The sequence below is a fragment of the Actinomadura monticuli genome (genome assembly GCF_041463655.1).
Lineage (GTDB): Bacteria > Actinomycetota > Actinomycetes > Streptosporangiales > Streptosporangiaceae > Spirillospora > Spirillospora monticuli.
Map to the genome: position 1 here is coordinate 56,823 of NZ_JAXCEI010000001.1, position 56,767 is coordinate 113,589.

A 56,767-nucleotide genomic window follows, 5' to 3' on the forward strand; every position below is an offset into this window, starting at 1 on the left:
TGGTGAGGATGACGTTGGCGAGGCCGAGGTCCTCGTCGGTGAGCTGGGTGGGGTCGGCGACCTCGCGGGCGAGGTCGAAGCCGCGGGCGTCGCGGAGGGGGTTCTCCTCCTCGAAGTCCCAGCGGGCCCTGCGGGCCCGTGCCGCCGATGCCGCGAGGTAGGCGTTGACGACCTGGGAGGAGGTCACCATCGCGTTGGCCCCTGGCTGCCCGGGTACGGAGATGCCGTACTCGGTCTCGATGCCCATCACCCGCCGAACACTCATATCGTCGAGCCTATCGGGGCGGAGGGAGTGCAGCCACGGGACCGGGGCCTAGCGGGCGGCGTGGCGTGGCGGGGCCGGTGGTGGACGCGGGCGCGGCGGCCTCCCTTCCGGGGGGCCGCCGCGCGGTTGCCGTCATGGTGCGGGGCGTTACAGGTACTGGCCGGTGTTGGCGACGGTGTCGATGGACCGTCCGGCCTCGGCGCCCTTGGTTCCGGAGACGAGGGTGCGGATGTAGACGATCCGTTCGCCCTTCTTTCCGGAGATGCGGGCCCAGTCGTCGGGGTTGGTGGTGTTGGGCAGGTCCTCGTTCTCGCTGAACTCGTCGACGCAGGCGGCGAGGAGGTGGGCGACGCGCAGGCCTTTCTGGCCTGTGTCGAGGAACTGCTTGATGGCCATCTTCTTGGCGCGGTCGACGATGTTCTGGATCATCGCGCCGGAGTTGAAGTCCTTGAAGTAGAGGACTTCCTTGTCGCCGTTGGCGTAGGTGACCTCCAGGAAGCGGTTCTCCTCGCTTTCGGTGTACATGCGCTCGACGGTGCGCTGGATCATGGCCTCGACGGTGGCCTCTTCGGAGCCGCCGTGCTCCTTGATGTCGTCGGGGTGGAGCGGGAGTCCGCCGAGTATGTACTTGGAGAAGATGTCCTTGGCCGCTTCGGCGTCGGGCCGTTCGATCTTGATCTTGACGTCGAGTCGGCCGGGGCGCAGGATCGCGGGGTCGATCATGTCCTCGCGGTTGGAGGCGCCGATGACGATGACGTTCTCCAGTCCTTCGACGCCGTCGATCTCGCTGAGGAGCTGCGGGACGATGGTGTTCTCGACGTCGGAGGAGACTCCGGAGCCGCGGGTGCGGAAGATGGAGTCCATCTCGTCGAAGAAGACGATGACGGGGGTTCCGGCGGAGGCCTTCTCCCGTGCGCGCTGGAAGACGAGGCGGATGTGCCGCTCGGTCTCGCCGACGTACTTGTTGAGCAGTTCGGGGCCCTTGATGTTGAGGAAGAAGCTCTTGCCTTCGGCGCCGGTCTGCTCGGCGACCTTCTTGGCCAGCGAGTTGGCGACGGCCTTGGCGATGAGCGTCTTGCCGCATCCGGGGGGTCCGTAGAGGAGGACGCCCTTGGGGGGCCTGAGCTGGTGTTCGCGGAAGAGGTCGGCGTGCAGGTAGGGAAGTTCCACGGCGTCGCGGATCATTTCGATCTGTGAGCCGAGGCCGCCGATCTCGTTGTAGGAGATGTCGGGGACCTCTTCGAGGACGAGTTCTTCGACCTCGGCCTTGTGGATCTTCTCGTAGGCGTAGCCGGACCTCGGTTCGAGCATGAGCGAGTCGCCGGCGCGGAGGGGCACTCCGCGGAGCGGTTCGGCGAGTTTGACGACGCGTTCCTCGTCGGCGTGCGCGATGACGAGGGCGCGTTCGCCGTCGTCGAAGAGCTCCTTGAGCATGACGACTTCGCCCTGCTCTTCGAACTGGAGTGCTTCGACGACGTTGAGGGCCTCGTTGAGCATGACCTCTTGGCCGCGCTGGAGTTCGTCGGTGTCGACGGCGGGGCTGACGTTCACGCGGAGTTTGCGTCCGCCGGTGAAGATGTCGACCGTTCCATCGTCGCGTGCTTCCAGGAACACCCCGAATCCGGACGGCGGTTGTGCGAGCCTGTCGACCTCCTCCTTGAGCGCCACGATCTGTTCGCGAGCCTCTTTGAGGGTCGCTACGAGTCGCTCGTTCTGGCCGGTTACTGCGGCCAGGTTCGCCTGTGCCTCATGGAGGCGTTCTTCCAGTACGCGTACTTGGCGCGGGGATTCCGCGAGCTTGCGGCGCAGCACGGAGATCTCCTCCTCCAGGAAGGAGATCTGCGTTTGGAGGTCCCTGACCTCCTTTTCGTGCTGCGCCCTGCGCGCCCCAGCATCGTCACGAGCGGCCACGCCCCGTCACCTCCTCACGAAGAGAGCCGACGACCTACTGAGACCCTACCTATCTGGAGGGCTTCCGTAACCTGCCCATTCGGTGTTCGTGTCGTGCGGGGGTCTTCCGGGAGGGTTGGGAGGGGTGCTGTGGGGGTGGTGCGGGGTGGGGGGTTACGGGGCGTGGACCTGGGGGTTCGGGGGCTGGGGGGTGTCGTGACGGGGGGTTTGCCGAGTTCGGTGGGTGTGCGGTGGGCGTCGGGGTGCGGGGTTGTCGGTGCGGCGCGTCGCGGCGCGTCGCGGCCGGTCGGGGCGGGTCCGGGCCGGGTGGCGGTGACGGTGCGTGACGGCGGTGGGGGCCGGGATGTGATCTACGCCTCGGTGGGGCGCCCGGGTGTGGCGTCGCCGGCGGTGGGGGCGGCGCTGGGGGCGGGATGGGCGCCTTTGGCGGGACGGCGGCGGCGGGCGGGCGGGGTGACGCCGTCGGCGAGGCGGCGGGCGGTGACGAGGAAGCCGGTGTGGCCGACCATGCGGTGGTCGGGGCGGACGGCGAGGCCGTCGACGTGCCAGGAGCGGAGCATGGTCTCGAAGGCGTAGGGCTCGGCGAAGGAGCCCTGGGCGCGGAGGTCCTCGACGACGCGGGACATCTGGGTGGTGGTGGCGATGTAGGCGCAGACGAGGCCGCCGGGGACGAGGGCCGTGGCGACGGCGTCGAGGGTCTCCCAGGGGGCGAGCATGTCGAGGACGACGCGGTCGGCGTCGGTTTCGGTGAGGGCGTGTTCGAGGGAGCCGACGGTGAGGCGCCAGGCGGGGTGGGGTCCGCCGAAGAACTTCTCGACGTTGCCGCGGGCGATGTCGGCGAAGTCGGGGCGGCGTTCGTAGGAGGAGACGAGGCCGTGTTCGCCGACGGCGCGGAGGAGGGAGCAGGTGAGGGCGCCGGATCCGGCGCCGGCCTCGATGACGCGGGCGCCGGGGAAGATGTCGGCCATGGCGATGATCTGGGCGGCGTCCTTGGGGTAGACGACGGCGGCGCCGCGGGGCATGCGGAGGGTGAAGTCGGCGAGGAGGGGGCGGAAGGCGAGGTATTCGGTGCCGCCGGTGGAGCGGAAGACGCTGCCTTCGGGGCTGCCGATGATGTCGTCGTGGGGGACGGAGCCTTTGTGGGAGTGGTAGAGCTTGCCGGGTTGGAGGGTGATGGTGTTGATGCGGCCTTTGGGGTCGGTGAGCTGAACCTGGTCGCCGGGGCGGAAGGGGCCGTGGGGGATGCGGCCGGTCGCGGTGGGGTGGTTCGGCTGGGGTTCGCTCATGGGGGTCAAGGCTAGCGGCGGGTGCGGGCAGGTCAGGCCGCGCGCCCGGGGGTGCGGGGGGGGCGGGGGCCCGGTCAGATCCCGGCGAAGGCGCGGTCGACGTCGGCGACGGCGAGGACGCCGTAGACGCGGCCGTCGGGTTCGACGAGGAGGTATTCGGAGGCGGGCGCGCGGCGGAGGGCGTCGAGGAGGTCGTCGCCGGTGAGGTCGGCGGGGAGGGTGAGGTCGTCGTGGACGCCGCGGGAGAGTTCGCCGGCGGTGATCCAGGGGCGGCGGTGCTCGGGGGTGGCGGTGACGGCCTTCTCGTTGACGAGGCCGAGGGGGCGGCCGTCGTGGTCGGCGATGACGATGGCGCCGGCGTGGTCGTGGTGGGCGCGGCGGATGGCTTCGGCGAGGGGGGTGTCCGCGGTGACGAGGGTGGCGCGGCGGGCGAGGCTGCGGGCGGACAGCAGGGGGACGCGGTCGCGGACGCGTTCGGCGCGGATGGCCTGGGTGGCGCCGACCCAGATGAAGGAGGCGATGAGGGCGGACCAGAGGAGGGCGAGCCAGCCGATGCCGCCGTCGGCGGTGGTGTAGGTGGCGAGGTAGGCGCCGGCGACGAGGCAGCCGATGGCGACGGCGCGGCCGACCCAGCCGGCGAAGATGGCGCCGCTGCGGCTGCGTCCGGTGGCCTTCCAGACGGCGGCGCGGACGAGGCGGCCGCCGTCGAGGGGGAGGCCGGGCAGGAGGTTGAAGACGCCGACGAGGAGGTTGGCGAAGGTGAGGGCTTCGAGGAGGAGGAGTGCGACGTCGGGGAGGGCGAGGGTGGCGTGGGCGAGGAGGCCGAGTCCGGCGAGGACGAGGTTGGTGAGGGGACCGGCGAAGGCGATGAGGAATTCGCGGCCGGGGGTGGGGGCTTCGCGTTCGATGGCGGTTTCGCCGCCGAGGACGTGGAGGGTGACGGAGCGGACGGGGAGGCCGAAGATGCGGGCGGTGACGGCGTGGCTGAGTTCGTGGACGAAGACGGAGCCGTAGAGGAGGACGGCGTAGGCGAAGGCGACGAGGTAGCTGAGGGGGCGGTCGACGACGTCGTGGACCTGGCCTTCGAACATGACGGTGACGAGGACGGCGACCAGGAACCAGCTGGGTGAGACGTAGACGGGGACGCCGAGGACGCGGCCCATGTGGAGGCCGGGTCGCGGGGTGCGGCCTTCGTCGGGGCCGGTGCCTCCGGCCGGTGTCTTGCCCTGGGTCGGGGGCGCGCTGTGTGTCACGTCTTCGATGCTACGGCCCCGGCGGGCGGGGTTGTGCTGCCGGTGGGGGCGGGCGGGCCGCGGGCGGGGCCGCGGGCGGGGCCGCGGGCGGGGCGGGCCGGGGGCGGCGGGTGCGGGATTTTCGTCGGTGGTGTCGCCTAGTGTGCTGTGCCATGACGACGACCGAGGCGGGTAGTGAGGCGTCCGTTCCGTCCGCGGGCGGGGGCGGCGGGGGCGCGGCGGGCGTCGCGGTGGTGGGGTCGTTGTCGCCGTCCCGTGCGGGCGATTTCATGACGTGTCCGCTGCTGTACCGGTTCCGGGTGATCGATCGGATTCCGGAGCGTCCGAGCGCGGCGGCGGTGCGGGGCACGCTGGTGCACGCGGTGCTGGAGCGGCTGTTCGATCTGCCGACGGGGACGCGGACGCCGGCGGCGGCGCTGGAGATGCTGGGGCCGGAGTGGGAGCGGCTGCTGGCGGCGGAGCCGGAGCTCGCGGAGCTGTTCGCGGACGGGGAGGCCGGGGAGGCGGAGCGGGCGGAGTGGCTGGCGCAGGCGCGGCGGATGGTGGAGCGGTATTTCACGCTGGAGGATCCGCGGCGGCTGGAGCCGGCGGAGCGGGAGCTGTTCGTCGAGACGGTGCTCGATTCGGGGTTGAAGCTGCGCGGGTACATCGACCGGGTGGACGTGGCGCCGAGCGGTGACGTGCGGATCGTGGACTACAAGACGGGTACGGCGCCGCGGGCGGACTTCGAGGCGCGGGCGCTGTTCCAGATGAAGTTCTACGCGCTGGTGCTGTGGCGGTTGCGGGGGCGTGTGCCGCGGCTTCTGCAGTTGATGTACCTGGGCAATGGGGAGGTCCTGCGGTACGAGCCGGACGAGGCGGATCTGCGGGCGGTGCAGCGGAAGGTGGAGGCGCTGTGGCAGGCGATCCGGCGGGCGATGGACACCGGGGAGTGGCGGCCGCGGGCCGGCCGGTTGTGCGACTGGTGTGATCACAAGGAGCGGTGCCCGGAGTTCGGGGGCACTCCCCCGCCGCTGCCGGAGGTGCCGGTGCGGCGTCCGTCGCCGGCGGATCTGGAGGGCGGGGCGCGGGAGCACGGTGATCTGTAGGGCGCGTCGGGGGTGGCCGGGGCGGTGCGCGGTGCCGCCCGGCGGGGTGTGGGGGGCTCATCCTTGGGGAGGACGGCGGATCCGCGTCCAGGAGGGGTCGGGACCTGCCGCGACCTCCTAGGGTGAGTGTCGTGTCACCCCGCATCCGTGGTCTTCACGCCGCCCGTGCCTGGTTGCAGGCGCGTCCGCAGGCGGCCGACGCGCTGCTCGCGGTCGGGCTGCTGCTGGTGGGGCTGCCGCAGTTGTTCCTGCAGGAGTTCCCGGAGGGCGAGGGGTACGAGGCGTTCCGGTCGCCGGACGCGTGGAACGCGCTGCTGGTCGTGGCGGTGACGATGGCGCTGGCGTGGCGGCGCCGCGGTCCGCTGCCGGTGCTGCTGTTCATCATCGGCGGTGAGCTGGTGCTTTCGGTGCTGGACTATCCGCCGTCGGTGCCGGACGTGGTGGCGTTCCTGATCGCGGTGTACAGCGTGGCGGCGCATCGGGGGCTGGCGCAGAGCGCGCTGGGCGGCCTGGTCGGGGTCGTGTACTTCCTGGTGTATCTGCTGATGCTGCCGGTGTCGACGGACCCGGTGGTGGTCATCACCGATTGCGCGCTGGTGGTCGGGGTGTGGCTGCTGGGGCGGAACCTGCGGCTGCGGCGGGCGTACTTCGCGGAGCTGGAGGACCGGGCGGCGCGGCTGGAGCGGGCGCGGGGGACGGACGCGCGGGCGGCGCGGGTGGAGGAGCGGTCGCGGATCGCGCGGGAGCTGCACGATGTGGTGGCGCACCATGTGAGCGTGATGACGGTGCAGGCGGGGGCGGCGCGGCGGATCATCGACCGGGATCCGGGGAGCGCGCGGGAGGCGATGTCGACGATCGAGGAGGTCGGGCGGACGGCGCTGAGCGAGATGCGGCGGATCGTGGGGGTGCTGCGGACGGACCGGGACGCCGAGCAGGCGGGCCGGGAGCTGGCGCCGCAGCCGGGCCTGGGGGATCTCGGGGAGCTGCTGGACCATGTGCGGGAGACGGGGCTGTCGGTGCAGCTGTGGATCGAGGGTGAGGCGCGGTCGCCGTCGCCGGGGGTGGACGTGGCGGCGTTCCGGCTGATCCAGGAGGCGCTGACGAACACGTTGAAGCATGCGGGGCCGCAGGCGCGGGCGTGGGTGCGGTTGTACTACGGGGACGGCGATCTGACGGTGGAGATCGAGGACGACGGGCGCGGTACGGCGACGTTCATGGCCGACAACGGGGACAATCCGGGTCATGGGCTGGTCGGCATGTACGAGCGGGTGGCGCTGTACGGTGGCGAGTTGAAGATCGGGCCGCGGGTGGGCGGCGGGTTCGGTGTCCGGGCCCGGTTCCCGCTGGAGGCGTGAGGAGCGTCGTGAGGCGAGGAGCGGGGACGATGGAGCGAGCGGGGCGGTCCGGCGGGGCGGCGCCGGCGGCCGGGACGGCGCGGGCGGCCGGGACGGCGCGGGCGGCCGGGGTGGCGCGATGACGACGGTGCGGGTGCTGCTCGTCGACGATCAGCCGCTGCTGCGGACGGGGTTCCGGCTGATCCTGGAGGCGGAGTCCGAGATCGCGGTGGTCGGCGAGGCCGGGGACGGCGCGGCGGCGGTGGAGATGACGCGGTCGCTGCTGCCGGACGTGGTGCTGATGGACATCCGGATGCCGGGGGTGGACGGGATCGAGGCGACCCGGCGGATCATCCGGGAGGGTGCGGCGTCGCATGATCCGAAGGTGCTGATCCTGACGACGTTCGATCTGGACGAGTACGTGATCGAGGCGGTGCGGGCGGGGGCGAGCGGGTTCCTGCTGAAGGACTCGCCGCCGGAGGACCTGGTGCAGGCGATCCGGATCGTGGCGGCGGGCGACGCGATCGTGGCGCCGAGCGTGACGCGGCGGCTGCTGGACAAGTTCGCGACGCGGCTGCCGGCGGTGCGGGACCAGTCGCCGCCGCCGGGGCTGGACACGCTGACGGAGCGGGAGCGCGAGGTGCTGTCGCATGTGGCGCGGGGGCAGTCGAACGCGGAGATCGCCGCGGAGCTGGTGGTGAGCGAGACGACCGTGAAGACGCATGTGGGGAACGTCCTGGCGAAGCTGGGGCTGCGGGACCGGGTGCAGGCGGTCGTGTACGCGTACGAGACGGGTCTGAGCAGGCCGGGGCAGGGCTGACCCGCGGGACCCGGGGCCGGTCTCAGGGTCGGCCCCTGAGGCGTCCCTGGCCTTGGAGGGGGTGCGGTCTACTCCCGGAGTACGACGGTGGGCGGGGGTCTCCTGCCACGGGTGGACGGGCAAGTCCGTTCTCGGGGTGCATCCGCCGGGTTCGCGGGGCTTCTAGTGTTCTGGGTGTCGGATCGCCGGGGGATCGTCGCGGTCCGGCGGCATCCTGCTCACTCACATACGGGAGTTTCACGTGACGAACACCGCCCCTTCGACCGCCGGCGCGGCGTCCGCGCCCGGGGCGGGCGACTTCGCCGCACGGACCCAGCAGATCGCGAAGGTGTACGGGCGCGGCGACGCCCAGGTCGTCGCGCTCGACGGGGTCACGGTCGGCATTCCCCGCGGCCGGTTCACGGCGATCATGGGCCCGTCGGGGTCCGGGAAGTCCACGCTGATGCACTGCATGGCGGGGCTGGACTCGGTGGACTCCGGGCAGGTCTTCATCGGCGACACGGAGCTGACGGCGCTGCGGGACAAGCAGCTGACGCGGCTGCGGCGCGACAAGATCGGGTTCATCTTCCAGGCGTTCAACCTGGTGCCGACGCTGACGGCGCTGGAGAACATCACGCTGCCGATGGACATCGCGGGCCGCAAGGCCGACCAGGAGTGGCTGGACGAGGTGATCGACACGGTGGGGCTGCGGCCGCGGCTGAAGCACCGTCCGGCGGAGCTGTCGGGCGGGCAGCAGCAGCGGGTGGCGTGCGCCCGGGCGCTGGCGTCCCGCCCGGAGATCATCTTCGCGGACGAGCCGACGGGGAACCTGGACTCGCGGTCGGGCGCCGAGGTGCTGGGGTTCCTGCGGGACTCGGTGCGGCGGATGGGCCAGACGATCGTGATGGTCACCCATGACCCGAACGCGGCGGCGTACGCCGACCAGGTGCTGTTCCTGTCCGACGGGCAGATCGTCGACACGATGACGGAGCCGACCGCCGAGCGGGTGCTGGAGCGGATGAAGGGCTTCGACGCCGGCGGCCACAACACGCGTCCCGCGGGCGCGCCGGAGTCCGGGGTGTCGGCGCGATGATGGGCAGGGTCACGCTCCGCAATCTGGCGGCGCACAAGATCAGGCTGGTGCTGACGGCCGTCGCGGTGATCCTCGGGGTCGCGTTCGTGGCCGGCACGCTGATCTTCACCGACAGCATGAACAAGCAGTTCGACGAGCTGTTCAGCCGGATCGGCACGAACGTCGCGGTGGACGTGCGGGCCAAGAAGGTCGTCGGGGGCGACGACGACGGCATGGCGGCGCAGCCGGTGCCGGCGACCCTGCTGAAGGCGCTGCAGGGCGTCGAGGGCGTGAAGGACCCGAAGGGCAACGTCAGCGGGTACGCGGCGGTCGTCGGCAAGGACGGCAAGATCGTGGGGACGCCGCAGAACGGGCCGCCGCAGATCGGCGCGAACTGGACGGACGGCGGGGGCTACGACCTGTCGTCGGGCCGCGCACCGCGGGGCCCGGGCGAGGTCATCGTGGACGCGGCGACGGCGGAGAAGGGCGGGCTGGCCGTCGGGGACACCGCGCAGGTGCTCACCGCGGGGCCGCCGGCCCGGATGACGATCGTCGGGCTGATCGACACCGGGAACCTGATGGGCACGACGCTGACCGCGTTCGACACGCCCACGGCGCAGAAGCTGATGCTGAAGCCCGGCTATTTCAGCGACATCGAGATGGGCTCCACGGGCGTGTCGCAGGCGGAGTTGCGCGACCGTGTCGCGAAGGTGCTGCCGCAGGGCGTGGAGGCCGTCACCGGTGAGCAGCTGCGTGAGGAGTCCAAGAGCGACATCGCGTCGATGATGAACTTCTTCCGAACGTTCCTGCTGGTGTTCGCGCTGATCTCGATCTTCGTCGGGGAGTTCATCATCTTCAACACGTTCTCGATGCTGGTCGCGCAGCGGACCCGTGAGCTGGCGCTGCTGCGCGCGATCGGCGCGGCGCGCGGGCAGGTGACGCGGGCGGTGATCGGCGAGGCGGTCGCGGTCGGCGTGGTCGGCTCGACGCTGGGGCTGGCGGCCGGCGCGGGGCTGGCGTCGCTGCTGCAGGCGCAGATGGGCGACGCCGGGCAGGGCGGCCTGACGTTCACGGCGACGCCGGTGATCTGGTCGTACGCGGTCGGGATCGTGGTGACGGTCGTGTCGGCGTACTTCCCGGCGCGGCGCGCCGCGAAGATCCCGCCGGTGGCGGCGATGCGCGACGACGTGGCGCTGCCGCAGCGGTCGCTGCGGATCCGGGTCGCGCTCGGCTCGCTGCTGACGCTGGCCGGTGCGGGCCTCATCGGCGCCGGGCTCGCCGGGAGCGGCGGGAATCCGGCGATCCCGGTCGGGGCGGGCGCGTTCGCGGTGTTCATCGGCGTCGCGATGCTCGCCCCGGTGATCAGCGTCCCGGTGCTGAAGGTGCTGGGCGCGCCGTTCGCCCGGCTGATGGGGTCGCCCGGGCGACTGGCGCGGCAGAACGCGCTGCGCAACCCGCGCCGCACGGCGGCGACGGCGGCGGCGCTGATGATCGGGCTGGCGCTGATCACGACGGTGAACGTGCTGGGCGCGACGATGCGGGCGTCGATCGACGAGCAGGTGGACGCGCAGTTCGGCGCGGACTACATGGTGCAGTCGCAGGGCGCCGGCGGCGTGACCGCCGACGCGCTGCGGAAGATCGGGGGCGCGCCGGGGGTGCAGTCCGCGTCGCCGGCCTACGACGCCGACGCGAAGATCGAGGGCAAGGACGCCTCCTACGTGGCGGGCGACCTGCCGGCGCTGGCGAAGGCGGCGCGGCTGAAGATGGTGTCGGGGTCGGCCTCCGCCGCGCCGGCGTCGATCATGGTGGACGAGGCCACCGCGAAGGACCGCGGCTGGAAGGTGGGGACGCCGGTCCCCGTCACGTTCACCGACGGGAAGGTCGAGCAGCTCACGGTGAGCGGCGTGTACACCAGGAGCGACCTGGCGGGGCCGCGGATGATCTCCGGGGAGGCGCACCTGCGGCACACGGCGCGGCCGACGGTCGGGGTCGTCCTGGTGGACGCGTCGGCGGCGGACGCGTCGACGAAGTCGGCGCTGGAGTCGGCGGTGAAGGGGTACCCGAACCTGGAGGTGTCGGACCAGGCGTCGCTGAAGGCGGACGCCCGCGAGCAGGTCGACGGGTTCGTGACGTTCCTGACGATCCTGCTGATCATGTCCGTGATCATCGCGGCGGTCGGGGTGATCAACACCCTGGCGCTGTCGGTGATCGAGCGGACCCGGGAGATCGGGCTGCTGCGCGCGATCGGGATCTCGCGGCGGCAGCTGCGCCGCATGATCCGGCTGGAGTCCATCATGATCGCGGTGTTCGGCGCGATGCTCGGCATGGGCATCGGGGTGGCGTTCGGGGCGGCGCTGCAGAACGCGCTGGCCGACCAGGGCCTCGGCGTGCTGGCCGTCCCGTACGGGACGCTGGCGGTGTACCTGGCGGTGGCGGCGCTGATCGGTGTGCTGGCGGCGCTGTGGCCGGCGTGGCGGGCGGGGCGCATGGACGTCCTGAAGGCCATCTCGACCGAGTAGCGGGTACGGCGAAGGCCCGGTCCCTCCGCGGAGGGGCCGGGCCTTCGGCTTGTGCGGGAGGCGCCGGGGGAAGGCCCGGCGGCGTCCTACTCGGTCGCGGACTCGGGCTCGTCGGCCGGGGCCGCGCCGGGCGCCACCGCGGCCTTGGCGACCGCGTCGGTGGCGCTGACCGTGGTGTTCTCCGGGAAGTGGCAGGCGGCCTGGTGGCCGGGGCTGAGCTCGACCAGCGGCGGCTCGACCTGCTTGCAGATGTCCTGCGCCTTCCAGCACCGGGTGTGGAACCGGCAGGCGGGCGGCGGGTCGAGCGGGCTCGGCACGTCGCCCTGGAGCCGGATCCGATCCCGCCCGCCGCGCTCGGCGGGGTCCGGGATCGGCACCGCCGACAGCAGCGCGTTGGTGTAGGGGTGCATGGGCCGCTGGTACAGGTCGGCGCGGTCCGCGACCTCGACGATCTTGCCGAGGTACATGACGGCGACGCGGTCGGAGATGTGTCGGACGACCGACAGGTCGTGCGCGATCACCACGTAGGTGAGGTCGAGCTCGTCCTGGAGGTCCTCCAGCAGGTTGACGACCTGCGCCTGCACCGACACGTCGAGCGCCGACACCGGCTCGTCCGCGACGATCAGCTTGGGCTTGAGGGCGAGGGTGCGGGCGATGCCGATGCGCTGCCGCTGCCCGCCGGAGAACTCGTGCGGGTAGCGGTTGTAGTGCTCGGGGTTCAGGCCGACGAGTTCCAGGATCTCCTGGACGGCCTTCTTGACGCCCTGCTTGGCCTCGATGTTCTGCAGCCGGAACGGGGCCCCGACGATCGCGCCGACGGTCTTGCGCGGGTTCAGCGACGAGTACGGGTCCTGGAAGATCATCTGGAGGTCGCGGCGGAGCGGCCGCAGCCGGGACTGGGACATCGTGGTGATGTCCTGCCCCTCGAAGGTGATCTTCCCGAAGCTCGGGTCGAGCAGCCGCATGATCATGCGTCCGGTGGTGGACTTGCCGCAGCCGGACTCCCCCACCAGCCCGAGGGTCTCGCCCTTGCGGACCGAGAAGGTCACGCCGTCGACGGCCTTCACCGCCGCGACCTGGCGGCGCAGCAGCCCCGCGGTGACGGGGAAGTGCTTGCCGAGGTTCTCCACCTCCAGCAGCGGCTCGCCGTCCGCGGGACGGTTCGGCGCGGGCCGGGTCTCCTCGGCCGGGTTGTCGCCGGCCGGGGCCTTGCCGGCCGGAGTCTTCGATGTGCTCACAGTCTCGTTCCCACCCGTGCTCGTCACAGCTTCGGCCGGATCTCGTCGTTCCAGATCTCCCGCTTCTTCGCCAGCGGGAGATGGCACGCCGCCTTGTGGCCCGGCTCGACCTCGACCAGCTCCGGCCGCTCGGTCGTGCACTTGTCGCCGTTGAGGTCCTTGTAGGGGCAGCGCGGATGGAACGCGCACCCGGACGGGACGTTGATCAGGCTGGGCGGCGATCCCTTGATCGGCATCAGCCGGTCGGTGCGCTCCCGGTCCAGCCGCGGCATCGACCCCAGCAGCCCCCACGTGTAGGGGTGCAGCGGCTTGTGGAAGGCGTCGTCGACGGACGCGTACTCCACGGCGCGGCCCGCGTACATGACCAGGATGTCGTCCGACAGCTCGGCGACCACCCCGAGATCGTGGGTGATCATGATGACGGCGGAGTTGAACTCCTGCTGCAGGTCGCGGATCAGGTCCAGGATCTGCGCCTGGACGGTCACGTCCAGCGCGGTCGTCGGCTCGTCGGCGATCAGCAGCTCGGGGTCGCAGGACAGCGCCATCGCGATCATCGCGCGCTGCCGCATGCCGCCGGAGAACTGGTGCGGGTAGTCGTCGACCCGCTTGTCCGGCTTGGGGATGCCGACGCGGCCGAGCATGTCGATGGCGTGCTTGCGCGCCACCTGCTTGGACACGTCGTTGTGGACGCGGTAGGCCTCGATGATCTGCTTGCCGACCGTGTAGAACGGGTGCATCGCCGACAGCGGGTCCTGGAAGATCATCGCCATGTCGCGGCCGCGGAGCCGGCGCACCTCGTTCTGGGAGGCGTTGACCAGTTCCTTGCCGTTCAGCCAGATCTCCCCGGACACGCTGGCGTTGCGCTTGTTGTGCAGGCCGAGGACGCCGAGGCTGGTCACGCTCTTGCCCGAGCCGGACTCGCCGACGATGCCGAGGGTGCGGCCGCGCTCCAGCTGGAACGACAGGCCGTCCACCGACTTCACCAGGCCGTCGTCGGTCGGGAAGTGGATCTTCAGGTCGCGGACGTCGAGGAACGCGGTGGGGGCCTCGCCGGTGTCCGCGGTGTCCGCGGCGGGCGCGGTGCCGGTCATCAGCTCAACCTCACTCTCGGGTCGACGACGGCGTAGAGCAGGTCGACGATCAGGTTGATGAACACGATCGAGGCCGCGGTGAGCAGCGTGATGCCGAGCACCATGGGCAGGTCGCCGCCGTTGATGGAGGCGATCGCGAGCTGGCCCAGCCCGGGGATGCCGAAGGTGTTCTCGGTGAGCACCGCGCCGCCGAGCAGCAGCCCGAGGTCGAGGCCGAAGATGGTGAGGATCGGCGTCAGCGAGGCGCGCAGCGCGTGCTTGGTGACGACGGTCTTCTCCGGCAGCCCCTTGGCGCGGGCGGTGCGGATGTAGTCCTCGTTCATCGTCTCCAGCATGCCTGCTCTGGTGAGCCGCGCGTACATCGCCGCGTACAGGAACGCGAGCGTCACCCACGGCAGGACCAGCGCCTGGAACCACATCACCGGGTTGCTGGTGAACGGGGTGTAGCTGCCGCCGCCCGGGAAGATCTTGAGCGTGTAGGAGAACAGCGCGAGCGAGACCAGGCCGGTGAAGTAGATGGGCAGCGACACGCCGCTCAACGCGATGATCATCGCGGTGCGGTCCCAGAGGGTGCCTCTGCGCAGCGCCGAGATGACGCCGGTGGTGATGCCGCCGATGAGCCAGATGACGGCGGCGCCCAGCGAGAGCGAGGCGGTCGCGGGAGCGCGGTCGACCAGGGTGCCCAGGACGGGCTGGCTGCTCCGGTAGGAGTAGCCGAGGCAGGGCGCGGGGCAGTGGTCGGTCACCGGGCCGGCCTTGTAGTCCGTGCCGGCGACGATGCCCTTCAGGTAGTTCCCGTACTGCACCACGATCGGCTTGTCGAGGCCGAGCCGCTCCTTGGTGTCCTGGATCGCGTCGGCCGTCGGGGCCTTGCCCACGTAGGCGGCCGCGATCTGATCGGTGGTCTGTCCGGCCAGTTTCGGCAGCCCGAAGAAGATGCCGAAGGTCACCAGGCTGACCAGCAGCAACATGAGGACGGCACCGATGAGGCGCCGGATGATGTATGCGAGCACATTCCTCGGCCCCACCCGCCGGCCGGGACGACCTGTAGGCCGTCCCGGCCGGCGGGCGTCGCCTTCACCTGCCTTCTGATGAACGCACGGACGAACGGATGGTTACTCCACGCCCATGTTCAGGTAGTCGTACATACCGCCGTAGGCGTAGGTGATCCCGGCGTTGGTGACGCGCTTCGGCCGGTACATCAGGGCCTTGGCGTACACCAGGGGAACCTCCGCGGCGGTCCCCATGACCAGCTTGTCGATCTCGCCGTACGCCTTCGTGCGCGCCGCCTTGTCGGTGTTCGCGATGGCGTCGTCGAGCGCCTTGTTGATCGCCGGGTCGTCCAGCTCGGCCAGGTTGTTGCCGCCGGACGGCTTGATCGCGTCACCGTGGATGATCTGGGCGAGGAAGCCGTAGCCGGTCGGCCAGTCTGCCGCCCACGCCATGATCATCATGCCGATTCCGTGGTCGTGCACGTACTTCGGCACGCCGACGTACTTGTTGAAGTAGTCGCCGGCCGGGAACTGCACGATGCTGACCTTGATGCCGACCTTGGCCAGGCTCTGCTGGATGGCCTGCGCCATCGCGACTTCCTTCGGCCGGTCGGAACGGGCCGTGATCTTGGTGCTGAAGCCGTCGGGCTTGCCGCAGGCCTTCAGCTCCTCCTTGGCCTTGGCGAGGGTGGCGTCGTCGAGGCCGTTGCCGCCCGCGGCCTGCTTCTGCGGGTACAGGTCGAACTTGGTGTAGCCGTCGACCGACGGGGGCAGCACCGTGGTGGCGACGTCACCGCCGGCCAGGGGGCCTCCGTAGGCGGTCTGCGCGGCGACCTTGTCGGTCGCGTACTGCACGGCGATGCGGCAGTGGACGTTGTCCAGCGGCTTGACGTGGACGTTCAGCGACATGAAGCGCAGGAAGCCCTGGACGGGGTTGTCCACGTACGGCTTCTGCGCGTCGGCCAGCACCTTGGGCTGCGTGCCCGCCTGGACGCCGACGCCGGTGATGTCCATGTCCACCGTGCCCGCGAGCAGGCGCTGGTCGATGTCGTCGGCGTTCTGCTTGAGCTGGAGCTCGATCTTGTCGGGCAGGGCCTTGCGGATCGGGTCCGTGCTCTGGTTCCAGTTCGGGTTCCGCGACAGCGACATGGACTTGCCGCGCGTGTAGTCGTCGATCTTGTACGGACCGCTGGAGACGATCGCGGTCTCGTACTTGGTGCCGGTGTCCTTGGCCTTCGGCACCGGCATCGTCTGCGACATCGCGACCAGGTAGTCGAACTCCGAGAACGGCGTGTTCAGGTGGAACACGATCGTCTGGTCGTCGGGGGTCTCGATCGACTTCAGGCCCTCGTCGCTCTTGTCGTCGTAGGGACCCTTGTACGCGGGCTTGTTGTCAACGAGGTACTGCTTGAAGTACTTCGGCCCGAGCTGCAGTTCCTTGGTGTAGTTGCTGCGCTCGACCGCGTACTTGACGTCCTTGGACGTGACGGTGCTGCCGTCGTCGTACTTGACGCCGGTGCGCAGCTTGTACGTCCAGGTCTTGCCGCCGTCGCTGGGCGTGCCCAGGTCGGTGGCGAGGTCCGGGACGACCTCCAGGCTCTCCTGGCCGGCGCCCGGCTTGAAGGTGGTGAGCCCCCGGCCGTACAGGCGCCCGAAGTTCTGCGAGAACGCGTAGTACGTGTTGCCCGGGTCCGGCGAGTCGAAGTCGTCGGAGTCGGCGAGCTTGAGCGTGCCGCCCTTCTTGTCCGACTTGTTGACGACGTCGTTGACGCCGGCGTTGTAGCCGGGTCCGCTTCCCGAACTTCCCGACTCGCCGCCGCCGCAGGCGGCGAGTCCCGCGGCCGCGACCACCCCGGCCGCGAGGACCGCGATTGGTCTCATCTTGTTCATGTGCAGGCGCACCCCTTCAAATAGACGGGTCGGATAACCCGAGTCACTTGGCCCGAGGGTCGAGAGCGTCCCGCAGCCCGTCACCGAACAGGTTGAAGGCGAGGACGGTGATGAAGATCGCCATACCGGGGATGATCATGTACATCGGGTCCGAGGAGTAGATCGGCACGGCGAGCGTGAGCATGCCGCCCCACGAGGGGGCCGGCGGGATCACGCCGACGCCGAGGAACGACAGCGCCGCCTCGAACAGGATGTTGGTCGGGATCAGCAGGGTCGAGTAGACCAGGATCGGCGCGACCAGGTTCGGCAGGACTTCCTTGAAGAGCACGTAGGAGTTGCGGGCCCCCATGCTGCGCGCGGCGTCGACGAACTCGCGCTCGCGCAGCGACAGGGTCTGGCCGCGGATGATGCGGCCGATGTAGGGCCAGTTGAAGAACCCGATGACCACGATCAGCACCGAGACGCGCAGGCCGTTGCCCGACAGCCCGAACGCCCCGTCGGACATGACGCCGACCAGCGCGATCGCGAACAGCAGCAGCGGGAAGGCCAGGAAGGCGTCCATCGCGCGGCTGATGAGGTAGTCGACCCACCCGCCGAAGTAGCCGGCGGTGATGCCCATGACCGTCCCGATGAAGACCGAGAGCAGCGTCGCCAGGAACGACACGAGCAGCGAGATCCGGGCGCCGTGCACGACGCGGGCCAGCATGTCGCGGCCGGTGCCCGGCTCGACGCCGAGCCAGTGGTCGCCGCTGATCCCCGAGTGCCAGAAGCCGGTCTTCGGGCGGTTGTAGGTCGGGTCGATCAGGTTCTGGTGGTACTTGAGCGGGTCCTGCACGAAGTACGGTCCGAAGATCGCGAGCAGGATCAGCAGGATCACCACGACGGCACCGGTGAGCGCGACCCTGTCCCGCTTCAGCCTCATCCAGGCGATCTCACCGAGGGAGCGTCCCTGGATCTTCTTCCCGCCCATGCCGGCGAGTACCGATTCGGGCTGCGCCTCGGTGTCGGACCCGGTCACCTCAATGGGTGCGGCCACGCTCCATACCTCCTACCGTCCGGCCACTGGTTCGGCCATGCCGCCGGCGCTCGACCGGCGGTCGCGGAGATCATCCGCTGCCCCCGTGCCCGTTACGCCGCGTTTGCTGAAGGGAAACGTAGTCCTTCGGGCACGACTGTCCATCCGTGAAGCGAGCTACGCCAGTACCCGTATCTGACTTGTGATCTCGTCGTCATCTGGGGCACACGCGTCCGCACATCACTTCGGACAAATCGCCCGAATAGTACGTTCGTTGCTACCGGGATGGGCAACACCACGGCGGTCTAGACCGGCAAGCTTTACCGTACTGAGTCCGTTCTGAGACCGATTCTCCGCAGGTCAGCCCCTCCCAGCACAGAATACGGCGGGCCGGGACGCCCCCGGATCGCGAGGGGACGTCCCGGCCCGCCGGTCTCGCGCGGAACCGGGCAGCCGTCGGTCAGGAGATGCCGCGGTCGCGCAGGATCTTCTCGATCTCCGCCATCTCCGGGTCGCCGCCGCCCTGCGCGGGACCCTGCACGGCGCCCTTCGGCGCGGCGCCGCGGCCCGCGGCCTTCCGGCCGCCCTCGCCGCCCTTGCCCGCGGCCTTGCGGCCGGGCGCCGCGTCCGCGCGGCGGCTCAGCATCGCGCCGGACGCCACGTAGAGCAGGACGGCGAGTCCCGCCACGGCGACGCCCGCCCACTTCACCGGGCTGAACGCCAGGTCGACGAAGAACTCGGTCACCCCCGTCATCGCCGCCGCCAGCGGCACCAGCGACAGGGCGGCGCCGCGCATGCCGGTGCCCGCGCCCCGGCGGCGGTAGGCGCCCCAGCTGATCACCAGGCCGACCAGGGTCACCCCGAGACTGATCGCGAAAATGGCTGCGTCGCTCATGCCGGCCCCTCACTCCGTACGGTGGCGCTTGCCTCCATGCTCACACGCCGGACGGCGAACCTGCTCCTCCCGGCGGAGGTTTTACGCCCCGGCGGATCTCCTCCTCGGGCGTGACCCCTCCCCCGGAACCACCTCTCGGGTACCGGTCCGCCGGTATGAGCCCCCCGGTGTCAGCCGCCCCGGTATGAGCCGTCCGGTGCCAGCCGCCGGCGAGGGCGCGCAGCCTCGGCAGGTCGAGCTCGCGCAGGGAGGCGGCCACGGTGCGTCCCGGCGCGGGCGGGATCGGCAGGATGCCGGGCACGGCCACGGTCACGCAGCCCGCCGCCTCCGCCGCCGCGACGCCGTTCGGGGAGTCCTCCAGGACGACGCAGCGGGCCGGGTCGGCGCCCAGCCGCGCGGCGGCGGTCAGGTACGGCTCGGGGTCGGGCTTGGTGCGGGCGACCTCGTCGCCGGCGACGCTGAGCGCGAAGTGCTCGCGGCCGACGGCGTCGAGCACCGGCTCGATCAGCCGCCGGTGGCTGGAGGACACCAGCGCGGCCGGGACCCCCTCCGCGCGCAGCTCGGCGAGCAGCTCCTTGGCGCCGGGCATCATCGGCGCGCAGGCGGTGAGCCGCTCGGCCATGCCGTCCAGCATGCGGCGGCCGACCTCCGCCGGGTCGGCGGCGGCGCCGGTCAGCTCCAGCATGTAGTCGACGGCGACGGACAGGGAGCCGCCGACGAGCCGCTCCTGGTGGGCGGTGCTCCACTCGCCGCCCAGCCACGCCATCACGTCCGACTCGACCTCCAGCCAGAGGCGCTCGGAGTCGATGAGGAGGCCGTCCATGTCGAACAGCACGGCCTGCAGGCCGTCGCGGGACCCGGCGCTCATGCGCGGGCTTCCGGCGCGGGACGATGCGGGGGCTGCGATGCGGGGGTGCTCATGTAACCCCACCATAACCGGGAGATCGCGGACCGCTCACGGCCGCCCGGGCAGGCGCGGGCGCGGGCGCGCGCTCCTCTTGGACCGCTCCTCTTGGACGAGGTGTGCAAAGAGACGGTGACGGATGGCTCACCGGACCGATAGCGTGCCAGCAGTGACTACCAACGGGTAAGGAACGGCATGAGCGCGTACCGCATCATCCTCGTCGGCACCGACGGCTCCGACTCCTCGTTCCGCGCGGTGGACCGCGCCGCGCAGCTGGCCGCGGCCACCGGCGCCACCCTCCTGCTGGCCTCCGCCTATAGCCCCATGCCCGAGCGGGAGCGGGCGAACGCCGCCGACCGGCTCGGGGACCTGGCCTACAAGGTGCAGGGCTCCACGCCCGCCGACGACGCGCTGCGGGCGGCGCGGGAGCGGGCGGTCGCGGCGGGCGCCACCGACATCGAGCAGGTCGCGGTGGAGGGCGACGCCGTCGACGTGATCTCCAAGCTGGCCAAGGAGCGCGAGGCGGACCTGGTGGTGATCGGCAACCGGGGCCTCAACAGCCTGGCCGGGCGCATCCTCGGCTCCGTCCCGGCGAACCTGTCGCACCGGTCGCCGTGCGACGTGCTGATCGTGCACACCACCCCGCACGGGAGGTGACCGCCGTCCTCCGGCCCCCGCCCGCCGCCGATTGAAGGACGACCTTCGGCCCCCAGGCCCCCGCTCGCCGCCCGCGCACCGAGGATGAATGTGATTCGCGATTCCGCCGCGGGCGTACAGGGCGGGGGTCTGGCCCGTGGAGGGTGGGGTAGGTCACTGTCAGGACGTAGGCTGACAGCCACCGATCATGAGCGGGGCCCCCGACCCCGGGAATGACGCCCCCGTCGGTGACGCTGTACCAGGGCGTCGGAAGGAGGCAGCGCGTGGTCGAGCTGGAAAGCGTGCCGGAACTCGTCGATCCGGTGCTCGTGGCGGCCTTTGAGGGATGGAACGACGCCGGGGAGGCGGCCAGCGGGGTCATCGCGCATCTGGAGTCGACCTGGGAGGCGGTGCCGATAGCCGAGCTCGATCCCGACGACTACTACGACTTCCAGGTCACCCGCCCGATCGTGGAGATGGCCGACGGGGAGACCCGCGGCATCACCTGGCCGACGACGCGGGTGTCGTGGGCGCGGCTGCCGAGCGGTAAGGACGTCGTCCTGCTGCACGGGATCGAGCCGAACATGCGGTGGCGGTCGTTCTGCCGCGAGCTGGTCGGGCTGATGCTCGAGCTGGAGATCCGCAACGTCGTCCTCTTGGGCGCGCTGCTGGCCGACGCCCCGCACACCCGTCCGGTGCCGGTGACCGGCGCGGCGTCGGAGGCCGGGCTGGTCAGCACCCTGCACCTGGAGCCGGCCCGATACGAGGGCCCGACGGGCATCCTGGGCGTCCTGCAGGACGCGTGCGCCAAGGCCGACCTCGACACGGTGTCGCTGTGGGCGGCGGTCCCCCACTACGTCGCGCAGCCGCCGTCGCCGAAGGCCACGCTGGCACTGCTGCGGCGCGTGGAGGACCTCCTCGACGTCACCGTCCCGCTCGGCGAGCTGCCGGAGGAGGCGCGCGCCTGGGAGCACGGCGTGAACGAGCTCGCCGAGGAGGACTCCGAGGTCGCCGAGTACGTCCGGACGCTGGAGGAGCAGAAGGACGCCACCGAGCTGCCGGAGGCGAGCGGCGACGCCATCGCCCGCGAGTTCGAGCGGTACCTGCGGCGCCGCGACCCGGGGCGCGGCCCGGCGTAGCGGTTACAATCGGTCGCGTCCGTCCCCGGCGATGGCCCGCGCACGCCGCGAAGTGCGCCCGATCGTGATCCTCTCTTTCCCGGAGGGCGGCAGCGCCCGGCGCCGGTGAGCCGGCGTTCCGCGGGCCCGGCGATCCGCGTCCGGCCCCCGCGCGAGCTTCGCGGGCAGCGCCGCCGCCGCGCCCATTCCTGCTGGGACCATCTCCTCGTCGCGCCGCTGTGGCCGCTGCACGGCGCCAACCTCGGGACGCTGCTGCGCACGTGCGACGCGGTCGGCGCGTGCATGGCCGTCCCCCGGTTCTCCTGGGTCCCCGAGGCGCTGGAGCGCGGCAACACGCTCCGGCGGCCCGCCTGCGTCCACTGGGTGAACGACCCGCTCGGCTGGCTGGAGCGGCAGCGGGAGCGCGGGTCCCGCGTCGTCGGCGTGGAACTGGCGGACGAGTCGGTGCGCCTCGCCGACCTGCCCGCCGCGCGCGTCCGGACGGTCGCCGTGCTGGGGCACGAGCAGACCGGGATTCCCGCGGATGCGCTGGACCTGCTCGACCTCGCCGTCGAGATCCCCATGGTGGGTCATGGCAGCAGCCTGAACGTGGCGGTGGCCGGCTCACTGGTGCTGTACAAGCTGGCGGGCCTGCTGTGACCGGGGCCCGTCACCGGCCGGACCGGAGGGGGCGCGGGTTCCCCGGAGCTGCCGGGGCGCAGCCGCTGCGCGACCGGGCGCGGCTCGGCCGCTGCGCGCTGCTCCGACGGGTTCGGGTCAGGCGCGCAGGGCACCGTGCACCTCGGGGAGGGCGCGGACGGGGAGCGCGTCGCGGTCAGGCTCCCGCAGGTCCGGTTCGACGAGGCCGCGACCGCGCTGGCCCGGTTCGCCTGCGAGGCGGAGGGCGCCGAGCAGGTCGCCCGGTTCCGCACCGCCCGGTTCCCGGACGCCGAGGCCGCCGAAACGCGCTCACCCACATCATCTCTGTCAGAGGGCGATGCCCAGGAGGGCGTCGGTGAGGGCGGCGACCTGGGCCGGGGCCCGCTCGTCGGCGCCGTCGCGGGCGGCCCAGTCGTCGATGGCGGCGAGGGCGGACGGGGCGTCCAGGTCGTCGGCGAGGTGGCCGCGGACCACGGTGGCGAGCGGCGCGGCGGGCGGGCCGGACGGCCGTGCGGCGGCGGCGCGCCAGCGGGCGAGGCGGGCGGCCGCCTCGTCCAGCTCGTCCTGCGTCCACTCCCAGTCGGCGCGGTAGTGGTGGGCGAGGAGCGCGAGCCGGATCGCCATCGGGTCGGCTCCCGCGTCCCGCAGCTTCGACACGAACACGAGGTTGCCGCGCGACTTGGACATCTTCTCGCCGTCCAGGCCGACCATGCCGGCGTGGACGTAGGCGCGCGCGTGGGGGCGCTCGCCGGTCGCGACCTGGGCGTGCGAGGCGCTCATCTCGTGGTGCGGGAACGCGAGGTCGGAGCCGCCGCCCTCGACGTCGAAGGCCATGCCGAGGTACTCGGCGGAGATCGCCGAGCACTCCACGTGCCAGCCGGGGCGGCCCTCGCCGAACGGCGAGTCCCAGCCGGGCTCGCCGGGGCGGCGGGCCAGCCACAGCAGCGGGTCGAGGGGGTCGCGCTTGCCGGGCCGGGCGGGGTCGCCGCCGCGCTCGGCGAACAGCGGCGCCATCTCGTCCCTGGTCAGCCGGCTGACCTGCCCGAACGACGGGTCGGCGGCGACGGGGAAGTAGACGTCGCCGTCGACCTCGTAGGCGGCGTCGCGGCCGCGCAGCTTCTCGATCATCTCGACGACGAGGGGGATGGCCTCGACCGCGCCGATGTAGTGGTCGGGCGGCAGGACCCGCAGCGCGGTCATGTCCTCGCGGAACAGCTGGATCTCCCGGTCGGCGAGGGCGCGCCAGTCCTCGCCGGTCTGCTGGGCACGTTCCAGGAGCGGGTCGTCGACGTCGGTGGCGTTCTGCACGTACTGGACGCGGTGGCCGAGGTCGCGCCACACGCGGTTGACGAGGTCGAACGCCAGGTAGGTGTTGGCGTGGCCGATGTGGGTGGCGTCGTAGGGGGTGATGCCGCACACGTACATCCGGGCGGTGTCGCCGGGTGCGGTGGGACGCGCCGTGCCGGTCCCGGTGTCGTGGAGGGCCAGCGGACGGTCGGCGGCGGGAAGGCCCGCGTCGGGCAGGCTGGGGACTTCGGAGGCGGGCCACGATCGCATACCGAAAGCTTATCCATGCGCAGCTCGCGGCATTACTCCGAGATCATGGCAAGTGTCCCGCTTCGCCGTCAGGCGGGGCGGAGGCGGGGGTCGAGGAACGCGTAGCCGATGTCGACGAGCAGGTTCGCGACGGTCACCGAGAACGTCACCAGCAGCGTGACCCCGATGATCACGGGGGTGTCGCCGGCCGCGATGGACTGGTAGACGAGCTGCCCCACGCCCTGGAGGCCGAACACCTTCTCGGTGACGATCGTGGAGCCGATCAGGGCGCCGAGGTCGATGCCGAGCTGGGTGACGACCGGGGTCAGCGCCGCCCGCAGCGCGTGCCGCCGCACGACGCGGCCCTCCGGCAGGCCCTTGGCGCGGGCCGTGCGCACGTAGTCCTCGCCCAGGACGTCCAGCATCGAGGCGCGGGTGAGGCGCGAGTAGGCGGCCATCATCAGGAACGCCAGCGCGAACCACGGCAGGACCATCCGGCGGAGGAAGTGCTCCTGCAGGGGCGGGCCGGCCTCGAACACGTGCACGCCGGCCGCGCCGAGCCCGGCCGTGAACAGGTACAGCAGCGCCAGCGCCATCACGAACGGCGGCGTGGACAGCCCGGCCAGCACGAACACGGTGACGGCCCGGTCCCGCGGGCCGCGTGCCCGCGCGGCGCCCGCGACGCCGGTGGCGAGGCCGCCGGCGAACCAGAGGGCCGCGGCGCCGGAGACCAGGCACAGCGTCGTCGGCAGCCGGTCGCCGATCAGCGCGGTGACGGGCGTCCCGTTGACGTAGGAGTCGCCGAGGTCGCCGCGCGGCAGGCGGGCGAGGAACCGCCAGTACTGGACGAGGAGCGGCCGGTCGAGGCCGAGGTTGCGGCGGATCTGCGCGAGCGTCTCGGCGGTGGCGCGGGGCCCGCCGATGACGTGCTCCACCGGGACTGGCGAGACGTGCAGGATCACGAACGTCAGCGTGGACACCAGCCACAGCACGACGGCCGCGTACAGCAGGCGGCGGACGACGAGGCGCGGCACGGGAGGGTCACCTCCCGGCGGCTGCGCGCTCGCCGCGCGGGTCCAGGGCGTTGCGGACGCCGTCGCCGAGCAGGTTGAACGCCAGCGTCGTCGCCAGCAGCAGGACGCCGGGGACGGCGAGCAGCCACCAGGCGGTGCGGAACGCGTCGCCGCCCTCGCCGAGCATCGACCCCCAGCTCGGCATCGGCGGCCGCACCCCGACGCCGAGGAACGACAGCGTCGCCTCCGACACGATCGAGGACGGCACGAGCAGCGAGGTCAGCACCGTGATCTGCGCGGTGAGGTTCGGCAGGATCTCGCCGGCCATGATCCGGGCGTTGGACGCGCCGAGGGCGCGGGCCGCCTCGATGAACTGGCTCTCCTTCAGCGACAGCACCTGCCCGCGGATGGTGCGGCCGTAGGCGGCGAACGAGAAGAACGCGATGACCAGGACCGTCATGGCGAGGCTCGCGCCCGCCGAGGAGACCCGGAACGTGCTCGCCAGCATGATCGCCACGAGCAGGTAGGGCAGCGCGAGGATCATGTCCATCAGCCGGGCCAGCAGGGCGTCGACCGCGCCGCCGGCGAACCCGGCGAGCGTCCCGGCGACGGTCCCGGCCGCGGAGGCGAGCACCGCCGCGCCGATCCCGGCGGTGAGGGAGACCCGCGCCCCGTAGGCGGCGCGGACCAGGACGTCGCGGCCGAGCTGGTCGGCGCCGAGGGGGAACCGGGTGCCGGGGCCGAGCGGCCGGCCGCCCTCGTCCAGGCCGGTGCCGGGGAAGGTCGCGTCGCAGGGGTGCCCGGTGAGGTGCGCCCACAGCGGCGCCAGCGCCGCGAACGCCATGATCGCCAGCAGTACCCAGAGTGAGGCGACGGCGGTCCGGTCGCGGCGGAACCGCTCCCACGCGAGCCGGGCCGGGCTGCGGCTCCGCACCGGTTCCGCGGCGGCGGGTGCCGGCGCGGCGGGCCGGGCCGCGACCCGCGCGGTCTCGCTGGCCACCCCGGACGACGATCGCATTACGTAGGCAAGCTAGCACCCAGCGTCATGCGGCCGCAGCCGGAATCGCCTACAGCACCCGCGACCAGGCGCCGCCCTCGCCCGGCGCGGCGCAGAAGTCGTACCGGACGCCCCGGCTGAGCGCGACGAGGCTCACCGAGGTCGTGCCCCACACCCGGCCGTCGCCGAGGTCCAGCAGCGGGAGCAGCGCCCGGTGGTCGGCGCGCGGCAGCCCGTCCCCGTTCACCAGCGGGAACCAGGCGCCCCACGCCCCCGCCACGGGCTCGCCCGCGCCGGGCTCGGGCCGCGGCGCGGCGGCCAGCCGCGGCCGGAAGTGCGCCAGCCGCGCCGCCATGTAGGCGTCCTCGGTCTCCCCCTCCAACTGCCCCTCGCCCTCCAGCCCGCTGTTGACGATCATGTGCAGGCCGGGCCCGAGGTCCCGCTCGGCGAGCGCCTCCCCGTCCCAGCTCCACAGCCGGACCCGGTCCGGCTCCGCGGCCACGAGGTGGAACGGGTCGAACACCGCGGGATCGAACTCGCCCAGCTTGCCCTCGTCCGCGACCCGCAGCGGCAGCTCCCCCCGCGACTGCCGCACCGCCTCGGGCGCCATCCGCCCGCGCCCGTTCAGCACGACCGCCGCCCGCGGCGCGTCCGGGTCGACCGCCAGCCACGTCCCGCCCGCCCGCAGATCACGCCCCCCGACGAGCCCCGGCCGCTCCCCCCAGTGCCGCCCCGGCCCTTCCCACTCCCGTGCCACGAACTCGTCCCGCACCCCGACGAGCAGAACCGGAACGGACGACGAGGGATCCACGCTGATGATCGCCGTACACATCCCCCAATTCCAGCACCCCGCCCATTCCTCCCAAACACCGCCCCTCCAGGACGTACACACCCAGCCAACAACCACCCGCAAACCGCCGACGCGAGTCCCGCAGGCGTCCCCGGACGAGCCACGACCACCCTCTTGGACCGGACCCGAGCGTCCCCGCAGGCCAAAACGACAACCACGGGCAGGCACGCGGAGGGAGCGCCAGCGACCGCAGCGGGCCTGCCCGTCGACGCAGGCGACCACAGCGACGCCCCACACGCCAGAACGGGCACGACAGACCGCAACGACGGCGTGAGGATCGCCTGCGTCGCGACGGGGGTTCCAGGGGGTCGCCCCCCTGGGCCAACAGGCCCCTGGGCTAAAGCGGCGGCCAGGGGATCGCCGGCCAGTCTTCCGGGGGGTAGGGGTGGATGCGGTGTTTGAGCATCAGGTCGACGCGGCGGCGGGTGGCGTCGACCTCGTCGGCGGTGAGGAGTTCGGCGAGGCGGGCGCCGAGGGTGCCGTCGCGCAGGCCGGCCTCGACGCGACCGAGCGCTTCGAGGGCCTCGGGGGTGAGGGGTTTGCCGCGCCACTGCCACAGGACGGTGCGGAGCTTGTACTCGGTGGAGAAGCAGACGCCGTGGTCGCAGCCGTAGACGTGGCCGTCGCCGGGCGGGAGCAGGTGGCCGATCTTGCGGTCGGCGTTGTTGACGACGGCGTCGAACACCGCCATGCGGCGGATCGCCTCGTCGTCGGAGCGGGAGAGGGCGACGAGGTCGATGTCGGGGTCGGGTTCCACCCAGAGCTGCACCATGCCGGGGCCGTAGGGGCCGTCGCGGTGGACGGTGGGCGGGACGGTGCCCCAGCCCATGGTCTTGGAGACCTCGTAGGCGGCGACCTCCCGCTCGGCGAGGGTGCCGTCGGGGAAGTCCCAGAGGGGGCGTTCGCCGGCGACGGGCTTGTAGACGCAGTTGGCGGTGCGGCCGTCGTGCTCGATGGAGCAGTACAGGGTGGCGTTGGACGCCTGGACAAGGCGGCCCTCCACGCCGAGGCGCCCGGCGGACAGCAGCCGCTCGGCGGCGGCTGCGTCGCGGGCGGACACGCGGCGTCCGGGCGCGTCGCGGCCGGTGTCGCCGGCGGGCGCCCGGCCCCGGGAGGACTGCGTCATGCGTTCATTCTCCCGGCCGCGTCGTCCATGATCCAGCACGATGGAAGGTCATCTCAGCCCATGTAGCCGTTCTGGCGCGGGCAGACGTGCCCCCCGTCGCCGCCGAGGGGGAGGCCGCACAGCGGGCACGGGGGGCGCCCGGCCGCGACGACCTTGAGGGCGCGCTCGGCGAACGCGCGGGCCTGCGCGGCGCTGATGCGGACCCGCAGCACCGCGATGGCGGGGTCGTCCTCGCCGACCTCGGGCTCCTCCTCGGTCTCGGTGACCTCCTGCGCCTCGATGACGACCTGCTCGTCGTCGGGGTCCCAGGCGAGCGCCATGGTGCCGACCTTGAACTCCTCCTCCACGGGCTGGTCGAGGGGGCCGTCGTCCTGGAGTTCGGACGGGGTGAGGGCGGGCACCGGGGCGTCTCCGCCGCCGCGCCGCAGGACCTCGTCCAGCAGCTCCTCCAGGCGCTCGGCCAGCAGCGTCACCTGGAACTTCTCCAGCCCGACGCTGGTGACGCGGCGGCCGGAGCGGGCCTGCAGGTAGAAGGTGCGGTCGCCGGGCCGCCCGACGGCGCCGGCGACGAAGCGCTCCGGCCGGTCGTAGGAGATGACGGGCATGACACCGACCCTACGCGCCGCCGCCGACGGGCGCGTCACTCGACCCGAGTCCGTCTTTCCCGGAACGTTCCGCGGCCGGTTCGGGCACCAGGGCGGCGACGTCGCCGCCGGTGTCGTTGACCCGGACGGCGAACGGGCGCGTTTCGGTGTAGCGGATCACGGTGAGGGAGGCGGGGTCGGCCTGGATGCGCTGGAACTGGTCCAGGTGGAGCCCGAGGGCGTCGGCGACGATCGACTTGATGATGTCGCCGTGGCTGCACACGGCGTACAGCGCGTCGGGTCCGTGCTCGGCGGCGACGCGCGCGTTCCAGTCGCGGACGGCGGTGACGGCGCGGTGCTGCGCGGCGGCGAGGGACTCGCCGTCCTCGCCGGGGAAGCGGGCGGCGCTGGGGTGCGCCTGCACGACCCGCCACAGGGGCTCCTCGGCGAGTTCCTTGAGGGGGCGGCCGGTCCAGTCGCCGTAGCGGACCTCGCCGAACCGCTCGTCGGTCTCGACCTTCTCGATGGGCGGGGCGTGCCCGGCGGCGATCGCCGCGGCGGTCTCGGCGCAGCGTTCGAGGGGGCTGGACACGACGGCGGCGAGCGGGAGGGCCGCCAGCCGGGCGGCCAGGGCGGTGACCTGGGCGCGGCCGCGGTCGTCGAGGCGCACCCCGGGCGTCCATCCGGCGAGCACCGGTCCGGTCATCGCGGTCAGGCCGTGCCTCACCAGGAGAAGGGTCGTCACAGCGGCCACTCTAGGAGATCTCCGGCATACGGGTGGGATGGGGCGCGGATGCGGGAGAATGCGTGCCGTGATCGTGGACAAGGCCATCTACGCGGGCGGGACGCGCCGCGACATCGACGGCGACATCAGCGACGCGTTCGACCTGGCCCGCGAGGACGGCGAGTGCTTCCTGTGGATCGGCCTGTTCGAACCCGACGAGGCCGAGTTCGACCTGGTCAAGGACGAGCTGAACCTGCACCCGCTGGCCGCCGAGGACGCCGTGTCCGCGCACCAGCGGCCCAAGATGGAGCGCTACGACGACACGCTGTTCCTGGTGCTGAAGACGCTGTCCTACCTCGACGAGACGTCCGACATCGAGGTCGGCGAGATCATGGTGTTCCTCGGCCGCGACTTCGTCGTCACCGTCCGGCACGGGGCGGGGAACCCGCTCGGGCCCGTCCGCAAGCGGCTTGAGGAGTCGCCGGAGCTGCTCAAGCACGGCGCGACCGCCGTCCTGTACGCGGTGTGCGACGAGGTCGTCGACCGGTACGGGCTCGTCGCGCACGAGGTCGAGGTCGACATCATCGGGCTGGAGCGGGCCGTGTTCGACCCGGGCGCGCGGGACGTCACCGCCGACATCTACTCCCTGAAGCGGGAGGTGCTGGAGTTCCGCGGCGCCGAGGACCCGCTCGTCCCGGTGCTGCAGGAGATCGTCAAGGGGCGGGTCGCCGAGTGCGGCTCCACCCGCGAGTACTTCCGCGACGTCCTGGACCACCTGCTGCGCGTGGACGGGCAGGTCGACGCGCACAACGAGCTGCTGAACAGCGTGCTGACCGCGCATCTGGCGCTGCTCGGCAAGCAGCAGAACGAGGACATGCGCAAGATCTCCGCGTGGGCGGCGATCATCGCGGTGCCGACCGCGATCGCCGGGATCTACGGGATGAACTTCGACCACATGCCGGAGCTGCACTGGACCTTCGGGTACCCGCTGGTCATCGCGGTGATGGCGGTCGTGTGCGTGCTGCTGTTCCGGCGCCTGCGCAAGAGCGGCTGGCTCTGACCTCCCGGCCCGCCTACCGGGTGTCGGCGGGCGGGGACGGCGGCGCGGCGAGCAGCACGGCCCACAGGTGCGACTCGGCGCCCTGTGACTCCAGCCGCCGCCGCATCCGCTCCACGCCGCCGCGGGTGGGCAGCGCGAGCCACACCAGCAGGGGGTAGCCGGCGACGAAGCCGGCGACGAACACCAGCTCGCTGTGCCCGACCATCGCCAGCGGCAGGCCCAGCAGGATGACGCCCTCGGCGAGCGCGAACCGCAGCAGCACCGCCTGCCGGAACATCATCAGCGCCGTCCGGGCCGCCGCGGCGGGCGCGGCCTGCTCGGCGCCCGCCGGCATCGGGCGGGGCGCGCGGGGGCCGGCCAGCAGCGCGACCAGGGCGGCGGCGGCGAGCGGCGCGTAGATCCACGGGGGCGTGTCCCCGCGGCCGTCCTCCACGATCAGCGGCATGATCGCCAGGATGAGGACGGGCGCGCCGAGCAGCACCAGCATCATCGCACGCAGCCGGCCGAGCTCGGTGCCGGAGCTCAGCGACGCGAGGTAGCCGGGGTCGTCGCCCGGCCCCGCGCCGAACACCGGCGCCACGTCCGGGCCGCCGTCGCCGTCGGGCGACTTGGGCGAGTACATGGAGAACGGGGGTGGCGCCATGGCTGCGAACTTTAGCCGGGCGGCGGCCCCGGCGACAGATTCCACCAGGGATCTTCGTCCCGGACCGGGAATCCGCGCGGCCGATCGCTCGCTTTCCGCGCGCCCGGCGCGGACCGCTACATTGGCCGCCTATGAAGGAGCGTCACCTCGGGCGGAGCGGGCTGCTGGTGTCCCGGCTGGGCCTCGGCACCATGACCTGGGGGCAGGACACCGGCCCGGACGAGGCCGCGGCGCAGCTCCTCGCGTTCGTGGACGCCGGGGGCACGCTGGTGGACACCGCCGACGTCTACACCGGCGGCGTCAGCGAGCGGATCCTCGGCCACCTGCTGCGCGAGACCGTCGACCGCGACGGCCTGGTGATCGCGACGAAGGCGGCGATCCGGCCGAACGGCCGCTACGACGGCTCCCGCCGGCACCTGCTGCGCGCCCTGGACGCCTCCCTCGACCGGATGGACCTCGACCACGTCGACCTGTGGCAGCTGCACGTCTACGACCCGGCGACGCCGCTGGAGGAGACGCTGTCGGCGCTGGACGAGGCCGTCGCGTCCGGCCGGACCCGCTACGTCGGGGTGTCGAACTACGCCGGCTGGCAGGTCGCCAAGGCCGCGGCCTGGCAGCGCGCCTGGCCGGGCCGCGCCCCGGTCGTGTCCGCGCAGCTGGAGTACTCGCTGCTGCGCCGCGACATCGAGCGGGAGGTCGTGCCCGCCGTGCTGGACGCGGGGGCCGGGCTGCTGCCCTGGTCGCCGCTCGGGCGGGGCGTCCTCACCGGCAAGTACCGCACCGGGATCCCCGCCGGGTCGCGCGCCGCGGCCCCGCACTACGCCGAGTTCGTCCAGCCGTACCTGGACGAGGAGTGCGCCCGCATCGTGGAGTCGGTGGTGACCGCGGCCGAGGGCCTCGGCCGCTCGCCGCTCGCGGTGGCGCTGGCGTGGATCCGCGACCGCCCGGGCGTCGCCGCGCCGATCGTGGGCGCCCGCACCGCCGCGCAGCTCGGCGCGATCCTGGAGAGCGAGGACGTGACGCTCCCGAACGAGATCCGCGGCGCACTCGACGACGTCTCCGACACCGCTACGGGAAGCCCGTGACCGACAGCACCGAACCCGCCTCCTCCTCTCCGTCCTCCGCCGAGCGGGCCGCGCGCGCCGCCGCGGCCATGCGCGCCGCCGAGGCCGCCGCCGGGGCGCTGGACGGCCCCCGGGACGAAGATCCCGCCCCGCCGCCGGAGCCCGCCCGCGGCGCGCGGGACGGGCTGCGCGCCCTCGGCGAGCTGTTCGCCGCGACGGGGGTGCCCGCTCCGCTCGCGGCCCGCGCCGCCGCCCGGCTCGGCCCGGACGCCGCGGACCGGCTGCGCGCCGACCCGTGGCGGCTGCTGGCCGTCCCCGGCGTCCGGCCGCCGCAGGCCGACCATTTCGCGCGGGCCGTGCTCGGGCCCGACGCCGGTCCCGGTGACGTGCGGCGCGGCCGGGCCCTCGTGCTGCACCTGCTGATGGAGGCGGCGCGCGGCGGGCACACGGTCACGCCGGCGGCCGAGGTGGTGTCCGCGCTGGAGCGTGCCCGGGTCCCCGACCCGCGCCGTGCCGTGGAGGCCGCGCTGGAGGAGGCCGAGGTCCTGTCCCTCACCGAGGAACCCGAGTTCGGCGACGACGCGTTCGACGAGGACGCCGAGCCGGAGGAGCCCGAGGAGATGCTCGGCGCGGCGCGGTGGGCGCTCGCCGAGGAGGCCGCCGCCGAAGGGTTCCAGCGGCTCACGCTCACGGCGGCGCCGCTGCTGGGCGACGCGGCCGTCAAGGGCCTGCGGGACGGGCTGCCCGAGGACCGGTCGCTCGCGCTCACCGCCGCGCTCCGCACCGGCGTGAGCGTCCTGCGCGGCGCGCCGGACGGCGTCGCGGCGGCCGTCCTCGGCATCGCGGGCGCCGCCGCGGGCGAGGGCCTGCGGACGGCCGTCGCCGCGCCCACCGACCGCGCCGCCGCCGACCTGGCGGCGCCCGAGGGGGTCGCGGTCACGAGCCTGCACCGGCTCCTCGAACCGCGCGACGACCCGGCGGCGGCGCCCGGCGCCGTCGTCTACGCGCGCGGCGAGCGGTCCCCGCTCGACCTCGACCTGCTGTTCGTGACCGACGCGGCGGCCCTCGACGTCGAGCTGTGCGCGGTGCTGGCCGAGGCGTGCCCGGACGGCGCCCACCTGGTGCTGTGCGCGGAGCCGGGCGCCGCGCCGCCCGCCGGGCCCGGCCGGCCGCTGGACGACCTGGAGGCGTCGGAGACCGTCCCGGTCGTCACGCTGGACGCGGCGCCGCCGGCGGGGCCCCTCGACGTGCTGGCGGAGGCGGTGCGCGGCGGCGACCTCGCCGCCGTGGACGCCCCGGGCCGCGAGGTCGTGATCGTGCCCGCCGCCGACCCCGGCGAGGCCGTGCACCGGGCGGTGCAGCTCGTCACCGACTCGATCCCGCGCGCGCTCGGCATCCCGGTCGAGGACGTCCAGGTCGTCGCGCCGGCCGCGGGCGGACCCGCGGGGACGGGCGCGCTCAACGCCGCGCTCAAGGCCCGGCTGAACCCCGGTCCGGGCGCGTTCGGCGGCATGGACCCCGGCGACCGGGTCGTCGTGGCGGCGCCGCTCCCCTGCGCCGCGGTCGGCGAGACCGGCGCGGTGACCGGCGGCGGCCCGGGCGGCCTCGACGTCGAGTTCCCCGCCGGGCCGGCCGTGGTCTCCCCCGCGGACGCGTCCCGGCTGCGGCACGGCTGGGCCGTGACGGTCGCGCAGGCGCGCGGGACCCGCCGCCCCGGCGTCGTCGCGGTCATGCCGCCCGAGGGGCTGTCCCGGCCGCTGGTGGCCACCGCGTTCGGGCTGGCGCGCCGGCACCTGTCGGTCGTCCAGGCGGCCGGGCCCGCGCTGGCCAGGGCCGTGCGCGAGGACGGGGCGGCGCCGCGGCGCACCCGGCTCGCGACGCTGGTGACGCAGTGAGGCCGTGACGCGGTAAAGAAACACCCGTGTCGCGGTTTACGGACGGCCCCGTATGGGACACGATGTCAACAGGGTCAGGTACGGCATCGGGTGGAGGAGCGACATGCCCCAGGGGCTCAGGCGGCTCGGTTCGGCTTCGGCGGCGGTCTCGGTGGGCGCGCTCGTCCTGGTGCTCGCCGCACCGGCGGCGGACGCGGCGGAGACGTGCAAGAAGGGCGTCGACCCCGAGAGCACGATCGAGAACTGGAAGTGCAACCTCGGCAACCTGCGCGAGGCTCTCACCCCCCCGAGCCCCACGCCGACACCGACGCCCACTCCGAAGAAGACCACCCAGAACACCACGAAGAAGACCACCCAGAACACGCGCACGGCGCCCGCGAAGGCCCCGCGCCGGCCCGCCTCGGCGCCGAGCGGCGGCCAGGGCACGGGGCCGTCCGCCATGACCGGCGGCGCGGGCCTCAAGCCGTACACCGGCGGGGCGCCCTCCGCCGCGTCCGGGCTGCCCGGCGTCCTGCCGACGCCCGAGATCGCCGCGGACCCGAACGCCTACCGCAACGCCTCCGCGGCCATGCCGCAGACGCGGCTCATCTCCCCCGTCGCCGCGTCCGGCTCCGGCGGCGACCAGATGCTGCTCGTCGCGGCCGCCGCGGGCGCCGCCGGAGCGGTCGGCGCCCTCAACATCAGCGTCGCGGGGCGGGCCCTGCGCCGCCGGAGGACGCGCTAGACGTCCCGCCTCGGCGCCGCCGCGGGTGCGCGGCGGCGAGGACGCGGCCGGCCGCGCGGCCGCTAGTACGCGGCGCCGATGGCGTGGATGCCGCCGTCGACGTGGACGATCTCGCCGGTGGTGGCGGGGAACCAGTCCGACAGCAGCGCCGCGCACGCGCGCGCGGTCGGCTCGCTGTCCTTGATGTCCCAGCCGAGCGGCGCGGCCTTCGGCCACATGTCCGTCATGCCCTCGAAGCCGGGGATGCTCTTGGCCGCCATCGTCGCCAGCGGCCCGGCCGCGACCAGGTTCACGCGGATGCCCTGCGGGCCGAGGTACTTGGCGAGGTAGCGGGCGCACGACTCCAGCCCGGCCTTCGCCACGCCCATCCAGTCGTACACCGGCCACGCCTTCGTGGCGTCGAAGTCGAGCCCGACGACCGAGCCGCCGTCCTTCATCAGCGGCAGGCACGCCGTCGTCAGCGACTTCAGCGAGTACGTGGAGGCGTGCACGGCGGTCGCCACGTCCTCCCACGGCGTGTCCAGGAAGTTGCCGCCGAGCGCCGTCTGCGGCGCGAACCCGATGGCGTGGACGACGCCGTCGAGGTGGTCGAAGCCGCAGTCGCGCAGGTTCCCGGCGAGGGCGTCCAGCTGCTCGGTGTTCATCACGTCGAGCTCGATCACCGGCGGCGGCGAGTCCGGGCCGGACGGCAGCCGCTTCGCGGTCCGCTGCGTCAGCGTCGGGCGCGGGTAGGCGGTGAGGACGACCTCAGCGCCCTGCTCCTGCGCGACCCGCGCGACGTGGAAGCCGATGGAGGCGTCGGTGAGGACGCCCGTCACCAGGATGCGCTTGCCTTCGAGGATTCCCATGATCGTCAGTGCCCCATTCCCAGTCCGCCGTCGACCGGGATCACGGCCCCGGTGATGTAGGCGGCGTCCTCGCTCGCCACGAACCGCACCGCCTTCGCGACCTCCTCCGGCCGCGCGATCCGCCCGAGCGGCACCGCCGCGGTGATCGCCTTCTGCTGGTCCTCGCTGAGGACCGCCGTCATGTCGGTGTCGACGAACCCCGGCGCCACCACGTTGACCGTGATGTTGCGCGAGCCGAGCTCGCGGGCGAGGGAGCGGGCGAACCCGACCATGCCCGCCTTGGACGCGGCGTAGTTGGACTGCCCGGGCGAGCCCATCAGCCCCACGACCGAGGACACCAGCACGATCCTGCCGGTGCGCTTGCGCATCATGCTCTTCACGGCCCGCTTCGCGACCCGGAACGAGCCGGTCAGGTTCGTGTCGAGCACCGACGTGAACGACTCCTCGCTCATGATCGCGAGAAGGGTGTCCTTGGTGATGCCCGCGTTGGCGACGACCACCTCGACCGGGCCCTGCTCGGCCTCGACCTTCCCGAAGGCGGCGTCGACGTCCTCGGCGCTCGTCACGTCGCAGTGGACGCCGAACAGGCCCTCGGGGGGCTCGCCCGACCGGTAGGTGACGGCGACCGCGTCGCCCGCCGCGGACAGCTCGCGGGCGATGGCCAGGCCGATGCCCCGGTTACCGCCGGTCACGAGGACAGAGCGACTCATCACGACCCTCTCATCGACTTTCGTGCTCAGGTGACTGCGGCACGACACTAGCGGCCCGCACCGCGCCCTGCGGATGTGCCGAACCGACAAGATCCGCTCACCCCGGTTTGTTCGCCGATCGGGCGCGGGCGGGACGGGTAGGTTGCCAAGGGTGCATGACATCGATCCCGCCTTCACCGCGCTGCCGCTTCGCGCGCTGGCCGACGCGGCCCTGGCCCGGGCCCGGGAGCTGGGCGCCGAGCACGCCGACTTCCGCCTCGAGCGCATCCGCAGCCAGACGCTGCGGCTGCACGACGCCGCCCTCGAGACCGCCCTCGACGCCGACGACGTCGGCCTGTCGGTCCGGGTCGTCAAGGACGGCACCTGGGGCTTCGCCGCCGGCATCGACCTCACCACGGACGGCGCCGCGCGCGTCGCCGCGCAGGCCGTCGAGGTCGCCGCCGTCGCGAAGCCCGTCAACCGCGAACCCATCGAACTGGCGCCCGAACCCGTCCACGGGGAGCGCACCTGGATCTCGGCGTACGAGACCGACCCGTTCGACGTGCCCACCGGCGACAAGGTCGCCCTGCTGGCCGGATGGAGCCGGCTGCTGCTCGGCGACGACCGCGTCGACCACGTGGACGCGACCCTGCTGCAGGTCAAGGAGAACAAGTTCTTCGCCGACCTCGCCGGGACCGTCACCACCCAGCAGCGCGTCCGCCTGCACCCCGTCGTGAACGCCGTCGGCATCGGCGACGGCGTCTTCGACACGATGCGGACGCTCGCGCCGCCCGCCGGATACGGCTGGGAATGGCTGTCCGGCGCGCACTGGGACTGGGACGGCGAACTGGCCCGCATCCCCGAGCTGCTCGCCGAGAAGCTCGCCGCGCCGTCCGTCGACGCCGGCGTGTACGACCTCGTCATCGACCCGTCCAACCTGTGGCTGACGATCCACGAGTCGATCGGGCACGCCACCGAGCTGGACCGGGCGCTCGGCTACGAGGCCGCCTACGCCGGCACCTCGTTCGCCACCCCCGACAAGCTCGGCACCATGCAGTACGGCTCCAAGGTCATGAACATCACCGGGGACCGCACCACCGAGCACGGCCTCGCCACCATCGGCTACGACGACGAGGGCGTGCGGACGCGGTCGTTCGACATCGTGTCCGAGGGGCTGTTCACCGGATACCAGACCGACCGGCGCATCGCCCGCCTCACCGGCGCCGACCGCTCCAACGGCTGCGCGTTCGCGGACTCCGCGTCCAGCATGCCGATCCAGCGGATGGCGAACGTCTCCCTCAAGCCCGCCGACGGCGGCCCGTCCACCGAAGAGCTCATCTCCGGCGTCGAGCGCGGCATCTACATCGCCGGCGACAAGAGCTGGTCGATCGACATGCAGCGGTACAACTTCCAGTTCACCGGGCAGCGCTTCTACCGCATCGAGAACGGGCGGCTCGCCGGCCAGCTCCGCGACGTCGCCTACCAGGCCACCACCACCGACTTCTGGAACTCGATGGAGGCCGTCGGCGGGCCGCAGACCTACGTGCTCGGCGGCGCGTTCAACTGCGGCAAGGGCCAGCCCGGGCAGGTCGCGCCGGTCAGCCACGGATGCCCGTCCGCGCTGTTCCGCGGCGTCAACGTCCTCAACACCCTGAAGGAGGGGGGCCAGTGAACAGGATCGGGCCGCAGGAGGCCGTCGAGCGGGCCCTGGCGCTGTCGCGCGCCGACGACTGCGTCGTCATCGCCGACGAGGCGAGCACCGCGAACCTGCGGTGGGCCGGCAACACCCTCACCACCAACGGGGTCACGCGCTCCAGCCGCCTCACCGTCATCGCGCTGCGGAACACCGCCGACGGCGTCGCCGCCGGCGTCGTGTCGCGGTCCGCGGTCGGCGCCGACGGCATCGAGGACCTCGTCCGCGCCGCCGAAGCCGACGCCGCCGGCAACGAACCCGCCGAAGACGCCCGGCCCCTGATCGCCGAAGGCGCCGCCACGGGCTGGGAGGACGAGCCCGCCGAGACCGGCATCGGCGTCTTCGAGGGGCTCGCGCCCGCGCTCGGCGACGCGTTCGCCGCCGCGCAGGCCGGCGACCGGCGCCTGTACGGATTCGCCAACCACGTCCTCACCTCGACATTCGTCGGGAACTCCGCCGGACTGCGGCTCCGCCACGACCAGCCCACCGGGCTCCTCGAACTGAACGCCAAGGGCGCCGGCGGCTCCGCCTGGGCCGGCGTCGGCACCCGCGACTTCGCCGGCGTCGACGTCGCCGCCCTCACCGGCGACCTCGCCCGGCGGCTCGACTGGGGCGAGCGGCGCGTCGACCTGCCCGCAGGCCGGTACGAGACCATCCTGCCGCCGTCCGCCGTCGCCGACCTGATGATCTACCTGTACTGGTCGGCCGGCGCGCAGGACGCCGCCGACGGCCGCACCGTGTTCAGCGCCCCCGGCGGCGGCACCCGCGTCGGAGAACGCCTCGCCGCCCTGCCCGTCACCCTGTCCAGCGACCCGCACGCCGCCGGACTCGAATGCGCCCCGTTCGTCGTCGCGCACGCCTCCGGCCGCGAATCGTCGGTCTTCGACAACGGGCTCCCGCTCGCCGCCACCGACTGGATCCGGGACGGCGAGCTCACCGCCCTCACCCAGACCCGGCACTCCGCCGAGCGGACCGGGCTGCCGGCCACCCCGTCCATCGACAACCTCGCCCTGACCGGGCCCGACGGCGGCGCGACGCTCCAGGAGATGGTCGCCCGCACCGAACGCGGGCTCCTGCTCACCTGCCTGTGGTACATCCGGGAGGTCGACCCGCAGAGCCTCCTGCTCACCGGCCTCACCCGCGACGGCGTCTACCTCATCGAGAACGGCGAGGTCGTCGGGGCCGTGAACAACTTCCGGTTCAACGAGAGCCCCGTCGACCTGCTCTCACGGCTCGCCGAGGTCGGCGAGACCAGGCCGACGCTCCCGCGCGAATGGTCCGACTACTTCACCCGGGCCGCCATGCCGCCGATCAGGATCCCCGACTTCAACATGTCGACGGTGTCCAAGGCGAGTTAGGGCCGACCCCACGCCACGCGGCCCCCCACCCCCGCCACCGGGGGTGTGGGGGGGCGCCCCCGGTTACGCGTCTTCCAGGCGGAAGCCGACCTTCATCGTCACCTGCAGGTGGGCCACCTCGCCGTCCTCGATCTGGCCGCGGACCTCGGTCACCTCGAACCAGTCCAGGTGGCGGAGAGTCTGCGAGGCGCGCCTGATCCCGTTGCGGATGGCGGCCTCGACCGACTCCGGGGAGGTCCCCACGATCTCCGTGACCCGGTACGTGCGATCGGTCATCTCGTTCCTCCCGATGATTTGACCCGTACTGCCGTCGCAGGTCGGACGTCATGGGCTTACCGTGGAAACGTGAAGGTCAATCCCCGCCACCACAGGGAGCCGGAGGTCTACACGGTCACCGACGCTCCCCGGCCCATGTCGGAGGACATCGGCTACCGGCAGCGCCGGTACCTGATCTCCATGGGAGTGCGCACCCTGTGCTTCGTCGGCGCGGTCGTCGCCGCGGTCGCGGGGGCGCCGTGGTGGCTGGCGGTGCTGATGGTCGTCGGGGCCGTCCTGCTCCCCTACGTCGCGGTGATCTTCGCGAACGGAGGGCGGGAGCCCACCGCCTCGGCGTCGTTCGGGGACCGTACCCGGCCGGACCACGGCCGATCGACCCTAGAGCCGGGACAGAAGCCCGATTCCGGACAGCGACCGGAAATCGGGTCGTGACATTCTCTTGACTAACCGCGGGGGGTTTCGGTGTACGATTTGTACCGGCGCTCTGGTCCCCCGTCGGAGCGCCCGTGCCGGTGTTCCGGGCCCCCGTCGGAACACCGATGATGCGGCGCCGGGTGGATTGCCCCCGTATCCACCCGGCGCCGCTTTTCAATGTCCGGGGGTTCTCCTGGGGCTTTCCCGGTCCTCGCGCGGCGCTCCCCTGACCCGTCCTTGACGGTCCGTCCCGGGGCGGAGCACGTTCACTCAGTGGTGGCAAGGGGCAGCGCCGGCCTGCTCCGGCCACGAGCCGAAACCCGGTCGATCCGAACTTTTCGCTCGTAGATCCGTGTGTGCGGACCGATCCGTTTCCGGGCCCGCTGCGTACTGCTGGGCACATCCCCGCGCCCGGGGGGAGGCCCCGTGGACCCAGGATTCCGGCTGGACGGCCGCTACCGCATGGAACGCCGCGTCGGACGGCGCGGCCCGGCCGAGGTGTGGTGCGCGCACGACGAGCTGCTCGCCCGCCGCGTCGCGGTGTCGCTCGTCGGCGTGCCGCGGTCGCGGCGGGCGCTGCGGCGGCGGCTGCGGGACTCCGCCCGCGCCGCCGCCGCGCTCGCCCACCCGGGCATCGTCACCACCTTCGACTACGGCGAGGCCGAGGGGACGGACGGGGACGCGCTGACCTACGTCGTGACCGAGTTCCTGTCCGGCGAATCCCTGACCTCGCGGTTGGAACGCGGCCTGCCGTCCCCCCAGGAAGCCGCGGACGTGTGCGCGCAGGTGGCCGACGCCCTGGCCGCCGTCCACGCCTGCGGGGTCGTCCACGGCGATCTGAGGCCCGGTCAGGTCTTCCTCACCGCCGACGGCGTGAAGCTCCTCGGCCTGGGCGTCACCGGGGCGGCGGACGACGCGGACCGGGACGAGGAGGCCAGCCGGGACGAGGAGGCGGGCCGGGCCGAGGACGTGCGGGCGCTCGGGGCGATCCTCGCCGCGTGCGCGCCCGATCCTGCGGGCGGGCCCGATCCGGCGGGCGGGCCGGCCGAGCTGGTAGCGCGGTGCCGCGCCCCGGAGCCCGGCGACCGCCCGCCGGCCGCCGAGGTGGCCCGCGCGCTGGCGGCGCGGGCCGCCGAGACCGCCGTCCTCCCGCCGGCGCCCGCGCGGCGCGGGTACCGCCGCGCCCGGCGCGCGGTGGTGCTGGGCGCCGCGGCGGCGGCGGTGCTGGCGCTGCTGCTGGCGCCGCTCGCGGTGATCCTTTCGTCGCTGCGGGACTCCCCCGGCGGGGTCGCTCTGGCCGCGCCGCCGCGCCGCTCCGCGCCGCCCGCTCCCGCGGAAGGCCCGGCGGCCGCGGCCGTCCCGTCCCGGTCCGCGGTCCCCGCGGCGGACGCGCGGGCGCTGGCGGTGAGCGCGCTCGCCCGGATGCGGCGCGAGATCGATCTGGGGATCGCGGCGGGCGAGGTCGAGCCCCGGTTCGGCGCCGATCTGGCCGTCGAGGTCACCACGCTGCTCAACGAGGTGGACGGGGGCGCGCCGGTGGACCTGCCGCGCCGGGTGGCGCGGCTGCGGGCGGTCATGGCGGGACGGGCGCCCGGCGACGTGGCGCCCGGCCGGGCGGCCGGGCTCTCCGCGCTCCTCGCCGAGGTCCCCGTCCGACCCTGACCGGGCGACCCCTTGACGGAAGGCGCTGATGAGACGAACATCACACCTGGCCCTACTGAGACACATCACGAATGTGTCTCATGAGCGGCTCGTCACGGCACGGCGCGACACGACCCGGCACCCCCGTCCGGGAAACGGAGATCGGCGATGAGCGGACACGACGACGTACCCGACTGGGCACCCCGGAGCGCGCGGGACAGCGGCGGATTCGACACGCCGCACGTCTTCCTCGGGGCCTCCGACCCGGGCGGCGTCCCGGATCGGCGGAGGACGCCGCCGCCGGAGGCGGGCGAGCCGTTCGACGCCTTCCGGCGGCCGGAGCCCGCCGCCCGCCCGCCCGGCCCGGCGCACGCCGCCGCGAGGCCGGGCCGCCGCGCGCTGCCCGGCGGCCGCCCGCCGCGCCGCGTCGGCGGCGTCCTGCTCGGCCCGCTGGCGGGCGCGGTCGGCCTGGTCCTGCTCACCGGCGCCGCCGCGTACGCGTTCGGCGCGGTCGGCGGCGGCTGCTCCGGCGACGACGCGGTCACGCTCGACGTGGCGGCGGCGCCGGACATCGCGCCCGCGGTCATCCGGGCCGCGTCCCGGTTCGACGACGCCGGGCACGAGGTGGACGGGCACTGCGCCCGCGCGCGGGTGCGGGCGGTCGAGCCGGCCGCCGTCGCGACCCTGCTGTCCGGCAAGGGCGTGGTGTCCGAGGTCGCCGAGCGGCCGGACGTCTGGATCCCGGACTCCTCCCTGTGGACCGAGCTCGCCGGCTCCGGGCGGGGCGGGGCGGACGCGGCGTTCACCACGCTCGGCTCGGCCGCGTCCACCCCGATCGTGCCGGCCATGCCGCGCGGGCTCGCGGTGCAGCTGCGGAATCTGGGCGCGCCGGAGCAGCCGTCCTGGACCGAACTGCTCGCCGCGGCCGGGACGGCCTCCAACGCCGACGAGGACCCCGCGGCGGGGACCGGGGACGGCGTGATCCCGCCGCACCTGTTCCGGCTGCAGGTCCCCGACCCCGACCGCAGCGCCACGGGGATGGGCACGCTGATGCTGGCCGGCGCGCTGCTGGACGGCGCCCCCGGCGGCGAGGCCCGGTTCGCCGGGGTCGTGCGGGCGATCCGGGAGGGCGTCGCGGTCTCGGTCAAGGCGGAGTTCGACGCGTTCGACCCCGCCGTCGGCAGGGACAAGGCGGACCGCTATCCGGTGGCGCTGGTGCCCGAGCAGGCCCTGTTCGCCTACAACGCGCGGCGTTCGGACGCGCCGCTGACCGCCGTGTACCCGGCGGAGGGGACGGTCTTCCTCGACCACCCCGTCACCGTCCTCGCGGCGGACCGGGCCAAGGCCGCCGCGGCCGGGCTGCTCTGGAAGGCGCTGTCCGACACGGCCGCCCTCGACGACGTCCAGCGGCTGGGGTTCCGGACGCCCGGCGGCGCGGCGCCCGCCGCGTTCTCGGCGAGGACCGGCCTGGACCCGCGCGCGCCGCGGGCGCTCCCGGCGCCGCCCGCCGCCGAGGTGCGCCGCACCATGCAGTCGTGGGCGCAGCTGTCGCTGAGCATCCGGATGCTGAGCATCATCGACGTGTCGGGGTCCATGGACCGGCAGGTGGCGCCGGGCGTCACGCGGCTGCAGTCCACGGTCCGCACGGCGCAGGGCGGGCTGTCGCTGCTGCCCGACGACAGCGAGCTCGGCCAGTGGATCTTCTCCACCGAGCTGGCGGGCGACCGGGACTGGCGCGAGCTGGTCAGCGTGGGGCCGCTCGGCCAGCGGCTCGGCTCCGCCACGCGGCGCCAGCGCATGCTGAGCGCGTTCGCGCAGATCAGGGTGAAGAAGCGCGGCGACACGGGCCTGTACGACACGGTCATGGCGGCGTTCGACTACATGAAGCGCACCTACAAGCCGGAGTACGTGAACTCGATCCTGCTGTGGACGGACGGCAGGAACGAGGACCGGAACGGCCCCTCGCTCGCCCAGACGCTCGACCACATCCGCCGCGAGTACGACCCGGAGCGCCCGGTGCTGATCAACATGTTCGGCAACGGCGACGACGTGGACGTCAACGAGCTGCGGCAGATCGCGCGGCTCACCCGCGGCGACGCCTACGTGGCCGAGACGCCGGGGCAGGTGCAGGCCCTGTTCCTCAAGGCGCTGTCCCAGCGGGTCAGCCCCTGACCTCGCTGATCCCCGGGTCCCGGCGGCGGCGCCGGGACCCGGCGTCCACGCCTGCCCGTATTTGATTCTAGAACTAGATTCGAGTTAAGTTAGCGTTCCGTTAGTAGCACTCCGCCAGTCGCACGAGAGGGGCCACGGCGTGCGCCGCACCGTTTTCAACGAAGACCACGAGGCGTTCCGGGACACGATCCGGGCGTTCATCGAAGCCGAGGTCGCCCCGGTCTACGAGGACTGGGAGAACGCGGGCCACCCCCCGCGCGACTTCTACTACAAGCTCGGCGAGCTGGGCGTGTTCGGCATCCAGGTGCCCGAGGAGTACGGCGGCGCCGGCGAGACCAGCTTCAAGTACCAGGCGGTGGTCTCCGAGGAGTGCGCCCGCGCGGGCGTGAGCTTCGGCGGCTACGGCGTGCACGTCAACCTCGTCCTGCCCTACCTGCTGAAGTACGGGAACGAGGAGCAGAAGAAGCGCTGGCTGCCGGCGTTCGTGTCCGGCGCGATGATGACGGCCATCGCGATGACCGAGCCCGGCACCGGATCCGACCTCGCCGGCATGCAGACCACCGCGAAGCGGGACGGCGACCACTACGTCCTGAACGGCGCCAAGACCTTCATCACCGGCGGCGTCCTCGCCGACCGGGTCCTGGTGGTGGCCCGCACCTCCCCCGCCACGCCGGAGAACCGCCGCGCCGGGCTGTCGATCCTCGCGGTCGACACCAGGAGCGAGGGCTACGCGGTCGGGCGCAAGCTGGAGAAGATCGGGCTGCGCAGCTCCGACACCGCCGAACTGTCGTTCACCGACGTCCGGGTGCCCGTCGAGGACCTCCTCGGCGAGGAGGGCCGCGGCTTCGAGTACCTCACCCACAACCTGGCCGAGGAGCGGCTCGGCATCGCCACCAGCTCCTACGCGTCCGCGGCCGCCGCGGTCGAGTTCGCCCGCAGGTACGTCCAGGAGCGGACGGTCTTCGGCAAGACGGTGTCGTCGTTCCAGAACACCAAGTTCGTCCTCGCCGAGTGCGCCACCGAGGTCGAGGCGGCGCGCTCCCTCGTCGACCGCTGCATCGAGGCGCTGGACGCCGGGGAGCTCACCCCCGCCGACGCGGCCGTCTGCAAGCTGTTCTGCACCGAGGTGCAGGCCCGCGTCGTCGACAAGTGCCTGCAGCTGCACGGCGGCTACGGCTACATCCTGGAGTACCCGATCGCGCGCCTGTACGCCGACGCCCGCGTCACCCGGATCTACGGCGGGACGAGCGAGGTCCTCAAGACCATCATCGCCAAGGACATCCAGGTCTGACGGAAGGGAAGCGGAGATGACTGACAACCGGGTCGCCCTGGTCACCGGCGCGGCGCGCGGCATCGGCGCCGCCGTCGCCGTCCGGCTCGCGAAGGAGGGCTTCGCCGTCGCGGTCTGCGACCTCGACGAGTCCGCCTGCGCCGGCACCGTCGAGACGATCGAGAAGGACGGCGGGACCGCGCTCGCCGTCGGCGTGGACGTCGCCGACTCCGCGGCCGCGTCGGCCGCCGTCGCGCGCGTCGCCGCCGAGCTGGGCCCGCCCGTGGTGCTGGTGAACAACGCCGGCATCACCCGCGACAACCTGCTGTTCAAGATGTCCGACGACGACTGGGACTCGGTCATATCGGTGCACCTGCGTGGCTCGTTCCTGATGTCGCGCGCCGCGCAGGAGCACATGACCAAGGCCGGCTGGGGACGGATCGTGAACCTGTCGTCGGTGTCGGCGCTCGGCAACCGCGGCCAGGTCAACTACTCGGCCGCCAAGGCGGGCCTGCAGGGCTTCACCAAGACCCTCGCCATCGAGCTGGGCAAGTTCGGCGTGACCGCCAACGCGATCGCGCCCGGCTTCATCGCGACCGAGATGACGGCCGCGACCGCCGCCCGCGTCGGCGTCGACTTCGAGGACTTCAAGGCCGCCGCCGCCAAGGAGATCCCGGTCCGCCGCGTCGGCGTCCCCGAGGACATCGCCGGGACGGTCGCGTTCCTGGTCAGCGACGACGCGTCGTTCGTGTCCGGCCAGGTCGTCTATGTGGCCGGTGGTCCCCGCGCCTGAGCGGGCGGCACGCGGCCGGGACCGGGAGGCGACGGAGGAGTCGCTGCGGGCGGCGGCGGTCGCGCTGCTGCGCCGCGGCGGCGTCCTCGCCGGGCTGAACCTGCGGCAGGTCGCCGACGAGGCGCGCGTCAACCGCGGGCTGGTCTACCAGTACTTCGGGTCGCGGCGGTCGCTGCTGCGCTCGGCGCTGTTCCACCGGTCGCGGCCGAACGCCGAGGACGCCGTGGACGCGGCCGGGCTCCCGCTGCGCGAACGGCTCGCCCGGCTGTTCTGGACGAGCCTCCGCAACCCCGAGCCCGTCCGGCTGGCGACGCTGCTGGTGCTGGACGGCGACGACCGGCCCCGCGTCCTGCTGAACCGGGGCGCGGGCCGCGCCGACCTGGCCGCCGAGGCCGGCCGGGGCGAGCTGCCGGTCGAGGACGTCGAGGCCGTCCAGGCGGCGATCGCGTCCACGATCTACGGGTACACGCTGCTGCGCGAGCACCTCGCCCGCGAGATCGGCCTGCCGGCCGAGGATCTCGACAAGCGCATGGCCGACTGCGTGGAGGCCATGTTCGCGCGGGAGGGCGACCGGCCCGCCCGCTAGTACGTCCGCGCCCCGGCGAGCTGCCGCGACAGGACCGCCGGGGCGTCGACCAGCGACGGGCCGTACCAGGTGAGGTACCGCCCGTTCACCAGGGCGACGTCGAGGCCGGGGAACGACTCGGGGCCGTCGTCCCCGGTGAACGCGTACGGCTCGTCCGGCAGGACGACGAGGTCGGCGCCGGCGGCGTTCAGCTCGTCCAAGGGGACCTTGGGGTAACGCTCCGGGTGGCCCGCGTAGACGTTGGACACGCCCAGGCGCGCCAGGACGTCGCCGGTGAAGGTGTCGCGGCCGACGACCATCCACGGCCGGCGCCAGACCGGGACGACGGCGGCCCGCGGCCCGCCCGGCGCGACGGCCGACCAGACGCGGGCCGCCTCGTCCAGCCAGGCCGGCACCGGGACGCGGCACGCCTCCGCGAGCATGCGGCGCAGGGACGCCAGCGCCTCGTCCACCGTGCGGATCTCCGTCATCCAGACCGGGACGCCCGCGGCGCGCATCGCCGCGACGTCCGCGGGCCGGTTCTCCTCGGTGTTGCCCAGCACGACGTCGGGGCGCAGCTCGGCGATCCGGTCCAGGTCGGGGTTCTTCGTGCCCTTCACGCGCGGCACGTCCAGGCCCTCGGGACGGGTGCACCAGTCGGTGGCCCCGGCGAGCAGGCCCGGCGCGGTCACCGCGACCGTCTCCGTCAGGGACGGGACGATCGACACGACGCGCCGCACCCGGTCCGGGACCGCAACCGGGTGGCCGGTGTCGTCGCGCGGCGTCATCCCCGCTCCCGGCGAGAAGCCGACCCCCCGCACCCCCCGGTTCGCTCCGCTCATACATGCTCCCCGCGGGGGGCCGACCCCCCGCACCCCCCGGTTCGCTCCGCTCATACGTTGCGGCGGTACTGCCCGCCGACCTCGAAGAACGCCTCGGTGATCTGCTGGAGGCTGCACAGGCGCGCCGCGTCCATCAGGACCGCGAACACGTTGTCCCCGGCCCGCGCCGCCTCCTTGAGCGAGGCGAGGGCCTCCTCCGCCCGGTCGCGGTGCGCGGCCTGGTAACCGCGGACGCGCTCCAACTGGGAGCGCTTCTCGTCCTCGGTGGCACGGGCCAGCTCGATCGCCCGCGGGGTCCCGTCGCCGCCCTCCGCCGGGCGGAACGTGTTGACGCCGATGATCGGCAGGGAGCCGTCGTGCTTGCGCTGCTCGTACAGCATCGACTCGTCCTGGATGCGGCCGCGCTGGTAGCCGGTCTCCATCGCGCCGAGGACGCCCCCGCGCTCGCTAATGCGGTCGAACTCGGCGAGGACCGCCTCCTCGACCAGATCCGTCAGCTCGTCGATGATGAACGACCCCTGCAGCGGGTTCTCGTTCATCGCGAGGCCCCACTCGCGGTTGATGATGAGCTGGATCGCCAGCGCCCGCCGCACCGACTCCGCCGTCGGCGTCGTCACGGCCTCGTCGTAGGCGTTGGTGTGCAGGCTGTTGCAGTTGTCGTAGATGGCGATGAGCGCCTGCAGCGTCGTGCGGATGTCGTTGAAGTGCATCTCCTGCGCGTGCAGGGAGCGCCCCGACGTCTGCACGTGGTACTTCAGCTTCTGGCTGCGCTCGTTGGCGCCGTACCGGTCGCGCATGGCCACGGCCCAGATGCGGCGGGCCACGCGGCCGAGGACGTTGTACTCGGGGTCCATACCGTTGGAGAAGAAGAACGACAGGTTGGGCGCGAAGTCGTCGACGTTCATGCCGCGCGCCAGGTAGGACTCGACGTAGGTGAACCCGTTGGCGAGGGTGAACGCGAGCTGGCTGATGGGGTTCGCGCCGGCCTCGGCGATGTGGTAGCCGGAGATCGACACCGAGTAGAAGTTGCGGACGCCGTTGGCGATGAACCACTCCTGGATGTCGCCCATCATCCGCAGCGAGAACTCCGTGGAGAAGATGCAGGTGTTCTGCCCCTGGTCCTCCTTGAGGATGTCGGCCTGCACGGTGCCGCGCACGGTCGACAGGACGCGCGCGCGGACCGCGGCGGCCTCGTCCTCGGACGGCTCCCGCCCGTGCTCCTCGCGGAAGGCGTCCAGGCCCTGGTCGACGGCGGTGTTGAGGAAGAACGCCAGGATCGTGGGCGCCGGGCCGTTGATCGTCATCGACACCGACGTGGTCGGCGAGGACAGGTCGAACCCGTCGTACAGCGCCTTCATGTCGTCCAGCGTGGCGATGGACACCCCGGACGTGCCGACCTTGCCGTACACGTCGGGACGCTCGTCCGGGTCCCGCCCGTAGAGGGTCACCGAGTCGAACGCGGTCGACAGGCGGGTCGCGGGCTGCCCCTCCGACAGCAGCTTGAACCGCCGGTTGGTGCGGAACGGGTCGCCCTCCCCCGCGAACATGCGGGCGGGGTCCTCGTTGTCGCGCTTGAACGGGAACACGCCGCCGGTGAACGGGAACCTGCCGGGCAGGTTCTCCTCGCGCAGGAAGCGCAGCAGCTCGCCGTGGTCGGTGTAGCGCGGCAGCGCGACGCGCGGGATGCGGCTGCCCGACAGCGACTCGCGGGTCAGCGTGGTGCGCAGCTCCCTGTCGCGGATCTTCACGACCTGCTCGTCGCCGGAGTACGACTCCACGACGGCCGGCCACTCCTCGATCAGCGCGGCGTCGCCGGGCTCGACGTCCCGGCGGGCCTTCTCCAGGAGGCCCTCGACCTCGGAGGCGTCGGTCAGCTCGGCGCGCACCTCGTCCAGCCGCTGGACGCGCCGCACCGCCTCCACCTGCCGGGCCGTGGCCTCGTGGTAGCCGCGCACGGTCTCGGCGATGTCGGACAGGTACCGCACCCGGCCGGGCGGGATCACGGTCGCCGCGCCGGTGGAGGTCTTCGTCGCGACCTCGGGCAGGACGCCGTCCCGCAGCTCCAGCCCATGCTCGCCGAGGAGCCCGCCGAGGTGCCGGTAGAGGGCCGTCACGCCGTCGTCGTTGAAGGTGGCGGCGCTGGTGCCGAACACCGGCATGTCCTCGGGCCGCTGCCCGAACGCCTCCCGGTTGCGGACGAGCTGCCGCGAGACGTCCCGCAGCGCGTCCGCCGCGCCGCGCCGCTCGAACTTGTTGATCGCCACCACGTCGGCGAAGTCGAGCATGTCGATCTTCTCCAGCTGGGACGCGGCGCCGAACTCCGGCGTCATCACGTACAGGGACACGTCCACCAGCGGGACGATCGCGGCGTCGCCCTGCCCGATGCCCGGCGTCTCCAGGACGACCAGGTCGTAGCCGGCGGCCTTGCAGGCCGTGACGATGTCCTCGATGCTCTCCGGCAGCTCCCGCGCGCCCCGCGTCGCCAGCGAGCGGAAGAACACGCGGTCGCCGTCCAGGGAGTTCATCCTGATCCGGTCGCCGAGCAGCGCGCCGCCGCCGCGCCGCCGGGTCGGGTCCACGGCCAGCACCGCGACGCGCAGCCGGTCGCCCTGGTCGACCCGCAGCCGCCGCACGAGCTCGTCGGTCAGCGACGACTTGCCCGAACCGCCGGTCCCGGTGATGCCGAGCACCGGCACCCGCCGGCCGGCCGCCGCCTCGGCGAGCCGCACCCGGTCGCCGTCCGGGAGCCGGCCGGCCTGCAGGCAGGTGACGGCCCTCGCCAGGGCGCGGCGCTCCCCCGCCAGCACCTCCTCCACCGGCGCGGGCTCGGCGGCGAGGTCGACGTCGCAGTCGCGCACCAGCTCGTTGATCATGCCGGGCAGGCCGAGCCGCTGGCCGTCCTCCGGGGAGAAGATCCGCACGCCCGCGCCCGACAGCCGCGCGATCTCGTCGTGGACGATCACGCCGCCGCCCCCGCCGAACACCTTCACGTGCTCGGCGCCGGCCTCCTTCAGGCTGCGCGACAGGTACTCGAAGTACTCGACGTGGCCGCCCTGGTAGGAGCTGATCGCCACGCCCTGGGCGTCCTCCTCCAGGACGGCGTCGACCACCTCGCGGACCGACCGGTCGTGGCCGAGGTGCACCACCTCGGCGCCCTGGGACTGCAGGATCCGCCGCATGATGTTGATGGCCGCGTCATGGCCGTCGAACAGCGCCGCGGCCGTCACGAACCGCACCGGATGCACCGGCGCGTGCAGCTCCCCCGTCACCGTCCCCACCCCAAACTTTGGACATCCAATATTTGGAAGTTAAAATAGTTTCCGTGCGCGAACGAGTCAAGACGGCATACGGTGACCCGGTGCCCGACACCCCCGACCCCATCGCCGAGGCCCACCGCCAGTGGAGCGGCCGCTGGCCCGAGCACGCCGACCACATGGCGGCCGTCACCTCGGTGATGCGCGCCCAGCAGCTCCTGCTCAGCCGCATCGAGGCCGTCCTCAAACCGTACGGGCTGACGTTCGCCGCCTACGAGGCCCTCCGCCTGCTCGCCTTCACCCGCACGGGCACCCTCCCCATGGGCAAGATGGGCACCCGCCTCATGGTGCACCCCGCGTCGGTCACCAACGTGATCGGACGCCTGGAGCGCCGCGGCCTCGTCGGCCGCGGCCCCTCCCCCGACGACCGCCGCGTCGTCCTCGCCACCATCACCCCGGCGGGCCGCGACCTCGCCGAGGAGGCCACCGCCGCCCTCAACGAGTCCGGCTTCGGCATCGCCGACCTCCCCGCCTCCCAGGCCGCCGAGATCACCGCCGCCCTCCACCAGGTCCGCCGCACCACCGGCGACCTCCCCTGACGCACCCGACATACCTGCGGGCCGCTCTCCGATCGAACGGCGAAGGCGACGACGACCCGCATCCCGGACCGGGCCGGGGGTGAGGGCCGGTGCGGATCGGGGACGATCATTGACGCCGGACGGCTTCCGCATCGGAGGGGTGGCGAGCGATGAACGAGACGGTCTTCACATACGGGGCGCCGCAGTTGAAGTTCGGCGGCGGGGCGGCGGACGAGATCGGGTTCGATCTGGCGCAGTTCGGAGCGCGGCGGGTGCTCGTCGTGACCGACCGCGGGGTCGCCGCCACCGGCGGGCCGCAGCGGATCGCGGACGCCATGGCGGCGTACGGGATCACGGCGGACGTGTTCGACGGCGTGCACGTGGAGCCGACGGACGCCAGCATGCGGAAGGCCGCCGGGTTCGCGCGGGAGGCCGGACCGTACGACGCCTACGTCGCGGTCGGCGGCGGGTCGAGCATCGACACCGCCAAGGCGGTCAACCTGCTGACGACCAACGAGGGTGATCTCGCCGAGTACCTGAACCCGCCCGTCGGGGCCGGGCGGGCGCCCGAGCGGCCGCTGCTGCCGCTGGTCGCCGTCCCGACGACGACCGGCACCGGGGCGGAGAGCACGACGGTGTGCGTTCTCGACGTGCTCGATCTGCGCGTGAAGACGGGCATCAGCCATCCCCGGATGCGGCCCGTCCTCGCGGTGGTGGACCCGGAGCTGACGATGTCGCAGCCCGCCAGTGTGACCGCGTCCGCGGGGATGGACATCCTGTGCCACGCCCTGGAGAGCTACACGGCGCGCCCATACGACGCGTTCGAGCGCAAGCGGCCGGAGCAGCGGGTGCCGTACTGCGGCGCGAACCCGGTGTCGGACATGTGGGCGGAGAAGTCGCTGAGCCTGCTGTCCCGGTCGTTCCGCAAGGCCGTCAGGGACGGCGGCGACCGGGAGGCCCGCACCGAGATGGCGCTCGCGGCGACGTTCGCGGGGCTCGGGTTCGGCAACGCCGGGGTGCACATCCCGCACGCGAACGCGTACCCGATCGCCGGGCGGGTCGCGGGCTTCCGGCCGGACGGCTACCCGGACGGGGAGCCGATGGTCCCCCACGGCATGTCGGTGGCGCTGACCGCGCCGGAGGCGTTCCGGTTCACCTTCGAGGCGTGCCCGGAGCGGCACGTGCGCGCCGCGGAGCTGCTCGATCCGGGGATGGAGCGGCCTGCCGACGCGGCCGAGCACCTGCCGCGCGCGGTGCTGCGCCTGATGCGCGACATCGGGATGCCGGACGGAGTCGGCGGCGTCGGGTACGGCGAGGGCGACATCCCCGGCCTGGTGGAGGGGACGATGAAGCAGCAGCGGCTGCTGGCCATCGCGCCGCGCCCGGTGGACGAGGACGCCGTGGCCGGGATCTTCCGGCGGTCGCTGCGGCTGTGGTGAGCCCTCAGCGGCCGCGGACCCGGGCGTCGATCAGTCCGGCGGCCCGCGGGCGCGCGTCCGGCAGGTAGCGGGTGCCGGGCGCGCCGCCCGCGCCGGCCCGTCCGACCAGGGGCGATGGCAGCCCGGCGAATTCCCTCGCCATCACGATCCCTTATGCTGCGGCTCACACCCGTTATGTCGCAAGGAGGCATGATGGCGGATTCGCCGACAATGACGTACGGCGGCTATCTGCGGCTCGACGATCTTCTCTCCTGCCAGGAGCCGAAGACCCGGGCGCACGACGAGCTGCTCTTCGTGATCATCCACCAGGTCTACGAGCTGTGGTTCAAGCAGATCCTGCACGAGGCCGCGCTGCTGCAGCGCCGGCTGGAGGAGGGCGGCAGCGCCGGGTCGCTGCACACCGCCCGCCGGATCGCCAAGATCCTCAAGACCGTGGTCGGGCAGCTGGACGTGCTGGAGACCATGACGCCCCGGCAGTTCGCCGCGTTCCGCGACGTCCTCGGCAGCTCCAGCGGATTCCAGAGCGAGCAGTTCCGCGAGATCGAGGCCGTCCTCGGGCGGCGCTCCTTCCCCGCGTCGGTGCTGCGCGACGACGAGCGGCTCCGCGCCGCGGTGTCGCGCCCGTCGCTGTTCGACTCGCTGCTGCGCTACCTGGACGGGCACGGGTACCCCGTGCCGCGCGAGGCGCTGGACCGCGACCCGTCCGCGCCCTGGGAGCCGGACCCCGGCGTCCAAAAGGCCCTCCTCGCCGTCTACGCGGACGAGTCCGGCCCGGCCGCCGAGGTGTGCGAGGCGCTCGTCGACGTCGACGAGGGCGTCCAGGAGTGGCGGTACCGGCATCTGAAGATGGTCGAGCGGACGATCGGCGCGAAGATCGGCACCGGCGGGTCGGCAGGCGCCGACTACCTGCGCCGGACCCTGTTCGCCCCCGCCTTCCCCGACCTGTGGGAGGTCCGCTCCCAGACCGAGCCGGCGAGCGCGGGGGAGGCGCCCGCCCATGGCGGGTGACGGCGAGCGGGTCGCGATCGTCGGCGCGGGCCTCGCGGGCTGCCTGCTCGCGGTGCTGCTGGGCCGCCGCGGCGTGCCCGTCACGGTGTACGAGCGGCGCCCCGACCCGCGTGTCGCGGGCGCCGAGCGGGGACGCTCGATCAACCTGGCGATCTCCGCCCGCGGCCTCGCCGCGCTGGAGCAGGTCGGGCTGCGCGACCAGTCCCTCAAGCGGGCGCTGCCCATGCACGGCCGGATGGTGCACCCGCTGGGCGGCGCGCAGAACTTCCAGCCGTACAGCGCGGACGGCAGGCGCGCCATCAACTCCATCAGCCGCGCCGAGCTGAACCGGTCGCTGCTGGACGCCGCCGAGGCGACGCCCGGGGTCGCGCTCCGGTTCTCGCAGCGCGTCACGGGCGTGGACGTCGAGGCCGGCGAGCTGCTGTTCGAGGACGCCGGCCCGGAGCCCGCCGGCGTCGTCCTGGCCGGGGACGGGGCCTACAGCGCGGTCCGCCGGTCGCTCGGGTTCGAGCACGACGCCGACTTCCTGGAGCACGGCTACCGGGAGCTGACCGTCCCGCCCAGGGACGGCGAATTCGCGCTCGACCCGGACGCGCTGCACATCTGGCCCCGCGGCACCTCCATGATGATCGCGCTGCCGAACCTGGACCGGTCGTTCACCTGCACGCTGTTCTGGCCGAAGGGGGACTTCGCGGCGCTCGACACGCCCGCGAAGGTCACCGGGTACTTCGCGGAGAACTATCCGGACGTCGCGGGCCTCATGCCGGACCTGGCCGACGACTACGCGCACAACCCGATCGGGTCGCTGGTGACCGTCCGGTGCCGGCCGTGGACCCGGTACGGCGCCGGCGCGACCGTGGCCCTGCTCGGCGACGCCGCGCACGCGATCGTCCCGTTCTTCGGGCAGGGCGCCAACTGCGCGTTCGAGGACTGCATCGAGATCGACCGGTGCCTGGACGAGACCGGCGGCGACTGGCGGCGCGCGCTGTCGCTCTACCAGGAGCGGCGCAAGGCCAACACCGATGCGATCGCCGAGATGGCCCTCGACAACTTCGTGGAGATGCGCGACCGGGTCTCGTCACCGGTGTACCGGGCGAAGCAGGCCGCGACGCACGCGCTGGAGCGGCGCCTCGCCGGACGGTACGTCTCCCGCTACGAGCTGGTGTCGTTCTCGACGCTGCCCTACGCGGAGATCCCGGCCCGGATCAGGCGCCAGAACATCGTCCTCGGCGCCGCCGCCGCGGGCGCCGCGGCCGTCCTCGGACTTTCCGTCCGCGCCGTGCGGCGGCGCTAGCGGCGCTGGCGGCGGCCCGCGGCCAGGTCCGCGACGGCCGCCGCCAGCGCCGCCAGCACGAACCCCAGGACGACGATCAGCCCGTGCCGGAACGCCGTCGCCCAGTCCCCGCGGGTGCTCGCCACGGTGGCGAAGAACACGGCCCCGACGGCGGCCACGCCCATCGCGGTGCCGACCCGCTGGCCCGTCTGCAGGACGCCCGCCGCGCTGCCGCCCTCGGTGTAGCTGACCTCCGACAGCGTCAGCGTCTGGTTGGGCGCGATGACCAGGCCGCTGCCGAGCCCGGCGAGCAGCAGCGGCGCCGCCGTGGCCCAGGCGACGCCGCCGCCCGGCCGCAGCTCCACGGCGACCCACGCGGCGCCGAGGCCCACCGCGACCACGACGAGCCCGGCGGCGACGAGCGAGCGCCCGTACCGCGTCACGATCCGGCCGCCGACCGCCGACGCCAGCCCCGACCCGACCGCGAACGGCGTGATCGCGAGGCCGGCGCCGAACGCGCTGTAGCCGAGGCCGTTCTGCAGGTAGAGGGTGAAGATGAAGAAGACCGCGGTGAACCCGGCGAAGTACAGCAGCGCGATCGCCGTGCCCAGCGCGTAGGAGCGGAGCCGGAACAGCCGCAGGTCGGCCATCGGCGTCCGGGCGCGGCGCTCCCAGGCGGCGAACAGGGCGAGGAGCGCGGCGCCCGCGAGGAGCAGCAGCCATTTGAGGGGTCCGTGCCACTGCTGCTGCTGGACGAACGGCAGCAGCACGCACGCGACGCCCGCGCCGAGCAGCAGCACGCCGAGCGGGTCCAGTCCCTGCCGCTCCCCGTAGACGGGGGCGGGCAGCAGCCGCCACGCCAGGAACAGCGCGGCGACCCCGACGGGGACGTTGACGTAGAACACCCACCGCCAGCCCTCCTCGGTCCCTCCGGCGGCGATCAGCGCGCCGCCGAGCAGCGGACCGACGGCGGTCGCGATCCCGATGACGGCGCCGAGCGCGCCGAACGCCCGGCCCCGCTCGGCGCCCTGGAACAGCTGCTGGATGAGGCCCGCGACCTGCGGGTTGAGGATGCCGCCCGCGACGCCCTGCACGAGCCGGGCGAGGACGAGCAGCAGGATCGTCGGCGCGACCCCGGCGGCGGCGCTCGCCACCGTGAACAGGGCGAGGCCCGACATGAACACCGCGCGGCGGCTGCGGGCGTCGCCGAGCCGTCCCGCCGGGACCAGGACGAGCCCGAACGTCAGCGCGTACCCCGACAGGATCCACTGCAGCTGCGCCTCGGAGGCGTGCAGGCCCTCCCGGATCGACGGCAGCGCCACGTTGACGATGCTGACGTCCAGCAGCGTCATGAACGCCGAGACCAGGCAGACCGAGAGCGCCCGCCATCGGCGCCGCCGGTCCCAGCCCTGGTCCGGGGCGTCCGCGGCCTTGTGCACGGCGGGGTCCTATCCGGAGGCCACCGGGTGAAACGCGGGGCGGGAGCGTTCCCGCCGGCCGGCTGTGCCACAGTTGCCGCATGACCGACTCGGCTCCGGGGACCGGCCCCGAGGAACTGCTGTGCTCCGCCAAGGCCTGCCGCGCCGCCGCCGTGTGGGCGCTGCGGTGGAACAACCCGAAGATCCACACGCCGGACCGGCGGAAGATCTGGCTGGCCTGCGACGAGCACCGCGAGAGCCTGTCGGCGTTCCTGTCCCGCCGCGACTTCCTGAAGGACGTCGTGCCCGTCGCCGACCGCGACGCCCCCTCCGAGGGGGCTTAGGCCTCGTCGAGGACGGGCTCCCCGGCGGGTCCGGGCACACCGGGCGTCTCCGGCGGCGGCTGCGGTTTCTCCGGCGTCTCGGAGGCCTCGGAGGTCTCGGGGGTCTCGGGGGTCTCGCCCTTCCAGCCCTCGGCCATCTCGGTCAGCCGGGCGGCCGCGTCCCGGGCGGGCGCGCCGCGCCCCACCGCGAGGCCGAGCAGGTACGCCGTCAGCGGCGCGCCCGGCCGCGCGACCCCGTGCGCGACGTCGCGGGCGAGGTCGAGGATGAGGCTCTGGTCGATGTCGCCGCGTTCCAGGCCCAGTTCGCGGCAGGCCGCGTTGATCCACTCGTCCAGCACCGGCATGGGTCCCCCTTCGCGCGTGGTCCAGGCACCACTGCCCACTCTCGCACGATCAAAGCAGGCGCTCGGCGGCGGCCAGCGCCTCGGGTGTGTCGCAGTCGTACCAGGCGGGGCGCGCGCCCCCCGGGACCGCGACCGGGACGGGGTCCAGCGGCCCGAGCAGGCCGCGCAGGGACGCGCCCTCGTAGGCGTCCAGCGCCTCCCGCAGGGCGGCGGGACGCCAGCAGCCGGCGAGCCACTGCTCGCGGCCGTCCCCGTCCAGCAGCACGGCGCCCGGCCGGTCCCCGATCGCGTCCAGGAGGCGGGCGACGTGGGCGGGGCGCAGGAACGGCATGTCGGCGGCCAGCAGCGCCAGCCGCGGCGCGCGGA

The 56,767-nt window shown here is 73.1% G+C and carries 53 protein-coding genes (2 of these 53 only partly in view); 25 read left to right on the forward strand and 28 right to left on the reverse strand.

What is annotated here, in order from left to right:
- The 4 genes from dop to SM611_RS00290 all read right to left on the reverse strand — a co-directional run.
- Positions 1–265 carry the start of a depupylase/deamidase Dop gene (gene dop, locus SM611_RS00275; RefSeq protein ID WP_371946712.1) on the reverse strand. The gene continues 1,253 nt to the left of window position 1, outside the view, so 265 of the gene's 1,518 nt are visible here — the first part of the coding sequence; it begins with the start codon at positions 263–265; its stop codon lies off the left edge, out of view.
- 147 nt (positions 266–412) lie between these two features.
- Positions 413–2,176 (reverse strand): proteasome ATPase, encoded by a 1,764-nt coding sequence (arc, locus tag SM611_RS00280; RefSeq protein ID WP_371946713.1) that lies wholly within the window; start codon positions 2,174–2,176, stop codon positions 413–415.
- A gap of 350 nt (positions 2,177–2,526) precedes the next feature.
- Positions 2,527–3,462 (reverse strand): tRNA (adenine-N1)-methyltransferase, encoded by a 936-nt coding sequence (locus tag SM611_RS00285; protein WP_371946714.1) that lies wholly within the window; start codon positions 3,460–3,462, stop codon positions 2,527–2,529.
- Between the two features lie 74 nt (positions 3,463–3,536).
- Positions 3,537–4,715: a M50 family metallopeptidase gene (locus tag SM611_RS00290; RefSeq protein WP_371946715.1), complete on the reverse strand. Its 1,179-nt coding sequence runs from the start codon at positions 4,713–4,715 to the stop codon at positions 3,537–3,539.
- Between the two features lie 152 nt (positions 4,716–4,867).
- Between SM611_RS00290 and SM611_RS00295 the strand changes: the two genes are divergently transcribed.
- The 5 genes from SM611_RS00295 to SM611_RS00315 all read left to right on the forward strand — a co-directional run bounded on the left by SM611_RS00295 (position 4,868) and on the right by SM611_RS00315 (position 11,527).
- Complete coding sequence (locus tag SM611_RS00295; protein ID WP_371946716.1) at positions 4,868–5,803, forward strand: RecB family exonuclease; 936 nt, start codon at positions 4,868–4,870, stop codon at positions 5,801–5,803.
- Positions 5,804–5,934: 131 nt separating this feature from the next.
- Positions 5,935–7,158 carry a sensor histidine kinase gene (locus SM611_RS00300; RefSeq protein ID WP_371946717.1) on the forward strand — a complete coding sequence of 408 codons (1,224 nt, stop codon included), beginning with the start codon at positions 5,935–5,937 and terminating at the stop codon, positions 7,156–7,158.
- A gap of 118 nt (positions 7,159–7,276) precedes the next feature.
- Complete coding sequence (locus SM611_RS00305; protein ID WP_371946718.1) at positions 7,277–7,957, forward strand: response regulator; 681 nt, start codon at positions 7,277–7,279, stop codon at positions 7,955–7,957.
- Between the two features lie 241 nt (positions 7,958–8,198).
- A complete protein-coding gene (locus SM611_RS00310) occupies positions 8,199–9,029 on the forward strand; it encodes an ABC transporter ATP-binding protein (RefSeq protein ID WP_371946719.1) in 831 nt (276 codons plus the stop codon).
- Complete coding sequence (locus tag SM611_RS00315; RefSeq protein ID WP_371946720.1) at positions 9,026–11,527, forward strand: ABC transporter permease; 2,502 nt, start codon at positions 9,026–9,028, stop codon at positions 11,525–11,527. Before SM611_RS00310 ends, SM611_RS00315 begins: the two co-directional genes overlap by 4 nt.
- An 86-nt stretch (positions 11,528–11,613) precedes the next feature.
- On the opposite strand, the gene SM611_RS00320 is transcribed toward SM611_RS00315, so the two are convergent.
- From SM611_RS00320 to SM611_RS00350, 7 genes are all read right to left on the reverse strand, one after another.
- Positions 11,614–12,765, reverse strand: coding sequence for an ABC transporter ATP-binding protein (locus SM611_RS00320; RefSeq protein WP_371946721.1), 1,152 nt, complete (start codon positions 12,763–12,765; stop codon positions 11,614–11,616).
- Positions 12,766–12,788: 23 nt separating this feature from the next.
- Complete coding sequence (locus SM611_RS00325; RefSeq protein ID WP_371946722.1) at positions 12,789–13,856, reverse strand: ABC transporter ATP-binding protein; 1,068 nt, start codon at positions 13,854–13,856, stop codon at positions 12,789–12,791.
- Positions 13,856–14,869 (reverse strand): ABC transporter permease, encoded by a 1,014-nt coding sequence (locus SM611_RS00330; RefSeq protein WP_371946723.1) that lies wholly within the window; start codon positions 14,867–14,869, stop codon positions 13,856–13,858. Before SM611_RS00330 ends, SM611_RS00325 begins: the two co-directional genes overlap by 1 nt.
- A 102-nt stretch (positions 14,870–14,971) precedes the next feature.
- Entirely contained in the window at positions 14,972–16,729 is a 1,758-nt protein-coding gene (locus tag SM611_RS00335) for an ABC transporter substrate-binding protein (protein WP_371946724.1), read from the reverse strand.
- 52 nt (positions 16,730–16,781) lie between these two features.
- Entirely contained in the window at positions 16,782–17,774 is a 993-nt protein-coding gene (locus SM611_RS00340; protein WP_371946725.1) for an ABC transporter permease, read from the reverse strand.
- A gap of 439 nt (positions 17,775–18,213) precedes the next feature.
- Positions 18,214–18,648, reverse strand: coding sequence for a hypothetical protein (locus SM611_RS00345; RefSeq protein WP_371946726.1), 435 nt, complete (start codon positions 18,646–18,648; stop codon positions 18,214–18,216).
- A gap of 40 nt (positions 18,649–18,688) precedes the next feature.
- Positions 18,689–19,516: an HAD family hydrolase gene (locus tag SM611_RS00350; protein ID WP_371946727.1), complete on the reverse strand. Its 828-nt coding sequence runs from the start codon at positions 19,514–19,516 to the stop codon at positions 18,689–18,691.
- A 231-nt stretch (positions 19,517–19,747) separates the two neighbouring features.
- Between SM611_RS00350 and SM611_RS00355 the strand changes: the two genes are divergently transcribed.
- The 3 genes from SM611_RS00355 to SM611_RS00365 all read left to right on the forward strand — a co-directional run bounded on the left by SM611_RS00355 (position 19,748) and on the right by SM611_RS00365 (position 21,966).
- Positions 19,748–20,209 (forward strand): universal stress protein, encoded by a 462-nt coding sequence (locus tag SM611_RS00355; protein ID WP_371946728.1) that lies wholly within the window; start codon positions 19,748–19,750, stop codon positions 20,207–20,209.
- 263 nt (positions 20,210–20,472) lie between these two features.
- A complete protein-coding gene (locus SM611_RS00360) occupies positions 20,473–21,327 on the forward strand; it encodes a PAC2 family protein (protein ID WP_371942156.1) in 855 nt (284 codons plus the stop codon).
- Between the two features lie 105 nt (positions 21,328–21,432).
- A complete protein-coding gene (locus SM611_RS00365; protein ID WP_371946729.1) occupies positions 21,433–21,966 on the forward strand; it encodes a TrmH family RNA methyltransferase in 534 nt (177 codons plus the stop codon).
- A gap of 327 nt (positions 21,967–22,293) precedes the next feature.
- On the opposite strand, the gene mshC is transcribed toward SM611_RS00365, so the two are convergent.
- From mshC to SM611_RS00400, 7 genes are all read right to left on the reverse strand, one after another.
- Positions 22,294–23,523, reverse strand: a complete 1,230-nt coding sequence (gene mshC, locus SM611_RS00370) for a cysteine--1-D-myo-inosityl 2-amino-2-deoxy-alpha-D-glucopyranoside ligase (RefSeq protein ID WP_371946730.1) — start codon at positions 23,521–23,523, stop codon at positions 22,294–22,296.
- Between the two features lie 68 nt (positions 23,524–23,591).
- Positions 23,592–24,536: an ABC transporter permease gene (locus SM611_RS00375; RefSeq protein WP_371946731.1), complete on the reverse strand. Its 945-nt coding sequence runs from the start codon at positions 24,534–24,536 to the stop codon at positions 23,592–23,594.
- Between the two features lie 7 nt (positions 24,537–24,543).
- Positions 24,544–25,515, reverse strand: coding sequence for an ABC transporter permease (locus SM611_RS00380; protein ID WP_371946732.1), 972 nt, complete (start codon positions 25,513–25,515; stop codon positions 24,544–24,546).
- A gap of 67 nt (positions 25,516–25,582) precedes the next feature.
- Complete coding sequence (locus tag SM611_RS00385) at positions 25,583–26,344, reverse strand: NRDE family protein (RefSeq protein WP_371946733.1); 762 nt, start codon at positions 26,342–26,344, stop codon at positions 25,583–25,585.
- 355 nt (positions 26,345–26,699) lie between these two features.
- Positions 26,700–27,488 (reverse strand): SCO1664 family protein, encoded by a 789-nt coding sequence (locus SM611_RS00390; protein WP_371946734.1) that lies wholly within the window; start codon positions 27,486–27,488, stop codon positions 26,700–26,702.
- A gap of 53 nt (positions 27,489–27,541) precedes the next feature.
- Entirely contained in the window at positions 27,542–28,093 is a 552-nt protein-coding gene (locus SM611_RS00395; protein WP_371946735.1) for a DUF3090 domain-containing protein, read from the reverse strand.
- Between the two features lie 10 nt (positions 28,094–28,103).
- On the reverse strand, positions 28,104–28,817 hold the full coding sequence (locus SM611_RS00400; RefSeq protein ID WP_371946736.1) for an MSMEG_4193 family putative phosphomutase: 714 nt from the start codon (positions 28,815–28,817) through the stop codon (positions 28,104–28,106).
- A 58-nt stretch (positions 28,818–28,875) separates the two neighbouring features.
- Between SM611_RS00400 and corA the strand changes: the two genes are divergently transcribed.
- Positions 28,876–29,856 carry a magnesium/cobalt transporter CorA gene (corA, locus tag SM611_RS00405; RefSeq protein ID WP_371946737.1) on the forward strand — a complete coding sequence of 327 codons (981 nt, stop codon included), beginning with the start codon at positions 28,876–28,878 and terminating at the stop codon, positions 29,854–29,856.
- 13 nt (positions 29,857–29,869) lie between these two features.
- Here corA and SM611_RS00410 read toward each other — a convergent pair whose 3' ends face one another.
- Positions 29,870–30,499, reverse strand: coding sequence for a hypothetical protein (locus SM611_RS00410; protein ID WP_371946738.1), 630 nt, complete (start codon positions 30,497–30,499; stop codon positions 29,870–29,872).
- Between the two features lie 131 nt (positions 30,500–30,630).
- On the opposite strand from SM611_RS00410, the gene SM611_RS00415 reads away from it, so the two are divergent.
- From SM611_RS00415 to SM611_RS00425, 3 genes are all read left to right on the forward strand, one after another.
- On the forward strand, positions 30,631–31,584 hold the full coding sequence (locus SM611_RS00415; RefSeq protein ID WP_371946739.1) for an aldo/keto reductase: 954 nt from the start codon (positions 30,631–30,633) through the stop codon (positions 31,582–31,584).
- Positions 31,581–33,458 carry a helix-hairpin-helix domain-containing protein gene (locus SM611_RS00420; RefSeq protein ID WP_371946740.1) on the forward strand — a complete coding sequence of 626 codons (1,878 nt, stop codon included), beginning with the start codon at positions 31,581–31,583 and terminating at the stop codon, positions 33,456–33,458. Before SM611_RS00415 ends, SM611_RS00420 begins: the two co-directional genes overlap by 4 nt.
- 103 nt (positions 33,459–33,561) lie before the next feature.
- Positions 33,562–34,182, forward strand: coding sequence for a hypothetical protein (locus SM611_RS00425; RefSeq protein WP_371946741.1), 621 nt, complete (start codon positions 33,562–33,564; stop codon positions 34,180–34,182).
- Between the two features lie 62 nt (positions 34,183–34,244).
- On the opposite strand, the gene fabI is transcribed toward SM611_RS00425, so the two are convergent.
- Both fabI and SM611_RS00435 read right to left on the reverse strand, forming a co-directional pair.
- The gene (fabI, locus tag SM611_RS00430) at positions 34,245–35,030 is read right to left on the reverse strand and encodes an enoyl-ACP reductase FabI (protein ID WP_371946742.1); all 786 of its coding nucleotides are present in this window, start codon (positions 35,028–35,030) and stop codon (positions 34,245–34,247) included.
- A 5-nt stretch (positions 35,031–35,035) separates the two neighbouring features.
- Positions 35,036–35,740, reverse strand: a complete 705-nt coding sequence (locus SM611_RS00435) for a beta-ketoacyl-ACP reductase (protein ID WP_371946743.1) — start codon at positions 35,738–35,740, stop codon at positions 35,036–35,038.
- A gap of 151 nt (positions 35,741–35,891) precedes the next feature.
- On the opposite strand from SM611_RS00435, the gene SM611_RS00440 reads away from it, so the two are divergent.
- Positions 35,892–37,391: a TldD/PmbA family protein gene (locus tag SM611_RS00440; protein WP_371946744.1), complete on the forward strand. Its 1,500-nt coding sequence runs from the start codon at positions 35,892–35,894 to the stop codon at positions 37,389–37,391.
- A 5-nt stretch (positions 37,392–37,396) separates the two neighbouring features.
- A complete protein-coding gene (locus SM611_RS00445) occupies positions 37,397–38,770 on the forward strand; it encodes a metallopeptidase TldD-related protein (protein ID WP_371947393.1) in 1,374 nt (457 codons plus the stop codon).
- Between the two features lie 63 nt (positions 38,771–38,833).
- Here the strand turns inward: SM611_RS00445 and SM611_RS00450 are convergent, their stop codons facing one another.
- A complete protein-coding gene (locus SM611_RS00450; RefSeq protein ID WP_371946745.1) occupies positions 38,834–39,046 on the reverse strand; it encodes a dodecin in 213 nt (70 codons plus the stop codon).
- A gap of 69 nt (positions 39,047–39,115) precedes the next feature.
- On the opposite strand from SM611_RS00450, the gene SM611_RS00455 reads away from it, so the two are divergent.
- The 6 genes from SM611_RS00455 to SM611_RS00480 all read left to right on the forward strand — a co-directional run bounded on the left by SM611_RS00455 (position 39,116) and on the right by SM611_RS00480 (position 45,922).
- Entirely contained in the window at positions 39,116–39,478 is a 363-nt protein-coding gene (locus SM611_RS00455; RefSeq protein WP_371946746.1) for a DUF3099 domain-containing protein, read from the forward strand.
- 408 nt (positions 39,479–39,886) lie between these two features.
- Complete coding sequence (locus tag SM611_RS00460; RefSeq protein ID WP_371946747.1) at positions 39,887–41,122, forward strand: protein kinase domain-containing protein; 1,236 nt, start codon at positions 39,887–39,889, stop codon at positions 41,120–41,122.
- Positions 41,123–41,269: 147 nt separating this feature from the next.
- Complete coding sequence (locus SM611_RS00465; protein WP_371946748.1) at positions 41,270–43,273, forward strand: hypothetical protein; 2,004 nt, start codon at positions 41,270–41,272, stop codon at positions 43,271–43,273.
- A gap of 139 nt (positions 43,274–43,412) precedes the next feature.
- Positions 43,413–44,564, forward strand: a complete 1,152-nt coding sequence (locus SM611_RS00470) for an acyl-CoA dehydrogenase family protein (protein WP_371946749.1) — start codon at positions 43,413–43,415, stop codon at positions 44,562–44,564.
- 16 nt (positions 44,565–44,580) lie between these two features.
- Entirely contained in the window at positions 44,581–45,336 is a 756-nt protein-coding gene (gene fabG, locus SM611_RS00475) for a 3-oxoacyl-ACP reductase FabG (protein WP_371946750.1), read from the forward strand.
- Positions 45,320–45,922 carry a TetR/AcrR family transcriptional regulator gene (locus SM611_RS00480; protein ID WP_371946751.1) on the forward strand — a complete coding sequence of 201 codons (603 nt, stop codon included), beginning with the start codon at positions 45,320–45,322 and terminating at the stop codon, positions 45,920–45,922. Before fabG ends, SM611_RS00480 begins: the two co-directional genes overlap by 17 nt.
- On the opposite strand, the gene SM611_RS00485 is transcribed toward SM611_RS00480, so the two are convergent.
- Positions 45,919–46,689, reverse strand: a complete 771-nt coding sequence (locus SM611_RS00485; RefSeq protein WP_371947394.1) for a helical backbone metal receptor — start codon at positions 46,687–46,689, stop codon at positions 45,919–45,921. The two genes, SM611_RS00480 and SM611_RS00485, sit on opposite strands and share 4 nt — an antisense overlap.
- Positions 46,690–46,793: 104 nt before the next feature.
- Complete coding sequence (gene icmF / locus SM611_RS00490) at positions 46,794–50,012, reverse strand: fused isobutyryl-CoA mutase/GTPase IcmF (RefSeq protein ID WP_371946752.1); 3,219 nt, start codon at positions 50,010–50,012, stop codon at positions 46,794–46,796.
- Between the two features lie 53 nt (positions 50,013–50,065).
- Between icmF and SM611_RS00495 the strand changes: the two genes are divergently transcribed.
- The gene (locus SM611_RS00495; RefSeq protein ID WP_371946753.1) at positions 50,066–50,596 is read left to right on the forward strand and encodes a MarR family winged helix-turn-helix transcriptional regulator; all 531 of its coding nucleotides are present in this window, start codon (positions 50,066–50,068) and stop codon (positions 50,594–50,596) included.
- Between the two features lie 149 nt (positions 50,597–50,745).
- Positions 50,746–52,014: a hydroxyacid-oxoacid transhydrogenase gene (locus SM611_RS00500; protein ID WP_371946754.1), complete on the forward strand. Its 1,269-nt coding sequence runs from the start codon at positions 50,746–50,748 to the stop codon at positions 52,012–52,014.
- Positions 52,015–52,018: 4 nt separating this feature from the next.
- Here the strand turns inward: SM611_RS00500 and SM611_RS00505 are convergent, their stop codons facing one another.
- On the reverse strand, positions 52,019–52,156 hold the full coding sequence (locus SM611_RS00505; RefSeq protein ID WP_371946755.1) for a hypothetical protein: 138 nt from the start codon (positions 52,154–52,156) through the stop codon (positions 52,019–52,021).
- Between the two features lie 50 nt (positions 52,157–52,206).
- Between SM611_RS00505 and SM611_RS00510 the strand changes: the two genes are divergently transcribed.
- A complete protein-coding gene (locus SM611_RS00510) occupies positions 52,207–53,022 on the forward strand; it encodes a tryptophan 2,3-dioxygenase (protein ID WP_371946756.1) in 816 nt (271 codons plus the stop codon).
- On the forward strand, positions 53,012–54,316 hold the full coding sequence (locus SM611_RS00515; protein ID WP_371946757.1) for an FAD-dependent oxidoreductase: 1,305 nt from the start codon (positions 53,012–53,014) through the stop codon (positions 54,314–54,316). Before SM611_RS00510 ends, SM611_RS00515 begins: the two co-directional genes overlap by 11 nt.
- On the opposite strand, the gene SM611_RS00520 is transcribed toward SM611_RS00515, so the two are convergent.
- Positions 54,313–55,734, reverse strand: coding sequence for an MFS transporter (locus SM611_RS00520; RefSeq protein ID WP_371946758.1), 1,422 nt, complete (start codon positions 55,732–55,734; stop codon positions 54,313–54,315). The genes SM611_RS00515 and SM611_RS00520 overlap by 4 nt on opposite strands.
- A gap of 80 nt (positions 55,735–55,814) precedes the next feature.
- Between SM611_RS00520 and SM611_RS00525 the strand changes: the two genes are divergently transcribed.
- Positions 55,815–56,057: a hypothetical protein gene (locus SM611_RS00525; RefSeq protein WP_371946759.1), complete on the forward strand. Its 243-nt coding sequence runs from the start codon at positions 55,815–55,817 to the stop codon at positions 56,055–56,057.
- Here the strand turns inward: SM611_RS00525 and SM611_RS00530 are convergent.
- Both SM611_RS00530 and mobA read right to left on the reverse strand, forming a co-directional pair.
- Positions 56,054–56,401: a DUF6457 domain-containing protein gene (locus SM611_RS00530; protein WP_371946760.1), complete on the reverse strand. Its 348-nt coding sequence runs from the start codon at positions 56,399–56,401 to the stop codon at positions 56,054–56,056. The genes SM611_RS00525 and SM611_RS00530 overlap by 4 nt on opposite strands.
- 49 nt (positions 56,402–56,450) lie before the next feature.
- A protein-coding gene (gene mobA / locus SM611_RS00535) for a molybdenum cofactor guanylyltransferase (protein WP_371946761.1) crosses the window boundary here: on the reverse strand, positions 56,451–56,767 show its 3' portion. 238 nt of this gene lie beyond the right edge of the window; only the last 317 of its 555 coding nucleotides appear in the window; its start codon lies off the right edge, out of view; the stop codon is at positions 56,451–56,453.

What these genes read in the sequence shown, in the direction of transcription:
- SM611_RS00525 (WP_371946759.1), top strand. Translation starts at nt 55,815, where the DNA reads ATGACCGACTCGGCTCCGGGGACCGGCCCCGAGGAACTGCTGTGCTCC.
- SM611_RS00450 (WP_371946745.1), bottom strand. Translation starts at nt 39,046, where the DNA reads ATGACCGATCGCACGTACCGGGTCACGGAGATCGTGGGGACCTCCCCG.
- SM611_RS00385 (WP_371946733.1), bottom strand. Translation starts at nt 26,344, where the DNA reads ATGTGTACGGCGATCATCAGCGTGGATCCCTCGTCGTCCGTTCCGGTT.
- SM611_RS00335 (WP_371946724.1), bottom strand. Translation starts at nt 16,729, where the DNA reads ATGAGACCAATCGCGGTCCTCGCGGCCGGGGTGGTCGCGGCCGCGGGA.
- SM611_RS00505 (WP_371946755.1), bottom strand. Translation starts at nt 52,156, where the DNA reads ATGGCGAGGGAATTCGCCGGGCTGCCATCGCCCCTGGTCGGACGGGCC.
- SM611_RS00305 (WP_371946718.1), top strand. Translation starts at nt 7,277, where the DNA reads ATGACGACGGTGCGGGTGCTGCTCGTCGACGATCAGCCGCTGCTGCGG.
- SM611_RS00485 (WP_371947394.1), bottom strand. Translation starts at nt 46,689, where the DNA reads ATGACGCCGCGCGACGACACCGGCCACCCGGTTGCGGTCCCGGACCGG.
- SM611_RS00410 (WP_371946738.1), bottom strand. Translation starts at nt 30,499, where the DNA reads ATGGCGCCACCCCCGTTCTCCATGTACTCGCCCAAGTCGCCCGACGGC.
- fabG (WP_371946750.1), top strand. Translation starts at nt 44,581, where the DNA reads ATGACTGACAACCGGGTCGCCCTGGTCACCGGCGCGGCGCGCGGCATC.
- SM611_RS00315 (WP_371946720.1), top strand. Translation starts at nt 9,026, where the DNA reads ATGATGGGCAGGGTCACGCTCCGCAATCTGGCGGCGCACAAGATCAGG.
- SM611_RS00350 (WP_371946727.1), bottom strand. Translation starts at nt 19,516, where the DNA reads ATGAGCGCCGGGTCCCGCGACGGCCTGCAGGCCGTGCTGTTCGACATG.
- SM611_RS00390 (WP_371946734.1), bottom strand. Translation starts at nt 27,488, where the DNA reads ATGACGCAGTCCTCCCGGGGCCGGGCGCCCGCCGGCGACACCGGCCGC.
- SM611_RS00395 (WP_371946735.1), bottom strand. Translation starts at nt 28,093, where the DNA reads ATGCCCGTCATCTCCTACGACCGGCCGGAGCGCTTCGTCGCCGGCGCC.
- SM611_RS00425 (WP_371946741.1), top strand. Translation starts at nt 33,562, where the DNA reads ATGCCCCAGGGGCTCAGGCGGCTCGGTTCGGCTTCGGCGGCGGTCTCG.
- fabI (WP_371946742.1), bottom strand. Translation starts at nt 35,030, where the DNA reads ATGGGAATCCTCGAAGGCAAGCGCATCCTGGTGACGGGCGTCCTCACC.
- SM611_RS00355 (WP_371946728.1), top strand. Translation starts at nt 19,748, where the DNA reads ATGAGCGCGTACCGCATCATCCTCGTCGGCACCGACGGCTCCGACTCC.
- SM611_RS00325 (WP_371946722.1), bottom strand. Translation starts at nt 13,856, where the DNA reads ATGACCGGCACCGCGCCCGCCGCGGACACCGCGGACACCGGCGAGGCC.
- SM611_RS00465 (WP_371946748.1), top strand. Translation starts at nt 41,270, where the DNA reads ATGAGCGGACACGACGACGTACCCGACTGGGCACCCCGGAGCGCGCGG.
- SM611_RS00415 (WP_371946739.1), top strand. Translation starts at nt 30,631, where the DNA reads ATGAAGGAGCGTCACCTCGGGCGGAGCGGGCTGCTGGTGTCCCGGCTG.
- corA (WP_371946737.1), top strand. Translation starts at nt 28,876, where the DNA reads ATGCGTGCCGTGATCGTGGACAAGGCCATCTACGCGGGCGGGACGCGC.
- SM611_RS00515 (WP_371946757.1), top strand. Translation starts at nt 53,012, where the DNA reads ATGGCGGGTGACGGCGAGCGGGTCGCGATCGTCGGCGCGGGCCTCGCG.
- SM611_RS00435 (WP_371946743.1), bottom strand. Translation starts at nt 35,740, where the DNA reads ATGAGTCGCTCTGTCCTCGTGACCGGCGGTAACCGGGGCATCGGCCTG.
- SM611_RS00295 (WP_371946716.1), top strand. Translation starts at nt 4,868, where the DNA reads ATGACGACGACCGAGGCGGGTAGTGAGGCGTCCGTTCCGTCCGCGGGC.
- mshC (WP_371946730.1), bottom strand. Translation starts at nt 23,523, where the DNA reads ATGCGATCGTGGCCCGCCTCCGAAGTCCCCAGCCTGCCCGACGCGGGC.
- SM611_RS00500 (WP_371946754.1), top strand. Translation starts at nt 50,746, where the DNA reads ATGAACGAGACGGTCTTCACATACGGGGCGCCGCAGTTGAAGTTCGGC.
- SM611_RS00510 (WP_371946756.1), top strand. Translation starts at nt 52,207, where the DNA reads ATGGCGGATTCGCCGACAATGACGTACGGCGGCTATCTGCGGCTCGAC.
- SM611_RS00285 (WP_371946714.1), bottom strand. Translation starts at nt 3,462, where the DNA reads ATGAGCGAACCCCAGCCGAACCACCCCACCGCGACCGGCCGCATCCCC.
- SM611_RS00530 (WP_371946760.1), bottom strand. Translation starts at nt 56,401, where the DNA reads ATGCCGGTGCTGGACGAGTGGATCAACGCGGCCTGCCGCGAACTGGGC.
- SM611_RS00345 (WP_371946726.1), bottom strand. Translation starts at nt 18,648, where the DNA reads ATGAGCGACGCAGCCATTTTCGCGATCAGTCTCGGGGTGACCCTGGTC.